Annotated in this window: 51 protein-coding genes and 1 tRNA gene (2 of these 52 cut by a window edge); 31 read left to right on the forward strand and 21 right to left on the reverse strand. The window is 67.6% G+C overall.

The features are described from left to right. Together ACLJPD_RS18340 and ACLJPD_RS18345 are read left to right on the forward strand one after the other, a co-directional pair. Nucleotides 1–636 carry the 3' portion of an NmrA family NAD(P)-binding protein gene (locus ACLJPD_RS18340; protein WP_410873494.1) on the forward strand. It extends 210 nt beyond the left edge of the window, so the window shows 636 of its 846 coding nt (coding positions 211–846); the start codon falls outside the window, past its left edge; it ends in the stop codon at nt 634–636. A 114-nt stretch (nt 637–750) separates the two neighbouring features. Beyond that, the gene (locus ACLJPD_RS18345; protein ID WP_410874480.1) at nt 751–1968 is read left to right on the forward strand and encodes an MFS transporter; all 1218 of its coding nucleotides are present in this window, start codon (nt 751–753) and stop codon (nt 1966–1968) included. Between the two features lie 81 nt (nt 1969–2049). On the opposite strand, the gene ACLJPD_RS18350 is transcribed toward ACLJPD_RS18345, so the two are convergent. Beyond that, nucleotides 2050–3207, reverse strand: a complete 1158-nt coding sequence (locus ACLJPD_RS18350; protein WP_410873496.1) for a DUF5925 domain-containing protein — start codon at nt 3205–3207, stop codon at nt 2050–2052. 97 nt (nt 3208–3304) lie between these two features. On the opposite strand from ACLJPD_RS18350, the gene ACLJPD_RS18355 reads away from it, so the two are divergent. Further along, a complete protein-coding gene (locus ACLJPD_RS18355; RefSeq protein ID WP_410873498.1) occupies nt 3305–4870 on the forward strand; it encodes an MFS transporter in 1566 nt (521 codons plus the stop codon). A 118-nt stretch (nt 4871–4988) separates the two neighbouring features. Here ACLJPD_RS18355 and ACLJPD_RS18360 read toward each other — a convergent pair whose 3' ends face one another. Then, nucleotides 4989–5702 carry a hypothetical protein gene (locus ACLJPD_RS18360; protein WP_410873500.1) on the reverse strand — a complete coding sequence of 238 codons (714 nt, stop codon included), beginning with the start codon at nt 5700–5702 and terminating at the stop codon, nt 4989–4991. Between the two features lie 152 nt (nt 5703–5854). Here ACLJPD_RS18360 and ACLJPD_RS18365 point away from each other — a divergent pair, with 152 nt between their 5' ends. The 8 genes from ACLJPD_RS18365 (at nt 5855) to ACLJPD_RS18400 (ending at nt 19593) form a co-directional block, all read left to right on the forward strand. After that, entirely contained in the window at nt 5855–6853 is a 999-nt protein-coding gene (locus tag ACLJPD_RS18365) for a FecCD family ABC transporter permease (RefSeq protein WP_410873502.1), read from the forward strand. Continuing rightward, the gene (locus ACLJPD_RS18370; protein WP_410873504.1) at nt 6850–7896 is read left to right on the forward strand and encodes a FecCD family ABC transporter permease; all 1047 of its coding nucleotides are present in this window, start codon (nt 6850–6852) and stop codon (nt 7894–7896) included. The genes ACLJPD_RS18365 and ACLJPD_RS18370 overlap by 4 nt, the downstream gene beginning before the upstream one ends. Nucleotides 7897–7908: 12 nt before the next feature. Then, nucleotides 7909–8715, forward strand: coding sequence for an ABC transporter ATP-binding protein (locus ACLJPD_RS18375; RefSeq protein ID WP_410873506.1), 807 nt, complete (start codon nt 7909–7911; stop codon nt 8713–8715). Nucleotides 8716–8811: 96 nt separating this feature from the next. Continuing rightward, entirely contained in the window at nt 8812–16257 is a 7446-nt protein-coding gene (locus tag ACLJPD_RS18380) for an amino acid adenylation domain-containing protein (protein ID WP_410873508.1), read from the forward strand. Nucleotides 16258–16313: 56 nt separating this feature from the next. Beyond that, nucleotides 16314–17312, forward strand: a complete 999-nt coding sequence (locus ACLJPD_RS18385) for an ABC transporter substrate-binding protein (protein WP_410873510.1) — start codon at nt 16314–16316, stop codon at nt 17310–17312. After that, nucleotides 17309–18538, forward strand: coding sequence for an enterobactin transporter EntS (entS, locus tag ACLJPD_RS18390; protein WP_410873512.1), 1230 nt, complete (start codon nt 17309–17311; stop codon nt 18536–18538). The genes ACLJPD_RS18385 and entS overlap by 4 nt, the downstream gene beginning before the upstream one ends. Continuing rightward, nucleotides 18535–19374, forward strand: coding sequence for a siderophore-interacting protein (locus ACLJPD_RS18395; RefSeq protein ID WP_410873514.1), 840 nt, complete (start codon nt 18535–18537; stop codon nt 19372–19374). Before entS ends, ACLJPD_RS18395 begins: the two co-directional genes overlap by 4 nt. 3 nt (nt 19375–19377) lie before the next feature. Beyond that, nucleotides 19378–19593, forward strand: a complete 216-nt coding sequence (locus ACLJPD_RS18400; RefSeq protein ID WP_410873516.1) for a phosphopantetheine-binding protein — start codon at nt 19378–19380, stop codon at nt 19591–19593. Nucleotides 19594–19642: 49 nt separating this feature from the next. Here ACLJPD_RS18400 and ACLJPD_RS18405 read toward each other — a convergent pair whose 3' ends face one another. Next, nucleotides 19643–21292: a (2,3-dihydroxybenzoyl)adenylate synthase gene (locus ACLJPD_RS18405; protein WP_410874482.1), complete on the reverse strand. Its 1650-nt coding sequence runs from the start codon at nt 21290–21292 to the stop codon at nt 19643–19645. Nucleotides 21293–21379: 87 nt separating this feature from the next. Here ACLJPD_RS18405 and ACLJPD_RS18410 point away from each other — a divergent pair, with 87 nt between their 5' ends. From ACLJPD_RS18410 to ACLJPD_RS18420, 3 genes are read left to right on the forward strand one after another with little or no spacing between them, the layout of a single operon-like run. Next, nucleotides 21380–22222: an SDR family oxidoreductase gene (locus tag ACLJPD_RS18410; RefSeq protein ID WP_410873518.1), complete on the forward strand. Its 843-nt coding sequence runs from the start codon at nt 21380–21382 to the stop codon at nt 22220–22222. A gap of 9 nt (nt 22223–22231) precedes the next feature. Next, complete coding sequence (locus ACLJPD_RS18415) at nt 22232–23407, forward strand: isochorismate synthase MenF (RefSeq protein ID WP_410873520.1); 1176 nt, start codon at nt 22232–22234, stop codon at nt 23405–23407. A 35-nt stretch (nt 23408–23442) separates the two neighbouring features. Beyond that, nucleotides 23443–24111, forward strand: a complete 669-nt coding sequence (locus ACLJPD_RS18420; protein WP_410873522.1) for an isochorismatase family protein — start codon at nt 23443–23445, stop codon at nt 24109–24111. 61 nt (nt 24112–24172) lie between these two features. On the opposite strand, the gene ACLJPD_RS18425 is transcribed toward ACLJPD_RS18420, so the two are convergent. The 4 genes from ACLJPD_RS18425 to ACLJPD_RS18440 all read right to left on the reverse strand — a co-directional run bounded on the left by ACLJPD_RS18425 (nt 24173) and on the right by ACLJPD_RS18440 (nt 28001). After that, complete coding sequence (locus tag ACLJPD_RS18425; protein WP_410873524.1) at nt 24173–25003, reverse strand: hypothetical protein; 831 nt, start codon at nt 25001–25003, stop codon at nt 24173–24175. A gap of 117 nt (nt 25004–25120) precedes the next feature. After that, the gene (locus ACLJPD_RS18430; protein WP_410874484.1) at nt 25121–26539 is read right to left on the reverse strand and encodes an NAD(P)(+) transhydrogenase (Re/Si-specific) subunit beta; all 1419 of its coding nucleotides are present in this window, start codon (nt 26537–26539) and stop codon (nt 25121–25123) included. 17 nt (nt 26540–26556) lie between these two features. After that, nucleotides 26557–26859, reverse strand: coding sequence for an NAD(P) transhydrogenase subunit alpha (locus ACLJPD_RS18435; RefSeq protein WP_062984380.1), 303 nt, complete (start codon nt 26857–26859; stop codon nt 26557–26559). Further along, entirely contained in the window at nt 26859–28001 is a 1143-nt protein-coding gene (locus ACLJPD_RS18440) for a Re/Si-specific NAD(P)(+) transhydrogenase subunit alpha (RefSeq protein WP_410873526.1), read from the reverse strand. Before ACLJPD_RS18440 ends, ACLJPD_RS18435 begins: the two co-directional genes overlap by 1 nt. 407 nt (nt 28002–28408) lie before the next feature. Here ACLJPD_RS18440 and ACLJPD_RS18445 point away from each other — a divergent pair, with 407 nt between their 5' ends. Genes ACLJPD_RS18445 through ACLJPD_RS18455 form a run of 3 tightly spaced genes read left to right on the forward strand, consistent with a single transcriptional unit; the run spans nt 28409 to nt 30335 of the window. Continuing rightward, nucleotides 28409–28858 carry an HIT family protein gene (locus ACLJPD_RS18445; RefSeq protein ID WP_410873528.1) on the forward strand — a complete coding sequence of 150 codons (450 nt, stop codon included), beginning with the start codon at nt 28409–28411 and terminating at the stop codon, nt 28856–28858. Then, entirely contained in the window at nt 28855–29694 is an 840-nt protein-coding gene (locus ACLJPD_RS18450; protein WP_410873529.1) for a maleylpyruvate isomerase family mycothiol-dependent enzyme, read from the forward strand. Before ACLJPD_RS18445 ends, ACLJPD_RS18450 begins: the two co-directional genes overlap by 4 nt. Further along, nucleotides 29694–30335, forward strand: a complete 642-nt coding sequence (locus ACLJPD_RS18455) for a Type 1 glutamine amidotransferase-like domain-containing protein (protein ID WP_410873531.1) — start codon at nt 29694–29696, stop codon at nt 30333–30335. The genes ACLJPD_RS18450 and ACLJPD_RS18455 overlap by 1 nt, the downstream gene beginning before the upstream one ends. 15 nt (nt 30336–30350) lie before the next feature. On the opposite strand, the gene ACLJPD_RS18460 is transcribed toward ACLJPD_RS18455, so the two are convergent. Together ACLJPD_RS18460 and ACLJPD_RS18465 are read right to left on the reverse strand one after the other, a co-directional pair. After that, entirely contained in the window at nt 30351–30842 is a 492-nt protein-coding gene (locus tag ACLJPD_RS18460; protein WP_410873532.1) for a GtrA family protein, read from the reverse strand. A gap of 60 nt (nt 30843–30902) precedes the next feature. Continuing rightward, entirely contained in the window at nt 30903–31214 is a 312-nt protein-coding gene (locus tag ACLJPD_RS18465; protein ID WP_410873534.1) for a hypothetical protein, read from the reverse strand. Nucleotides 31215–31565: 351 nt separating this feature from the next. Between ACLJPD_RS18465 and ACLJPD_RS18470 the strand changes: the two genes are divergently transcribed. Both ACLJPD_RS18470 and ACLJPD_RS18475 read left to right on the forward strand, forming a co-directional pair. After that, the gene (locus ACLJPD_RS18470; RefSeq protein WP_410873536.1) at nt 31566–32939 is read left to right on the forward strand and encodes an FAD-binding oxidoreductase; all 1374 of its coding nucleotides are present in this window, start codon (nt 31566–31568) and stop codon (nt 32937–32939) included. 20 nt (nt 32940–32959) lie between these two features. After that, a complete protein-coding gene (locus ACLJPD_RS18475; protein ID WP_410873537.1) occupies nt 32960–33244 on the forward strand; it encodes a GNAT family N-acetyltransferase in 285 nt (94 codons plus the stop codon). 182 nt (nt 33245–33426) lie between these two features. Here ACLJPD_RS18475 and ACLJPD_RS18480 read toward each other — a convergent pair whose 3' ends face one another. The 4 genes from ACLJPD_RS18480 to ACLJPD_RS18495 all read right to left on the reverse strand — a co-directional run bounded on the left by ACLJPD_RS18480 (nt 33427) and on the right by ACLJPD_RS18495 (nt 37349). Continuing rightward, nucleotides 33427–34587, reverse strand: coding sequence for an acyl-CoA dehydrogenase (locus ACLJPD_RS18480; protein ID WP_410873539.1), 1161 nt, complete (start codon nt 34585–34587; stop codon nt 33427–33429). Between the two features lie 170 nt (nt 34588–34757). Further along, entirely contained in the window at nt 34758–35420 is a 663-nt protein-coding gene (locus ACLJPD_RS18485) for a TetR family transcriptional regulator (RefSeq protein WP_410873540.1), read from the reverse strand. An 87-nt stretch (nt 35421–35507) separates the two neighbouring features. After that, nucleotides 35508–36014 carry a 5-(carboxyamino)imidazole ribonucleotide mutase gene (gene purE / locus ACLJPD_RS18490; protein WP_379299939.1) on the reverse strand — a complete coding sequence of 169 codons (507 nt, stop codon included), beginning with the start codon at nt 36012–36014 and terminating at the stop codon, nt 35508–35510. A 111-nt stretch (nt 36015–36125) separates the two neighbouring features. Then, nucleotides 36126–37349, reverse strand: a complete 1224-nt coding sequence (locus tag ACLJPD_RS18495; protein WP_410873542.1) for a 5-(carboxyamino)imidazole ribonucleotide synthase — start codon at nt 37347–37349, stop codon at nt 36126–36128. A gap of 39 nt (nt 37350–37388) precedes the next feature. On the opposite strand from ACLJPD_RS18495, the gene ACLJPD_RS18500 reads away from it, so the two are divergent. After that, the gene (locus ACLJPD_RS18500) at nt 37389–37937 is read left to right on the forward strand and encodes a GtrA family protein (RefSeq protein ID WP_410873544.1); all 549 of its coding nucleotides are present in this window, start codon (nt 37389–37391) and stop codon (nt 37935–37937) included. 20 nt (nt 37938–37957) lie between these two features. On the opposite strand, the gene ACLJPD_RS18505 is transcribed toward ACLJPD_RS18500, so the two are convergent. From ACLJPD_RS18505 to ACLJPD_RS18515, 3 genes are read right to left on the reverse strand one after another with little or no spacing between them, the layout of a single operon-like run. Next, on the reverse strand, nt 37958–39265 hold the full coding sequence (locus ACLJPD_RS18505; protein ID WP_410873546.1) for a sensor histidine kinase: 1308 nt from the start codon (nt 39263–39265) through the stop codon (nt 37958–37960). Between the two features lie 3 nt (nt 39266–39268). After that, a complete protein-coding gene (locus tag ACLJPD_RS18510) occupies nt 39269–39967 on the reverse strand; it encodes a response regulator transcription factor (protein WP_056818039.1) in 699 nt (232 codons plus the stop codon). Nucleotides 39968–40008: 41 nt separating this feature from the next. Next, the gene (locus ACLJPD_RS18515; RefSeq protein ID WP_410873548.1) at nt 40009–40542 is read right to left on the reverse strand and encodes a PH domain-containing protein; all 534 of its coding nucleotides are present in this window, start codon (nt 40540–40542) and stop codon (nt 40009–40011) included. Between the two features lie 127 nt (nt 40543–40669). Between ACLJPD_RS18515 and ACLJPD_RS18520 the strand changes: the two genes are divergently transcribed. Further along, complete coding sequence (locus tag ACLJPD_RS18520) at nt 40670–41638, forward strand: acyl-ACP desaturase (RefSeq protein ID WP_410873550.1); 969 nt, start codon at nt 40670–40672, stop codon at nt 41636–41638. Between the two features lie 36 nt (nt 41639–41674). Here ACLJPD_RS18520 and ACLJPD_RS18525 read toward each other — a convergent pair whose 3' ends face one another. After that, nucleotides 41675–42463 (reverse strand): biotin--[acetyl-CoA-carboxylase] ligase, encoded by a 789-nt coding sequence (locus ACLJPD_RS18525; protein ID WP_410873552.1) that lies wholly within the window; start codon nt 42461–42463, stop codon nt 41675–41677. A gap of 123 nt (nt 42464–42586) precedes the next feature. Here ACLJPD_RS18525 and ACLJPD_RS18530 point away from each other — a divergent pair, with 123 nt between their 5' ends. The 3 genes from ACLJPD_RS18530 to ACLJPD_RS18540 all read left to right on the forward strand — a co-directional run bounded on the left by ACLJPD_RS18530 (nt 42587) and on the right by ACLJPD_RS18540 (nt 45335). Then, entirely contained in the window at nt 42587–44227 is a 1641-nt protein-coding gene (locus ACLJPD_RS18530; protein ID WP_410873554.1) for an acyl-CoA carboxylase subunit beta, read from the forward strand. Between the two features lie 129 nt (nt 44228–44356). Continuing rightward, nucleotides 44357–44686 (forward strand): acyl-CoA carboxylase epsilon subunit, encoded by a 330-nt coding sequence (locus ACLJPD_RS18535; protein ID WP_410873556.1) that lies wholly within the window; start codon nt 44357–44359, stop codon nt 44684–44686. 13 nt (nt 44687–44699) lie between these two features. After that, nucleotides 44700–45335, forward strand: a complete 636-nt coding sequence (locus tag ACLJPD_RS18540) for a Maf family protein (RefSeq protein ID WP_410873558.1) — start codon at nt 44700–44702, stop codon at nt 45333–45335. Here ACLJPD_RS18540 and ACLJPD_RS18545 read toward each other — a convergent pair. Then, nucleotides 45261–46025, reverse strand: coding sequence for a helix-turn-helix transcriptional regulator (locus ACLJPD_RS18545; RefSeq protein WP_410873560.1), 765 nt, complete (start codon nt 46023–46025; stop codon nt 45261–45263). The two genes, ACLJPD_RS18540 and ACLJPD_RS18545, sit on opposite strands and share 75 nt — an antisense overlap. Before the next feature lie 148 nt (nt 46026–46173). Between ACLJPD_RS18545 and ACLJPD_RS18550 the strand changes: the two genes are divergently transcribed. The 4 genes from ACLJPD_RS18550 to ACLJPD_RS18565 all read left to right on the forward strand — a co-directional run bounded on the left by ACLJPD_RS18550 (nt 46174) and on the right by ACLJPD_RS18565 (nt 50526). After that, nucleotides 46174–47064: a sulfurtransferase gene (locus tag ACLJPD_RS18550; protein WP_410873562.1), complete on the forward strand. Its 891-nt coding sequence runs from the start codon at nt 46174–46176 to the stop codon at nt 47062–47064. Nucleotides 47065–47252: 188 nt separating this feature from the next. Continuing rightward, nucleotides 47253–49052, forward strand: a complete 1800-nt coding sequence (locus tag ACLJPD_RS18555; protein WP_410873563.1) for an acetyl/propionyl/methylcrotonyl-CoA carboxylase subunit alpha — start codon at nt 47253–47255, stop codon at nt 49050–49052. 134 nt (nt 49053–49186) lie between these two features. Continuing rightward, nucleotides 49187–50152, forward strand: coding sequence for a patatin family protein (locus tag ACLJPD_RS18560; protein ID WP_410874485.1), 966 nt, complete (start codon nt 49187–49189; stop codon nt 50150–50152). A 29-nt stretch (nt 50153–50181) separates the two neighbouring features. Continuing rightward, on the forward strand, nt 50182–50526 hold the full coding sequence (locus ACLJPD_RS18565) for a hypothetical protein (RefSeq protein ID WP_410873565.1): 345 nt from the start codon (nt 50182–50184) through the stop codon (nt 50524–50526). A 113-nt stretch (nt 50527–50639) separates the two neighbouring features. Here ACLJPD_RS18565 and lat read toward each other — a convergent pair whose 3' ends face one another. Further along, nucleotides 50640–51980: an L-lysine 6-transaminase gene (gene lat / locus ACLJPD_RS18570; protein ID WP_410873567.1), complete on the reverse strand. Its 1341-nt coding sequence runs from the start codon at nt 51978–51980 to the stop codon at nt 50640–50642. A 66-nt stretch (nt 51981–52046) separates the two neighbouring features. Next, entirely contained in the window at nt 52047–52499 is a 453-nt protein-coding gene (locus tag ACLJPD_RS18575) for an Lrp/AsnC family transcriptional regulator (protein ID WP_194826048.1), read from the reverse strand. Nucleotides 52500–52617: 118 nt separating this feature from the next. Here ACLJPD_RS18575 and ACLJPD_RS18580 point away from each other — a divergent pair, with 118 nt between their 5' ends. Together ACLJPD_RS18580 and ACLJPD_RS18585 are read left to right on the forward strand one after the other, a co-directional pair. Continuing rightward, entirely contained in the window at nt 52618–54135 is a 1518-nt protein-coding gene (locus ACLJPD_RS18580; RefSeq protein WP_410873569.1) for an aldehyde dehydrogenase family protein, read from the forward strand. A gap of 53 nt (nt 54136–54188) precedes the next feature. Next, a tRNA-Met gene (locus ACLJPD_RS18585) sits at nt 54189–54262 on the forward strand. A gap of 43 nt (nt 54263–54305) precedes the next feature. On the opposite strand, the gene ACLJPD_RS18590 is transcribed toward ACLJPD_RS18585, so the two are convergent. After that, nucleotides 54306–54854: a histidine phosphatase family protein gene (locus ACLJPD_RS18590; protein WP_410873571.1), complete on the reverse strand. Its 549-nt coding sequence runs from the start codon at nt 54852–54854 to the stop codon at nt 54306–54308. Between the two features lie 136 nt (nt 54855–54990). Here ACLJPD_RS18590 and ACLJPD_RS18595 point away from each other — a divergent pair, with 136 nt between their 5' ends. After that, nucleotides 54991–57671, forward strand: the 5' portion of a protein-coding gene (locus tag ACLJPD_RS18595; protein WP_410873573.1) for a DEAD/DEAH box helicase. 2095 nt of this gene lie beyond the right edge of the window; 2681 of the gene's 4776 nt are visible here — the first part of the coding sequence; the start codon lies at nt 54991–54993; its stop codon lies off the right edge, out of view.

Here is a 57671-nt window from a genome sequence, read left to right on the forward strand (position 1 = left end):
GACCTCGCCGTCCCCGGCGCCCCGGATGTCATCCGCGCGTTCACCGCCGCCGCCCGATCCGCCGGTGTGCGTTCGGTGGTGCTGCTGTCGGGTCGCGGTGAGCCCGAAGCGCTGGAATGTGAAGAGATCGTGCAGAATTCGGGCCTGAGCTGGACCATCGTGCGGTGCTCCTTCTTCGCCCACAACTTCAGCGAAGGCGCCTTCGTCGACGATGTGCTCGCCGGCGCGGTGGCACTGCCCAACGGCGATGTGCCGGAGCCGTTCGTGCACGTCGACGACATCGCCGAGGTGGCGGCGGCCGCGCTCACCGACGCGCGCCACGCCGGTCAGCTCTACGAGCTCACCGGACCGCGCGCCCTGACCTTCGCCGACGCGGTCGGCGAGATCGCCGCGGCGACCGGCCGCGAGATCGCCTTCATCCCCGTGTCCCGGCCGGAATTCGTTGCGGCCCTGAGCGAATACCAGGTCCCCGACGACGTGATCAGCCTGCTCGACTACCTCTTCGGCACCATCCTCGACGGCCGCAACTCCGCGCCCGCCGACGGTGTCCACCGCGCCCTGGGCCGTGAGCCCCGCGATTTCACCGAGTACGCCAAGGAGACCGCCGCCAGCGGAGCCTGGACACCCCAGCAGTAGCAGTTGGACAGTTGATCACCAGGCCATCCGGGAGACATCGCCCGAGAGCGAAAATCCCTGATGGCCTGATGATCTTGAACCACCGGCTGGGCCGTGACGGCGAGTCCTTCGATGATGCCCGGTACCGTCGAAGCGGTGAGTTCAGCGACGATCGACCGCCGTCTTCGGCTGGCCAGAGGGGCGGTGTTCGCGGCTTTCACGCTGAACGGGGTTCTGCTGGCTATGTGGGTAGTCCATATTCCGGCGATCACCGGCCGGACGGGGGTGTCGACGTCGACGCTCAGCCTGCTCGTGTTGCTGATGGCGGGCGCCGCGCTGGTCGGTATGCGGCTCGCGGGGCCCGCCGCCGACCGGTTCGGCAGCCGCACGCTAGTCGCGCTGGCCGCGACCGCCATTTCGGTGACCGTGCTCGGACCGGGACTGGCGACCGACTCGGTCACCTTGGCGATCGCGCTGGCCTGCTTCGGGATCGGCAACGGCGCGCTCGACGTGTCGATGAATGCCCAAGCGGTGCAGGTCGAACGGGCGTATCGCCGACCGATCATGTCCGCGTTCCATGCGATGTTCTCGGCGGGCGGGTTCGTCGGCTCGCTGCTCGGCGCGGCTGCCCAGCACGCAGGGTGGGCGCCGCAACTGACACTGACCTGCGCGTCGATCGGCGGGTTGCTCGTGACCGCGGCACTGGTTCCGCGCCTGGTCGACAACCATCGAACCGAATCACCCTCGTATCCAGAGCATTACGACAAGGCCGACAGCGCCGATGCCGCCGACTCGACTCGCCTCCACACGGAGCGGACCCGAAAAGTGTTCCTGCTCGGCAGTATCGCGTTCGTGCTGCTGCTCGCGGAAGGCGTCGCAGCCGACTGGAGCGCACTGCAGGTTCGCGAACGCCTCGACACCTCCGAGGCCGGTGCCGCCCTCGCTTTCGGCGCCTTCTCCGCCACCATGACCCTCGGCCGATTTCTCGCCGACCGGGTGAGCGGCGCCTTCGGCCCGGTAGCCATCGTCCGCTACGGAAGCCTGCTGGCCGCAGCCGGATTCGCGGTGGTCATCGCATCACCCTGGCTCCCCCTCACCCTCCTCGGCTGGGCGATGTGCGGCCTGGGACTCGCCGGCGGAGTCCCCCAGATCTTCTCCACCGCGGGCAACCTCGGCGGCACCACAGCCGCCACCGACATGTCCCGCGTCTTCACCATCGGCTACCTGGGCCTACTCGCAGGCCCCGCCATGATCGGCTGGCTCACCGCCCTCGTCCCCCTCACCGCGGCGCTGCTCGTTCCCCTCGTACTCACCCTCGCCTGCGCCATCGCCGCACCGGTTGTCCGCCGATGAAATCAGGGCGTATCGACAACTTCGACCGGACGCCTCGCTGGTCGAGGCCAGGGACGTCGTCGAAGCGCGCGGTGCTGATCGCTAGAGGTACATGCCGACATCGGTCGAGTGGTCAATGGTCGACTGAATCTGAATCCCACCGTCGCGATGAGCGACCAACTCGGCGAGGGTCGCGCCGTCAGGAAAGCTCGACGCGGTAAGAACACCGTCTTGGCGGCCGAGCCATTCGTGGGCTTCCGCCGCCGACAATCGCCCCACCTCGAGTTGCGCCAGACACCGACCAGGACGAACGACAGCGGGATGCAGTCGAGAGAGATCCTCATTGGTGGTGATCGCGATCAACACATTGCGCCCCTGACCGAGCATCCCGTCGGTCAGATTGAGCAGCCGTGAGAGCTTCTGCCCCGCAGCTTCTTTCGCCTCACCACGAATGAGCTCGTCACAATCCTCCAACACCAGCAGCCGCCAGCGCCCGTCCTCGTCGTCACCGTCGGCACCCGCCGCGACTTCCATCAGGTACCCCGGATTGCTGAACAGTTCTTCCGGATCGACAACGCAATCGACCTGACACCACGGCGCCCACGACCGCGCCAGCGCACGCAGCGCGGTGGTCTTGCCGGTGCCGGGCTCACCGTGCAGCAGCACCAGCCGCCCCTTGATATCGGCGACACCGAGCCCCATCAACCGCTCCATGCTCGCGGCCACCGAGCCCGTGTAATTCCCTCGGATCTCCGCCCACGTAGGCGCGGCGATCTGACGACGGCGCCGCGCGGGACGCCGTACGTCCATGTGCCAGAAACCCATCTCGACCGTGGCTTCACTGTCACGTGACAGTGCAGCCCCATCGGTTGCCTGTGCCAGCACGTCGACAGCGAGTTCATCACTCACCGCGGTCACTTCGATGGTGGCCGAACCACTGGCCCACCGCACGGCCCGCAACGCCCAGCCGTCACCGGCCGCGAGCAGCGCACTGCTGTCGTCATCGGCGACCGAGCGCACGATCCGCGAGTCGGCAGGGCGCAGCGGCGCGTCGGGACGCGCTCGGTCGAGATGCGCTTGGCGGGCGAAGGGTTGGTCGCCGCGCAGGAACGGGGCCAAGGCCAGCGCATCGATCGCGTCGCGGGTCGAATAGGTGGAGTCGATGGTCGCCGACCACGGGAACGGCTCGCCCTGATCCTGCGGCTGACGCGGCGAATCGACGAGCCTGAGCTGTTCATTACGTGTGGACACCGAGCCCATGATCGTGGTCGCCTGCCCGCGATGTCCAATGACTTACGGTAAGTGCCGCCGGAAAACTCGCTGGCACAGGAGGCGCTCGCGTCGGTACGGTCGTAGTGTGACGTCCACTCAGCAAGACAAGTCCCCGCCGGAATCCACCACGACGGCCGGACTCAAGGAGTGGATCGGGCTGGCTGTCCTCGCCCTGCCCACGCTGCTCATCTCGATGGACATGAGCGTGCTCTACCTGGCGATTCCCAGCATCAGCGAAGCACTCGAACCCAGCAGCTCCCAACTGCTGTGGATCCTCGACATCTACGGCTTCCTCGTCGCCGGCTTCCTCATCACCATGGGCACCCTCGGCGACCGCATCGGCCGCCGCAAACTGCTGATGATCGGCGCCATCGCCTTCGGCATCGCCTCGGTGATCGCCGCGTACTCGACCAGCGCGAACATGCTGATCGGCACCCGCGCGCTGCTCGGCATCGCGGGCGCGACGCTGATGCCGTCCACCCTGGCGCTGATCCGCAACATGTTCCACGACGACCGCCAGCGCACCGCCGCGATCAGCGTGTGGATGACCAGCTTCATGGTCGGCATGGTGATCGGACCGCTGGTCGGTGGCGCGATGCTGGAGAACTTCTGGTGGGGTTCGGTGTTCCTGGTCGCGGTACCCGCGATGGTGCTGCTGCTGGCGACCGGCCCGTTCCTGCTGCCCGAGTACAAGGATCCGAACCCGGGCAAACTCGACATTCTCAGCGCGTTGCTGTCGCTGCTGTCGGTGATGGCCGTCATCTACGGCATCAAGGAGCTGGCCAAGGACGGTTGGTCGATCGAGGCTGTCGGCGTGCTGGTGGCCGGTCTGGCGATGGGCGCGGTGTTCGTCCTGCGTCAGCAGCGCCTGGCCAATCCGCTGATCGACCTGCGCCTGTTCGGCAATGTCCGATTCAGCGGATCGCTGGTCGCGTTGATGGTCGCGATGCTGGCGATGGGCGGGCTGTTCCTGTTGCTCTCGCAGTATCTGCAACTGGTACTCGGCCTCTCGGCGTTCGAGGCCGGGCTGTGGACCGTGCCGCAGGCGCTGGCGATGGTCCTGGCGGCGGGCGTGGTGAGCGCGCTCGCACCCAAGATCCGGCCTGCGTATCTGATGACAGTCGGCCTGGTGATCGCGATGGTCGGGTACGCGATCTTCACCCAGCTCTCGGGCAGCGATGACCTCGCGTTGATCGTCACCGGCATGGTGGTGTTCTCGCTGGGCCTGAGCCCGATGTTCGTGCTCGGCCTCGACCTGATCGTCGGCGCGGTGGACCCGGAACGCGCCGGTGCCGCCTCGGCCATCTCCGAAACGGGTCAGGAACTCTCGGCCGCACTCGGCGTCGCGGTGATCGGCAGCATCGGTACGGCCGTCTACCGCGGGCAGATGACAGAGCAACTGCCCGCCGGACTTCCGCCGGAGATCGCGCACACCGTCGAGGACACCCTCGCGGGCGCACTGTACGTCGCCTCAGCGCTGCCCGAACCCTTCGGCGCCGAGCTGACCACGATCGCCCGCGAGGCCTACACCCATGCGCTGCAGGTGAATTCGGTGGTCGGTATCGGGCTGACCGCCATCGCCGCCGTGCTGGTCATGACCCTGTTGCGCCACATCCCCGCGCCGAACGCGAAGGCAACCGACACCGACTGACCGGTGCGGTACGTACACGACGAATCCCGCCCGGTGCTGATTCCGGGCGGGATTCGATTCTCGCTGAGTTGTCCCCTCCGCGAGGTTCGGTTCGGCCGATTCGGCCGAGGTCTTTCGCCTACTTGGCCGGGGCCGGGTTGTTCGGCATCGGGGAGTTGATCGTGGTGAAGTACTGCACCGCGGCCAGGATCGCGACCGGAGCGGTGACGAAGATCTGGCCCGCGAGGGTGCCGAGCGCGCCGATGGCCATGATGCCGCCGATGCAACCGACCGCCGCGGCCGGGATGAACGGACCGAACATGCCGACGATGGTCGCCGCGGCGACAGTCGCGCCCGCGAGACCGCCGAGCACACAGCCGAGCGCGGCGCCGCCGAGGCCGCCGACCAGGGTGGCGATGCTGGCGCCCAGGGAGATGGTGCCGGTCATGCGGCTCCACGCGGCCTGCTCACGGTCGTACTCACTCTTCCACGGAGCCACGTTCTCGTAAGGCAGCGCGACCGGCTTGTAGGTGGCGTGCGCCAGGTCGAACTGCGGGGTCAGCGTGGCGGTGCGGCCGGAGATGTCGGCGGCGATCGGGAAGACGAATTCATCCACCCGGAAGGACAATTCGGTACCCGCGACGGTGGTGCCGTTGGCCGCCTTGATCTTGAACACGCCGTCCTCGACCACCATCGAGCCCGCGTCCGTACCGATGATCGTCGAGGTCTCGGTGGTCGTGGAGGTGTAGTTGATCGGCTCATCCGCGGCGGGTGCTGCGTGGCTGGTTCCGGCGGCGATGCCGAGGGCAACGCTGACGGTGGACGCCAGCAGAGCGAATTTTGTGATTTTCACGGGGGTGAACCTTTCGTGTTCCTCATCATGATGCGCGGCGCACAAGCTGTGTTCCGAACGAGATGGACCATAGCTAGGTAAGCCTCACCTATCAAGACCTTGCTTAGGCTAACCTCCAAGACGACCCAGTTTCGCCGCGAGAGAGAACCCTGATGAGAAATCCGCGTTGGTGCGGGTGGATTCTTGCCGTATTCGTGCTGGTCGGAGTCTGTGCGCTCAGCCTGCTGGTCGGCACGAAAGCCATTGCGATCGGCGATGTCTGGCAGGCGCTCTTCGGCGTGAGCACGACCCCTGACCACGTGACCATCACCGAATACCGGGTGCCACGGACCCTGATCGGCCTGCTCGTCGGGCTCGCGCTCGGCGTCGCCGGTTGCCTGATGCAGGGCCTGACCCGCAATCCCCTCGCCGATCCCGGGTTGCTCGGCGTCAACGCCGGCGCCGCCTTCGCGATCACCATCGCGGTCGCGATCTTCGGTGTGAGTCAGATCACTTCCTACGTCTGGTTCGGATTTCTCGGTGCCGCCCTGGTGTCGGTGGTCGTCTACCGAGTGGGCACCGCAGGCCGATCCGGCACCGATCCGGTGCGGCTGACGCTGGCCGGCGTCGCCGCCACCGCGGTTCTCGGCGGCCTGACCCGGGGCCTGATCCTGATGCACCCCAAGGCTTTCGACGAGATGCGCCAGTGGGATGCAGGCGGCCTCACCGGGCGCGGGTTCGACATCCTTTTCGGCGCGACCCCGTTCATCGTGGTCGGCCTGATCATCGCGGCGCTGTGCGCGCGCTCGCTCAACGCCGTCGCGCTCGGCGACGATCTCGCGCACTCGCTGGGTGTGCACGTGGGTCGCACCCGCCTGTTCACCGCGCTCGCGGTGGTGCTGCTGTGCGGCACCGCGACCGCCGCGGTGGGCCCGATCGCGTTCGTCGGCCTCGCGGTTCCGCATGTGGCCCGGTGGCTGATCGGGCCCGATCAGCGCTGGATCTTCGCCTACTCGCTGATCCTCGCGCCGATTCTCGTGCTGTCGGCGGACATGGTCGGCCGCCTCGTCATTCGTCCCGATGAAGTACCCGCAGGCCTGGTCACCGCGTTCCTCGGCGCGCCGGTGCTGATCTGGCTGGCCCGTCGCGCGAGAGTAGGTGCCACCGCATGATCGACTTCGGACGCACGATGCTGGTGGTCCGGCCGCCCGGATCACGAATCTCGGCCCGGATCGGTGTGCGCACCCTCGTGGTATGCGCTGTCCTGCTGACGATTTCGCTGGTGACGGCGGTTCTCGCGCTCGGCAGCGGCGACTACCTGATCCCGCCGCTGCGGGTGCTGCGCGCGCTCGTCATCGGCGACGAGCGGTTCGACCGGCTGGTGGTGTGGGACTGGCGGCTGCCGCGCATCCTGCTCGCCCTGATTCTCGGCGCGGCGCTGGGCGTGAGCGGCGCCATCCTGCAGTCGGTGACCAGGAATCCGCTCGGCAGCCCCGACATCGTCGGGTTCAACACCGGCGCCTACACCGGCGCGCTGATCGCCATCCTGACCCTCGGCGGCGGGCACCTGCAGACCGCGACGGGCGCGGTGATCGGCGGGCTCGGCGCCGCACTGGTCATCCACCTACTCGCCTTCCGGCACAACGTGACCGGGTTCCGGCTGATCATCGTCGGCATCGGCGTCAGCTCCATGCTGGTCTCGGTCAACACCTGGCTGATCCTGCGCGCCGACCTGGACGCGGCGATGTCGGCGGCGGCCTGGGGTGCCGGAACACTCAACGGGCTCTCGTGGCCGCAGGTCGGTCCGGCGCTGGTGATCCTCGGCGTGCTGGCGATCACGCTCATCCCGGCTGCCCCTCGATTGCAGATCCTCGAACTCGGCGACGACACCGCCCGCGCGTTCGGGCTCGATGTCAGCCGGGCGACCCTCTGGCTGATCGTGCTCAGCGTCTCGTTCACGGCGGTGGCAACGGCGGTGGCGGGCCCGATCGCGTTCGTCGCGCTCGCCGCACCGCATCTGGCGCGCAGGCTGGCCCGCACACCGTCGATCGCGCTCGCGCCGTCGGCGGCGATGGGGGCGACGCTGATGGTCACCTGCGACTGGATCGCCCAGCGAGCGTTCGCACCCACCACCGTGCCGGTCGGCCTCGTCACCGTCTCGATCGGTGGTCTGTATCTGGCGTACCTGCTGGTCGCCGAGGCGCGACGGAACTAGGAAAGCGAAACGATGAACGACACTTCACGCCTGCGCGCCGACTCGGTCCGCCTCGGTTACAAGGGCAACACGATCAGCGACCAGCTGTCGGTGGACATCCCCGACGGCAAGTTCACGGTGATCATCGGCCCGAACGCATGCGGCAAGTCCACGCTGCTGCGCGCGCTGGCCCGGCTGCTCACGCCCGAGTCGGGCAGTGTGTTGCTCGATGACAAGCCGATCACCTCCTACCCGGCGAAACAGGTGGCCAGGCAGATCGGCCTGTTGCCGCAGACTTCGACCGCGCCGGACGGCATCCGCGTCGCCGATCTCGTTGCGCGCGGCCGCTATCCACATCAGACACTGCTGCGGCAGTGGTCGAAGGCCGACGAGGAGGCCGTCGCGTCGGCGATGGCGGCGACCGGCGTCACCGAGCTGTCGGCGCGCATGGTCGACGAACTGTCGGGTGGTCAGCGCCAGCGGGTGTGGATCGCGATGGTGCTCGCCCAGGACACCCCGCTGATCCTGCTCGACGAGCCGACCACCTACCTCGACATCGCCTATCAGATCCAGCTTCTCGACCTGTGCCGGTCGCTGAACCGGGAGTCGGGGCGGACCGTCGTGGCCGTGCTGCACGATCTCAATCACGCCTTCCGCTACGCCGATCACCTCATCGCCATGCGCGACGGTCGGGTGGTCGCGACAGGTGCGCCCGCCGACATCGTGACCGCAGACCTCGTCGACGAGGTCTTCTCGCTGCGGTGCCGGATCGTCGACGACCCGGAAACCGGTACGCCACTGGTGATTCCGTTGGCCGAGGACGCCGCGAGAGTGCGCTAGACCTGCACCGACGCGGTCGGAAAAGGTAGGTATTCCGCAATTAGTTAAGTTAGGCTAACCTAACTGATTGTGGATGTGATGAGGGAGGGAGTTGCCGTGACCGATGGTCTCGCGTTGCCGCTGACCGGACCGCAGCTCGGCATCTGGAACGCCCAGCGTTTCGATCCCGAGTCCGGGCGCTACCTGGTCGGCGAGGTACTCGAGATCACCGGCGACGCGCCGATCGATGTCGAGCTGCTGAGCGAGGCGATCCGTCGCACCGTCACCGAGGCCGAGAACATGCGGCTGCGTTTCATCGAAACCGCTGACGGGCCAAGGCAATTCGTGAGCGAGTCCGAAGCCGTGTTGCGGCCGACCGTCGATCTGCGTGCGGCGGCGGAGCCGATGGCGCTTGCCTACGAGGCTGTCGCACTCGAGCGCGCGCAGGCCGCGCAGCGGTGTCGTGGCATGGTCGACCGGCAGCTGTACAACTACACGCTGATCCGGATCTCCGACTGCGTTGTCTGGTGCGTGCAGCTCTACCACCACCTCATCGTCGACGGGTACAGCGCGGCGCTGCTCTCGCGCCGGGTCGCCGCCCACTACACGTCCCTCAGGCGCGGAACACCCTCGCCGAAACAAACTTTCGGCACCATCGCCGAACTCGTCGCCGAGGAGCAGGCCTATCGCGCGGGGCCCGAGTTCGAGGCCGACCGCGCCTACTGGCGTGACCAGCTCACCCCGTGGCCCGATCTCGACGGTCGCGGTCGCCACCTGGGTGGCGCGGTCGAGCGGACCATCCGCGCCGAGGCGATTCTCACCGCGGAAATGCTCGCGGCACTGCGGGACAGCGCCGAACGGCACGGCATCACCTGGGCCGACGCGCTCGTCGCCTGCTATGCCGCGTTCCTGCACCGCCTGCTCGGCACCGGCGACGTGGTGGTCTCGATGCTGCTGATGGGCCGCGTCGGCCGCGCCGCCCTGCGCACACCCGCCATGGCGGTGAACGTGCTTCCCCTGCGGGTATCGGTACGCGCGGACGACCGACTCGGCGAGTTGGGCCCGCGCATCGCCGACACCCTGCGCGAGGTTCGCAAACACCAGCGCTACAGCGGCGACGATCTCGCCCGCGACTTCCACGGCCACGGCGCGGGCGAACTCCTGCACGGAATCGGCATCAACCTCAAGGTTTTCGACTTCACCCTCGATTTCGACGGTGCGCGCGGCGTCCTGCGCAATGTGGCGGGCGGGCCCCCCGAGGACCTCGGGCTGACCGCCACCCCACTGCCCGACGGCACGGTTCTGCTCGGATTCGAATCCGACGCGCGAACCAACGACGCCGACACGGTGCACGGGCGGATCGCCGGGTTGGTCCGGGTGATCGAGACATTCACCGGGTCGGACAAGATCGCGGTGGGCGCACTCGAACTGCTCGATCCGGCCGAGCGCCTGCGGCTGCTGGGTCAGCGATCGACTCCGATGCTACTCACAGGGTGTGAGCCTCTTCTGCCACAACCGGATTCGAGCCGGGCCGAGCTGGTGCCTGACATCCTCGAGCAGTTGTTCGCGCGTCGACCCGACGCGGTGGTTCTGAGTTCAGCGCAGGCCGAATACACCGCGGCCGAACTGCGGCTTCGGGTGGACCGGCTCGCGCGATTCCTGCGTGCCGCCGGGGTCGGGCCCGATGCGATCGTCGGCCTCGCGCTGCCCCGTGATGTGGAGTTCGTGGTCGCGTTGCTCGCCGTCTGGCGGGCCGGTGGCGCTTACCTGCCGTTGGATCCGGAACATCCGGTCGCCCGGCTGCGCGCGACGATCGCGGACGCGGCACCCGTTGTGGTGCTCAGCGCGGGCGAGTTGGCGGGTCGGCTCGGTGACGATGCCGTCGCGATCGACGATGCGGAGTTCCGAGCGAGGCTGGACGCGTCCACCGACCGTGGCCTGCGTCGATCCGGCCGTGCACAGGACACCACTGACGACCGGTTCGACACGCTCGACAACGCGGTGCGGCCCGAGCACGCGGCCTACGTCATCTACACCTCCGGATCCACCGGACAACCGAAAGGCGTTGTCGTCCAGCACGGCTCGCTGGCCGCGCTCGTTGACGCCCACCGCCGCGGGATCTATGCCGCCGCCGCGAGGCGGGCAGGCGATCGCCCACTGACCATCGCGCACACCACGTCCTTCGCCTTCGACGCCTCACTGGATCCACTGCTCTGGATGACCGCCGGACATCGCATCCATGTGTACGACAGCGACACCCGGCGTGACCCGGCCGCCCTGGTCGAAGCGTTCGCCCGGGACGGCATCGACGTCGTCGACGGCACCCCGACGTTGCTCGCCGCCCTGCTCGAGCACGGCTTGACCAGCGGCGTCGGCGCGACGCCACTGACGCTGGCGATCGGCGGCGACGCCTGCTCGGCCGAGCTGTGGGGTGCGATCGAGCGCGGGGGGTTCGCCGCGGTGAATCTGTACGGACCGACCGAGGCGACGGTGGACGTGCTCGGTGCACCGATCGACGGGGCTGGTCCGCGAATCGGGCTGCCGTTGGTCGGCTCACGAGTTCACTTGTTGGACAACGGGTTACAGATCGTCGCCGATGGGCAGGTGGGCGAGCTGTATCTTGCCGGTCCGCAGATCGCGCGCGGCTATCTCGGCCGGTTCGCCGCTACCGCGCAGTCTTTCGTCGCCGATCCGTACGGGCCCGCGGGAGCGCGGATGTATCGCACCGGCGACCGGGCGCGCTGGGTTCCCGGACTCGGTTACGAATACCTGGGGCGGGTCGACAACCAGGTGAAGATCCGGGGCCACCGTGTCGAACTCGGCGATGTGGCGGCGGCACTCGAAGGTCTGCCCGAGATCCGTACCGCGGCAGCCGATATCCGTGAGGTCGCCGGGCGCCCCACCCTGATCGGCTACGTCGTCGCGACCGGCGAACTCGATACCTCGGCCGCGCGCACCCGTCTGGCCGACCTCGTGCCCGAGCACATGGTGCCAGCACGGCTCGTCGTCCTCGATACCCTGCCCACCACGGTCAACGGCAAACTCGACCGCGCCGCACTACCGGACCCCTCGACCGACGAGACCGGACGCGCACCAGCTACACCCGCTGAACATGCTGTCCACCAAGCGGTTTCGACCGCCCTGAGCCTCGACACTGTCAGCATCGACGACGACTTCTTCGCCGTAGGCGGCGACAGCATCACCGCCATCACCGTCAGCAGCGCCCTGCGCGCCGAGGGCCTGACCCTGCTCCCCCAGCAACTGCTGACGCGCCGCAGCCTCGCGGTGCTGGCCGCCGACGCAGCCGCCACCCGGACGCAGGCATCGGTCAGCGGTTCCGAGCCCACAAGTCGCGTACCGGCACTCATGTCGGCAGTTCGGGACGACTCACCCCTGCCCCCAGCGCCCGGTCACCGGATCACAGGGCTCTCGCAGACCGACATCGACGCGTTCAGCGCCACCTACGGCCCGGTCGCCGATGTGCTGCCGCTGTCCCCGCTGCAGGAGGGACTGCTGTTCCACGCGCTGCGCGACGGTGCCGACGACGTGTACACGATGACGGCCCGGTTCACCCTCGACGGTGCGGTCGACCCGGAGCGCATGGGTGCGGCGTTCGCGAGCATGCTCCGGCGGCATCCGAACCTCGGCGCCGCCTTCAGTTATGAGCAGTTCGACCAGCCGGTGCAGATCGTCCCGCGGACACCGGGTGTCTCGTGGCAGGTCAAGGATCTGCGAGACAGCACCGATCCCGCAGCCCAAGCGCGACTTTCGGTCCAGCGTGCCGGAGCCGAGCCGTTCGACATCGACCACCCGCCACTGATCCGCGGCGTCCTGATCCGCCTCAGCGACACCTCGCACTGGTTGGTCCTGATCGCCCACCACCTCCTGGCCGACGGCTGGTCGGTGCCGACCATGGTCCGGGAAACCCTCGCCCTCTACACCGGCGAGGCCCTACCCGCCCCCGCCTACTTCGGCGACTACCTGACCTGGCTCGCCGCCCGTGACACCACTGCCACCCTCCGCTGGTGGACCGAGAACCTCACCGGCCTGCGCGCACCGACTCTGCTCGCCACCACCCCTACATCCGCGATCGATTCGGCTGCGCTCGCCCCGATCGGCGCCGAAGCGTCGCCGTCGCGCACCGGTCCGGCCGTACTCGACACCGACTCGACAACGGAGTCGGTTACCGCCGGTGCGCGAACACCGCGCTCGTCCGATTCGACGGCAGTCCAGCGACCGCGTCCCGTTGGACTGCGGGTTCCGCTCGCCGCGGACGTGGCGACGGCTTTGGCCGAGAACGCCAGGCGGCACGGGCTGACCATGAATACGGTGCTGCAGGGCGCGTGGGCCATGGTGCTGGCGGATCACTTCGGGCGGACCGACGTGGTGTTCGGGACCGTGGTTTCCGGGCGGCCCGCCGATCTCGCCGGGGTCGGCGGGATGGTCGGGTTGTTCAGCAATACCGTGCCAGTGCGGGTCTCGCTCGCGGCCGGTCGCGCGGTGGCCGAGCAGTTCGGGCAGTTGCAGCAGACTTCGTTCGAGGGTCAGGCTAGGGGATACCTCGGTCTGGCCACTATTGAGCGGGCGGTGGGGATCGGGCGGTTGTTCGATTCGCTCGTCGTGTTCCAGAACTTCCCGAAAGCCGGTCTGTTGCAGCCGGATCCGGGTGGGGTTCAGGTGGTGGATGTCGATGTTGACGGACTAACCGACTTCCCGGTCACGCTCACCGCACTGCCCGGGGCCGAGTTCGCCCTGATGCTGCACCATGACGCGGTCACGGTGCCCGACCCGGTCGCCACGCGGCTGAGTGATCGCCTCGGAGCCGTATTGTCCACGCTGGCCACCGATCTCGACGGTGGCGTCGGGGAAACCATGGCATCCGCGATGCCGTCGGAAACACACGGCAGCACGCTCGCCGACTGGTCATCAACAGCGACGATCTCCGTCGACGCGCCTGCTGTCAGCGCGAACGGGGTGACGATCTCGTTCGGTGACTTCGACAGCCGGGTCCATCGCCTCGCGCGCTGGCTCATCAACCAGGGCGTTCAACCCGAAACTGTTGTCGCCGTCGCGATGACGCGCGGGATCGACTCGATCGTCGCCGCGCACGCGGTGTGCCGGTCCGGCGGCGTCTACCTCCCGCTGGACCCACACAGCCCCGCGCAACGCGCCGACCGAATCCTCGGAACATCCGCCGCGACAATGGTTCTCACCACTGCGAGCGACGCCTTCACCACCGATCGCGCACTGGTAGCGCAGGTCGACGCACTGGATCTGTCCGGTTTCGCCGACACCGCGGTCACCGACCTCGACCGACTCGCACCACTGCTCCCCCGCAATGCCGCGTACCTGCTGTTCACCTCGGGCTCCACCGGCGAACCCAAGGGCGTGAGTGTCTCGCACGCGGCCATCGTCAACACCTTCGAGTGGATGCAGCGACGGCACCGGTTCGGCGCGGGCGACACCGTCTTGTACCGCACAGCGGCGACTTTCGACGCGTCCCTGCTCGAGCTCTTCCTGCCCCTGCTTGTCGGCGCACGGGTCGTCGCCGCACCGGTCTCGGGACGGCTCGACCGCGACCCGCACTATCTCGCCGAACTGATGGCGAACGAGCGAGTCGGCATGGTCCAGCTGACATCGTCGATGCTCACCGTGCTCGCCGAGGAAGCCGATCTGAGTGGCTGCACCGCCCTGCGCTGCGTGATCACCGGCGGCGAGCCGCTGCCACCACCGACCGCACAGCGGATCAGGACCCTCACCGGCGCGCGCGTGCACAACCTCTACGGGCCCACCGAAGCCGCGGTCTGCATCACCCACCACGAAACCTCCGACGCCGACAGCGGCAATGTCCCGATCGGTCTACCGGCCACTGGTGCCGACGTGCGCGTCCTCGACGCCGAGCTACGCCCGGTTGCGGTCGGCGTGATCGGTGAGTTGTACCTCACCGGAACACAATTGGCGCGCGGATACCTGGCGCGCGCCGCGCGAACCGCGGGTTCGTTCGTCGCGGACCCACTGGGCAACGGCGAACGCATGTACCGCACCGGCGATCTGGTGAGCTGGGGCCCGCACGGCGAACTCGACTACGTGGGCCGCGCCGACAGCCAGGTGAAGCTGCGTGGGCAGCGCATCGAACTCGGTGAGATCGAGGCAGCCCTGCTCGCCTGCCCGGGCGTAGCCCACTCCGCGGTGATCCTGCGCGAGGACACCCCCGGCGATCAGCGCCTCGCCGCCTACCTGGTCGCCAAGGCCGACACAGCCATCGACGTCACCGCAGTCCGTTCCGGCCTGCAAGCACGGGTGCCCGCCTACATGGTCCCGGCCGCGTTCGTCGTCCTCGACCACATCCCCCGCACGACCAGCGAGAAGATCGACCGCAAGGCCCTGCCGGTCCCGACGTACACCATGAGTGCCGCCGAAATGCCCGCGCCGAGTACCGCTGGCTACCCGAAATCGGCCGACGCCGCACCCGGAACCACCGTCGGCACGGGTATCGACCACACCGCCATTTCGAACACCACCGGCAACATCGGCGCGGCTGGATTCCCGACCGCGAGCGGCACCGACAACACCCCTCACCGGCAAACTGACCTCGTCAGCGCCATCCGTACGGCGATGTCTGCCGTCCTGTCCGTCACCGACATCGGCCCGGACGACGACTTCTTCGAGGCGGGCGGCCACTCCCTCACCGCGGTCCGGGTGATGGGCAGGCTCCGGCGAGCCGGCCTGGCCGTCGTGCTCGACGACGTCTTCGAGGCTCCGACACCACGCGCGTTAGCGGCACGAATCACGCAGGTGGACAACGGGTCTCGTGGCCTACAAGCCCATGCTCCGAGTGCCTGGGGTTCCCGCCTCGACCATGTCCTCGAACTGCGTACCACCGGATCGCGCGAGCCACTGTTCTGCATCCACCCGGTGGGCGGTACCGCCTGGCAGTTCGGCCCGCTCGCGAAACTCCTGCGCGCCGACCGCCCGATCGTCGGATTGCAGCTACCGACCTTGAGCGACAACACCTTCCGCGCCGAGACCATCGACGACCTGGCCGCGCACTACGTATCGACCATCCGCCGATTCCAACCGCACGGCCCCTACCACCTGCTCGGCTACTCGCTCGGCGGCACCATCGCCCACGCCATGGCGGCCGCGCTGACCGCGGCGGGCGAGCAGGTCGCCTTCACCGGGTTGGTCGACGCGTTCGCCCTGTCCGATCTCACCGAACAGGCGACCCGCGCACTCACCGACCCCACCGACCTGGACCGGCTGCTCCCCGAAATCCCGGACGACGCACCAGAACTGGCGACGAAGCTGCGCGCAGCCGCGACCACCCTGCTCGGCCTGGTCACCGCGTCCGAAGCGGCCGCCTACGACGGCCCGATGGCGCTCTACGCCGCCGACACCGCGACCACACCCGGCCGCACCGAGACCCAACTGGCGGGCTGGCAGGCCGCGCAGGCCCGGCTCGTCGTGCGCCGACTGCCCTACTCCCACTTCGAGATCGTGTCGCCCACCGGCTGGGCCGAGGTCGCGGCACTACTCGACACAGACCCGGTGATCAGCGGATGAGCATGCAGCACAACGCTTGTCACCGTTCTAGAAGAAAGATGAGGACAACCCCTTCCATGTTCACCACACGATCTTCGGGCAGGCTCCGCGCCACCCTCGCCCTGCTGGTTCTCGCGCTCATCGCGGCGCTCACCGGTTGCAGCAGCTCCTCGGGCGACACCGCCGCGCCCACCGGACCCCGCGAGGTCCAGACTCCGAAGGGCACCGTCTCCGTGCCCGCCGATCCGCAGCGGATCGTCGTGCTCAACGGCACCCTGGCCGGCTACCTCTATGACCTCGAGGCACCGGTCGCCGCCGCGGATCCGCGTCTGCTCGGGGCTACGACCCTGCCCGGCGAATTCCCCGCGGCATGGGCCGAGGATGCCAAGAAGCAGGGCACGAAGGTGCTGCCGACCGGGGAGAACATCAACCTCGAGTTCATCGCCTCGCAGCGCCCCGACCTGATCATCGGCGGAGGCCAGGGATATCCGGGTCAGCAGTCGCTCAATGCCTACGACCAGCTCAGCGCGATCGCCCCGACTGTCCTCGTGCCGACGACCATGGTCAAGTGGGAAGAGCAGTTGCGATTCATCGCCGACGTCGTCGGCAAGTCCGGCAAGGTCGATAACCTGGTCGCCGCATACCAGACCAAGCTGACCGCGGCCAAGAACTCGATCAAGGCCCCCAAGGGCGCGACGACCGCCATTCAGTCGACCAAGAGCCAGACGCCGACGATCTTCATGTCCACCGCGGCCCTGCCGACCCTGCTCGCCGAGCTGGGATTCACCATCGATACCCAGATCGAAGCCAAAGCAGGCAACCCGAAAACACCGGAGAGTGCGGACTATTTCACCATCAGCCCTGAGCTGTTGAACACCGTGATCGACGCGCCCGTGTTGTTCGTGCTCCCGCTCGCCGGCGCGCGCACCCTCGACCAGCTGCGGACCGACCCGATGTACGCGTCGCTGCCCTCGTTCAAGGCGAACACCGTCTTCGAGCTGCCCGCGACCAGCTCGCGTCCCGATTACCGCACGGTCATGACCACGCTCGATCTGCTCGTGGAACGCTTCAAGTGACAGCGGTCGGCGGCCTGCTCATCGACATCAGCCCGCTACGGACCTCGCGTCCGTTCCGGTGCGCGTTCGCGGCGCGGCTGGTGTCGGTGCTGGGGCTCGGGCTGCTCATGGTGGCCCTGCCGTTGCAGGTCTATCAACTGACCGGCTCGACCCTGCAGGTCGCCGGCATCGCGACAACCACCGCCGCCGCCCTGTTCGTCGGCAGCCTCGCGGGCGGCGTGATCGCCGACCGCTACGACCGGCGCAACGTGATCCAATGGTCGCGTAGCGCAGCGGGTTTGGGTTTCCTGATCCTAGGCATCAACGCGGTGCTGCCGGATCCGATGCTGTCGGTGATCTACCTGGCCGCCGTCATCGACGGACTCGCGGGCGGCGTCAGTGGCTCCGCCTTGATGGCACTGGTCCCGATGCTGGTCGGACGCGACAAAATCGCGGCGGCGGGCGCTTTGACCGCACTCACCACCGACCTGGGCACCATGATCACGCCCGCGATCGCCGGCGTGCTGGTCGCGCAGACGGGGGTGTCGGTCGCGTTCTTCCTGTGCGCCGCCGCCACCGTCGCCACGGTCGGGCTGATCACCGCGATCGGCCCCGCCCCACCACCGGCCCGCGATCTGCAGAACCCCCTACGCGAATTGGCAATCGGCATTCGATTCGCTGTGCAGCACAAGACCATTCGCATCATCCTGCTGACCGGCTTGATCGCCATGCTGGTCAGCGGACCCCTGGTGCTGCTGCCCGCCTACGCCGACGTCGAACTCGGCGCGGGCCCCGGCACACTCGGCCTGCTGTACGCCGCGCCCGGCGCCGGTGCGGTCATCGGCTCGCTCACCAGCGGCTGGATGAGCCGCACCCGCTACAACGGGCTCGCCCTGCTGATCTCGCTTGCCCTCATGCCGCTGGGTGTGATCGCCGCCGGACTGTGGTCGCACACGGCACTGGTCTTCCTCGGGTTGGCCGGATTCGGCCTGGCCAGAGCGGTGAACATCGTGCTGCGCTACACCCTGCTGCAGCAGCAGGCGCCCGAAGAACTCCGCGGCCGGATGGCCGGACTGCTCATGGTGCAGGCGGTGACCGGCACCGCGATCGGCTCGATGGTCGCCGGTTTCGTCGGCGAATTGTTCGCACCGGGCTCCGCGCTCGTGATCTACGGCGTCGCGGTCCTGGTACTCACCGGCGTGGTGGCGCTCGCCGCCAGGCCGCTGCACGGAAAGGAACAGCAGTGACAGATCGCAGTGGCTATGCCGCGCGCATCGCCGAAGTACTCGCCAGTGAGCACGGTGCCAAGGTCCCGTATCCGATCGGCCTGCAGGAAGTGGAGGTGATCCGCACGGTCGCCGTCGGGGCCGGGCTGCTCCGGATCACCTTCGGCGGGCCCGATATCGCGGGCTTCCACAGCTATGTGCCGGATGAGCATGTGCGACTGGTCTTTCCGTGCGAGGACGGAGTGTTGCGGCTGCCCGAGCGCGACGGTCAGTCACTCGAGTGGGGCAACCCGCGCCCGGTGTCGCGCGAGTACACGGTGCGCCGCCACAGCATCGCCGACAACGAACTCGACATCGATTTCGCGATCCACCCCGGCGGGCTGGCCTCGGAGTGGGCGAGGGCGGCGACCCCGGGCACCAAGATCCACATCGCGGGCCCTCCCGGCGGCGTCGTCGTCCCCGAGTCCTACGACCGGTTCCTGTTCGTCGGCGACATCACCGCACTGCCCGCCATCGCACGCTGGCTGGAACGGCTGACACGGACCGCGCGGGGCTGGGCGTTCATCGAGGTGACCGGTCCCGAGGAAGAGATCGAGATCGACGCGCCCGAGGGCATCGAGGTCCGCTGGTTGCACCGGGGCGACCTCGAGCCCGGTACCGGTGACGCACTGGAGAAGGCAGTACGCGGCATCGAAGTGCTTGCCGGACAGCGCGTTTACGCCTGGGTGGCCGGCGAGGCGGGATGCCTGCGCGGAATCCGCAAGGTGGTGCGCGGCGAACTCGGCATCGGCCCCAAGGACTCACTGATCGCCGGCTATTGGAAGCGCGGCGTCGCCGACTTCGATCGAGAGGAATGAACGATGACCGACGAACAAGTCATCACCGACGTGGCCACCGCGCTCGGCGTCGACCGAGCCGAACTGGCCACCGATACCGACCTGCTCGACGCGGGGCTCGACTCCGTTCGCATCATGTCGCTCGTGGAGAAATGGCGGTCGGCCGGACATGCAGATATCGACTTCCCCACGCTCGCCGGTGATCCCGTGCTCGGGTCCTGGATCGAACTGCTGGCCTGAGCACCGCGGCTGGGGCGCCACGCGACCTGCGTGTCGCCCCAGCTGGGGGTCAGTTGCCGTGCGCACCGTCGGCAAGGGCCTGGCGCAAGTCCTTGCGGCTGGTCTTGCCGACGCCGGTTTCCGGGAATTCGTCGACGACCACGACCGTGTCGGGCATCTTCCACGCCGCCACTCCGCGCGAGCGGACGAACGAGCGCACGGAGATCAGCGTCGGGCGCTGTGCCGGGTCGATCGGCTGGACGAAGGCGCAGATACGTTGACCGAGAACAGGATCCGGCGTTCCGACGATCACGGCGTCGCGGACCGCGGGATGTTCGAGCAGGTGCGCCTCGAGCTCTTCGGCCGAGACCTTCTCCCCGCCGCGGTTCACCCAGTCGCCCGCGCGGCCCGCGACCACGAGGTTGCCGTCGGGACGCACGGACACGATGTCGCCGGTGCGGTACCAGCCGTCGGCGGTGAAGCTGCGGGCATCCGCGTCGGGGTTGTTGTAGTAGCCGCGAATTGTGTACGGGCCCTGCGTGATCAGGTTTCCGGTCGCACCCGGTGCGACCTCGACGCCGTTGTCGTCGACGACAGCGAGCTGGTCGTACTCCGACATCGGGCGACCCTGGGTGCTGACCACCACGTCGATCGGGTCGTCGAGCCGTGTGTAGCAGACCAGGCCCTCGGCCATGCCGAACACCTGTTGCAAGGTCACACCGAGCGCGGGCCCGATCCGGCGGGCGAGCTCGTCCTGGCATCGCGCCCCGCCGACCTGGAGTACTCGCAGGCTGGACAGATCGGGGGTCGCGCCCGCCTCGGCGCGCTCGGTCCACAGCCGCGCCAGCGGGGGCACCAGACCCGTGATGGTGACACCAAACCGCTCGATCAGCGGAAAGGCCGTCGCCGGAGTGGGATCCGGTGTCATCGCGACCGTTCCACCCGCCCACAGCGCGCCCAGGATGCCGGGCGAACTCATCGGGAAGTTGTGCGCGACCGGCAGTGTCGCGAGATACACCGTGGTGTGGTCGAGTTCGCAGATCTCGGCGCTGCGGCGCACGCTGTAGAGGTAGTCGTCGTGGGTGCGGGCGATGAGCTTCGGGATGCCGGTGCTGCCGCCCGACAGTTGCAGGAACGCCACATCGCTCGCCGACGGGCCGACCAATTCGCTTGGGGTGTCGCGGTATTCGTCGATGTCGTGCGCGTTGTCGGGCAGCGGGTCACTGTCGACCAGCACCAGGTGGCGCAGACTCTCGACCTCGTCGCGTACCTGCGCGGCCAGCGCCGCGTAGTCGAAACGCTGGTGTGTGCCGCAGGTGATCATGGCCGTCGCCGCGGCGGCCATGGCGATCGGCACCAACTCGGCCTTGCGATGGGCAGGCAGACAGAACACCGGCAGCGCGCCGAGCTTGAACAGCGCGAAGATCACCTCGACGAATTCGGCGCGGTTGGGCAGCTGCACCAGCACGCGGTCGCCGGGCGTGATGCCGAGGCGGGCCAAACCGGTGGCGAGCGAGCTGGAGCGGTGGTCGAGTTCGGCGTAGGTCCAGCTGTTCGCGTTGTCGAGAACCGCGATCCGGTCCGGCGTCGCGACGGCGCGCGCGGTGAGCACATCGCCGAATGTCTCACCGCTCCAACAGTTCTGCTCTCGATATCCTCGCGCCAGGTCAGCGGGCCACGGCGTGAAGCCGGGGAGCACGGGATCGGTCAAGTCGAGCACCTCTTTCCAGCGGGACTTCGGAATTTTTCGCCGGAAGCTGTGAGGGAAGCTAACCATCCGACGATGAAATCAGGTTAGGCTAACCTCATGCATAATGGTGAGCCCAGAGGGCGGATCGTTGTCGTCACCGGCGCTGCCGGGGGAATCGGCGCCGCGATCGCCGCCCGTTTCGCCGGTGAAGCCCGAGTGCTCTCCCTGTGGGATCGCGACCCTTCCGTGCACAAGGTCGCCGCAGCCACCACACCCGGGGCGCGTTCACAGGTTCCGCTGCCGTCGAACGGAATCGAGGATGCGCCGACGCCGTTCGTTCATGGCGTCGAGGTCGATGTCAGCGACGACGATTCCGTGCGTGCGGCCTTCGAACGTCTCATCACGGAATACGGAACACCCGATGTCGTCGTGCACGCGGCAGGGCTCATGGTCGGCGGCTCCGCACTCGAGCTCGATCCTCAGGACTGGGCCCGCTGCCTGACCGTCAATGCCACCGGCACGATGCTGGTCACCCAGCGCGCGGCCGCCGAGATGGTCTCCGTCGGCCGCGGCGCGATCGTGGTCGTCTCCTCGAACGCCGCCGCCACGCCACGCGTCGGGATGGCCGCCTACGGCGCCGCCAAGGCCGCTGCCACCTCGTTCACCCGTTCACTGGCTCTCCAGGTCGCGCCGCTTGGCGTGCGCGTCAACCTGGTCTCGCCGGGTTCCACCGACACCCCGATGCTGCGCGACATGTTCGGCGGCAGCCCCCTCGACGACGCAGCCGAGAACGCCCTGCTCGACGGCGATCCGAGTGCCTACCGCCTCGGAATCCCGTTGCGGCGCATCGCCACTCCCGCCGATGTCGCGGGCGCAGTCCACTTCCTGGCGTCCGAGGACGCCCGCCACATCACCATGCACGACCTGCGGGTCGACGGTGGCGCAACGCTCGACATGTGACCGAGAGGAATGATCACCATCAGTACCGACAGTTCAGACCCCGCCTTCCTGCTGTCCCGTCCGCAGCGGACCGTGTCCGCCACCGCGGGCGGGGCGGTCTTCCGCTCGGCACACGACGCGATCACCGCGCTGCGTAGTGGCCGGATCAGCCACATCGTCGGGGCGCTACCCTTCACCCCCGGTGCCCCGACCGCGCTGTGGGCACCGGACTCGGTGACGATCACCGAGGCACCGCACCAACCCGGTGCCCGGGTGCTCGATCCGCGGGCCGCCGCACACCTGCCCAGCTCGCGAGCGCTCCCGCGCTTCGGATTCGACGCGGCGCTGCCCGCGGCGGAGCAGCACCGGCAGCGCGTCGCCACGGCTGTCGAACTTCTCGCCGACCCGGCGCATCCGTTACGGAAGGTAGTGCTGGCCCGCGCGATTCGTGCACGGTCCGCGAATCCGGTTCGGGCGCTGGACATTCTCGACATGATGGTCGCCTCGGACCCGATGTCGAACGGCTTCCTGGTCGACCTGTCCGCGGCGGGTGGTCGGTATCCCGGTCGCCACCTCGTCGGCTCCAGCCCGGAGATCCTGGTGCACCGCAACGGAAATCGGGTCCTCAGCCATCCGCTGGCGGGTTCGGCCCGCCGCGTGCTCGACGACAACGGCGCCGACCAGAGCGCGGCCGACACCCTGCTCGCCTCGACGAAAGACCTGGCCGAACACCGCTTCGTCACCGATCAGGTTTCCGCCGTGCTCCGTGACCGGTGCGCCGAAGTCCACACTCCCGCACCGGAACTCATGTCCACCCCGGCGATGTGGCACATCGGCACCCCGATCACCGCCACCGTCCCGCTCGCCGGACCATCGGCGCTCGAGCTGGCCGTGGCCCTGCACCCCACCCCCGCGATCTGCGGCACACCCACCGCCGCGGCGGCCCGTCTGATCGCCGAACTCGAAGGCGAACGCGGCTTCTACGCGGGCGCAGTCGGCTGGTGCGATGCCGACGGCAACGGCGAATGGATGGTGAGCATCCGCTGCGCCGAACTGTCCGCCGACGGCACCACCCTGCTCGCCCACGCGGGCGGCGGGATCGTCGCCGCCTCCGACCCCGCCGCCGAATTGGCCGAGACCACCGGCAAATTCCAGCGCATCCTCGGGCCGCTCGGAATCGCCGACCTGCCTGTCTCCGTCGGCTGACCCCGCCGACCCAACGATCGACGAAAGACTCCCCCATGCCCATTCCCCCGATCGCGCCCTATCCCATGCCGACCGCGGACGAGTTCACCGCCGACCAGGTCGACTGGACCGCCGAGCCCACCCGCAGCGCCCTGCTGATCCACGACATGCAGCAGTACTTCCTCGACGCCTACGACCTCTACCGCGACCCCGCCCGCACTCTCATCGCCAATATCGCCAAGCTGCGCGACCATTGCCATCAGCTCGACATCCCGGTCATCTACACGATGCAACCCGGCGACCAGCACCCGTCCCGGCGCGGCATCCTCGCGGACTTCTGGGGAACCGGCATGGCCGAGGGCGCCGACACCGAGGTGATCAACGCCATCGCACCCGACCCACAGGACATCCAGGTCACCAAATGGCGCTATTCCGCCTTCCAACGCACCGACCTGCGTGAACTACTCGGCTACTACGGCCGCGACCAACTCATCATCACCGGCGTCTACACCCACATGGGCTGCATGCTCAGTGCCGCGGAGGCTTTCATGGGCGACGTGCGCCCCTTCCTCGTCCACGACGCCACCGCCGACTTCACCCGCGACGACCACATCATGGCCCTGAACTACGTCGCCCGCCGCTGCGGTGCCGTCAACAGCACCGACGATCTGATCGGTCAGCTCGGCAGCACGAAGGTGAAATCCACCGAGCGCCGATCCGCCTGATCTAAGGCGACCGACATCGTCGCACTTACGACGATGTCGGTCGGCGTGCGCGCCCTGGCGATCAGCGGCCGATCGGGCTCGTCAACGCGGCGACCAAGCGAACGGTCATCGGGATTCGGACCGCGGCCAAGTCCTGACGCAGATCCGCGTAGCAGGGCATGCCATCGCGGACGAGTGCCCGCAGCCTCGGTTCGCCGAGCAGCTGTGCCGAAGCGTGATACAGCACAGGCAGTTTCGGCAGAATCAACCCGTAGTCGAGGAGTCTGGCCATCCGCCCCTCCCCCGCGACCACCGTCGCGATGGAAACCCCCACCAGTGGGTAGCGCCGCGGAAACACATTGTGGAGGTCGAGAAAGTACGCGACCGAGCTGCCACGGGGATCGGCTGCGTGGCGCAGCGCGGGACCCCACACACCGGCCGCCAACATCGGCCGCTGGACCAGCAGGTGAGCGAAGAGCACGCGAGCCAACGTCACGTTCATCATCAGCCGCTCGGCCGCCGATTCCGCGCGCGCCAGCTGCTCGTGCTCGAGATAGCCGGCGACGACGCTGTGATTGTGGGCCAGATACCAGCTCGACCCGGACGGCTCGGCCAGGAACCGCTGCCACAGCCGGGCCGACGGTGACAGCGACATCGACGCACTCGCGCCGAGGCTCGCCTCCATCTTGTCGGTGAGCAGCCGATCGTTGATCGCGCGCCACCAGGGGCTTCCGGTTCGCGGATGCAGGACACCACGATCGATTTCCCAGCCGAGAAAAGTGAGTTCGGCGCGAGCGTACCGCGCCAGATTCGCCGGATAGAACTCCGCGGCGACCGCCAGTCGAGCGCGTTCCTCCCCGTCGGCCGCGGCCAGCCGACGGCCGACCGCTACGTGTGCCTCGGCCCGGATCATCGGGTGCAACCTACACCCGATGCCACCCGGTCGCCCACACGCCGGTCGGTCGGCGAAACGACAAGAGACCCCACTGTTCTCCGAGAACAGTGGGGCCTCTTGCCGAAGTAGCGTGTCTTACAGCGCTTTCAGTTCCTCGGTGACCGCACCGACGGACTTCTTCGCATCACCGAACAGCATCGAGGTGTGATCGGCGTAGAACAGCGGGTTGTCGATGCCCGCGAAGCCGGAGTTCATCGAACGCTTGAGGACGATGACGCTCTTGGCCTGGTCGACGTTGAGCACCGGCATGCCGTAGATCGGGCTGGACTTGTCGTCGCGGGCCGCCGGGTTGGTGACGTCGTTGGCGCCGATGACCAGGACCACATCGGTGCGGTTGAATTCACCGTTGATGTCGTCCATTTCCTTCATCGCGTCGTAGGACACCTCGGCCTCGGCCAGCAGCACGTTCATGTGACCGGGCATGCGACCGGCGACCGGGTGGATCGCGTACTTGACCTCGACGCCCTTGCCCTCGAGCAGCAGCGCCATCTCCTTGACCGCGTGCTGGGCCTGCGCCACGGCCATGCCGTAGCCGGGAACCACGATCACCTGGTTGGCGTAGGCCATCTGGATCGCGGCATCGGCGGCCGAGGTCGCCTTCGCGGTCTTGGCCTCACCGTCACCCGCACCCGCGACAGCGCCGCCACCGCCGAAGCCACCGGCCACGATCGCGGGGATGGAACGGTTCATGGCCTTGGCCATCAGGTTGGTGAGGATGGTGCCCGAGGCGCCGACGATCATGCCCGCGACGATCATCGCGGTGTTGTTCAGCGCCAGACCGGCGGCCGCGGCCGACAGACCGGTGAGAGCGTTGAGCAGCGAGATGACGACCGGCATGTCCGCGCCACCGATGGGCAGCACGACCATCAGGCCGAGCACACCGGCGAACAGGAGCAGGCCGATCATCCACAGCTGCGAGACGCCACCGTTGTCGGCACCGAGGCCGATCACCACGGCGCAGGCGATGGCACCGACGAGCAGGATCAGGTTCAGCGGCTGCTGCAGTCTGCCGACGCTGATCGGCTTGCCGGACAGGATCTCCTGCAGCTTGGCGAAGGCGATGATCGAGCCCCAGAAGGAGATCGAGCCGATCACCGCGGCGAACAGCGAACCGATGATGATGTGGATGGTCGGTTCTTCGTGCAGCTCGGAAAAGCCCGCGCTGTCGACGAATTCGGCCCACGCGATCAACGCGACGGTGCCACCACCGACACCGTTGAACGCCGCGACCAGCTGCGGCATCTCGGTCATCTTGGTGCGGATGGCGGGCGGAACACCCAGCGCCACACCGACGATCAGACCGCCCGCGATGAGAATCCAGTTGAGCAGCGCCGCGTCGCGCACCGAGATCAGGGTGGCGACAACGGCCAGACCCATACCGACAGCGGCGATCTGGTTGCCGCGCACGGCCGTCTTCGGGCCGGTCAGGCCCATCAGGCCGTAGATGAACATGGAGAAGGCCACGATGTAGAGGCCGTTGACCAGGTAGGTCATATTGTCGACTGCGTGCATCACTCGGCCGCCTTCTTCTTACCCTTGAACATGCCGAGCATGCGGTCGGTGACGACGAAACCACCGATGACGTTCAATGTTCCGAACACCACCGCGACGAACAGGATCACCTGCACCAGCAGCGAGGGGTCCTGCACATTGCCCAGCGTGACCAGCGCACCCAGCACGACGATGCCGTGAATGGCGTTGGTGCCCGACATGAGCGGGGTGTGCAGGGTGTTGGGGACCTTGGAGATCACCGCGAAGCCGACGAAGCCGGACAGCACGAGAATCGCTATATTGGCGAGAAGTTCGGTGTACATCAGGCTTTCACGCTCGATTCGATCTTGTCGCTACGCTCACGGGTGACGCAGGAATCCGCCAAGACCTGATCTTCGAAGTCGGGCGCGAGCTTGCCGTCGACCAGCATCAGTTCCAGCAGCGCCGAGATGTTCTTCGAGTACAGCTCGGAGGCGTGCTCGGGCATCGTGGCGGGCAGGTTCAGCGGCGAGGCGATGGTCACCTCGTGCTTGACAACGGTCTCGCCGGGCTCGGTGAGCTCACAGTTGCCGCCGGTCTCACCGGCCAGGTCGACGATCACGCTGCCGGGCTTCATGCCCTCGACAGCGGCGGCGGTGACCAGGCGTGGCGCGGGGCGACCCGGCACCAGCGCGGTGGTGATCACGACGTCGAAACCCTTGATGGCGTCTTCGAGCGCCTTCTGCTGCTGGGCCTTCTCCTCGTCGGTGAGTTCGCGGGCGTACCCGCCTTCACCGGCGGCGTCGATGCCCAGATCCAGCCACTGCGCACCGACCGAGCGCACCTGATCGGCGACCTCGGGACGCACGTCGTAACCGGTGGTCCGCCCGCCGAGACGCTTGGCCGTGGCCAGCGCCTGCAGACCGGCGACACCGACACCGAGCACCAGCACGGTGGCCGGCTTCACGGTGCCCGCGGCGGTGGTGAGCATCGGGAAAAAGCGGGTCGACTCCGACGCGGCGAGCAGCACGGCCTTGTAGCCGGCCACGTTCGCCTGCGAGGACAGGGCGTCCATCACCTGGGCGCGCGAGATTCGCGGAATCGCCTCGACGGCAAAGGCCTGCACACCGGCAGACTTCAGCGCACCGATCTGATTCTCGGCATTGCGCGGCGCCAGGAAACCGATCATGGTCTGCCCGGAGGACAGCTTGGCCACCTCGGCGTCGCTGGGCGGGGCGACCTTGACGACGACCTCGGCCGACCACGGGTCACCGATGGTCGCGCCTGCCGCTACATAGGCAGCGTCGGGAATGAGAGCGCCGAGGCCGGCACCGGCTTCCACGATCACCTCGACACCCTGCTTGGACAGGGCGGGGATGATCTTGGGCACCAAGGCGACCCGCCGCTCACCCGGGCCGGACTCGCGAACGACTCCGACACGCGCTCCGCGCGGCGAACCCTCGCCCACGTTTTGCGTTGTCTCCACTAGTCAGACTTCCTTTTCGTGCTGGCTTCGAGCCTGGGAACAACGGGGCAGCCGAAGTTACCTGTGAGTAAGTTCGACTGAAATCCTGGCAACTGTACTCGGCTCGCGGTGAGCCTAGCGGAGATGTCCGTCACAACGGAGAACTGGACTGACGACCACAAATCGGACACCGCAACCCTGATCGGCCGTGACAACGACCGCTCGGGCCGCCGGGAACCGGCAGGTGCCCGCACCCAGATTCGTCGCCGCAGGTGGGGGCACGCAAGTCCGCACGTTCAGGTGGGTTACTTACCCCGACGTCCGACTCCTGGCCGGATACCGCCACCATAGGGCAGACGTGACGCGCATCATGCCCGCGCCCGGTTCGGGCTGTTGCGCGACCCAGGTCACACCGTAGGGTCGAGGCCGTGAACGACTGCGCCTTCTGTCTGATCGTGGCGGGTGCCGCACCGGCGACCATGGTCTACTCCGACGACGCGGTGTGCGCGTTCCTCGACATCCGTCCCATCACCCGCGGCCACACCCTGATCGTTCCCAAGGTCCACGCGACCGAACTCGACGATCTCGATCCCGAACTCGGGGCCCGGATCTTCCGTACCGGCCACCGTCTCGCCCGCGCGCTGCGGGTGAGCGGGCTCGCCAGTGACGGAGCCAACCTCGTTCTCAACGACGGCACCGCTGCCTTTCAGACCGTGGGCCATGTCCATCTGCACGTGGTCCCGCGCAAACACGGCGACAAACTCGCCTTCGCCAAGGGCTTTCTCCTGCGTCGTCCGCACGAACCGAATTCGACCGCGGCGGCGATCCGCGCGGGCCTCACCGCGCTCGACCAGAGCGAAGAAGGAGCACAGGGATGATCGAGACGCCCGGGCGCGAGCAACTCACCGATCTACTCGCCGAGCAGTGGGAAGCCATCGCGCTCCTGGTCACCGACCTGGATGAGAAGGCTTGGCGCCGACCGTCTCCGCTGCCCGGCTGGACCCTGTTCGACGTGGTCGCGCATGTGATCGGCACCGAATCGTGGTTGCTCGGCGAGAAACCACCGCCGCATGATCAGTTGCGCCCCAAGACCGATGCGCGCACGCAGCCGCACGTGCGCAACGAAGTGGCTGTGCTCAACGAGATCTGGGTCGACCGGTTGCGCCCGCTCTCCGGCAAACGCCTGCTCGCGCTGTTCGACGAGACCACCGAGCGTCGCCGGGCCGCACTGGCTGCCATGGACGACGACGCCTGGCAGGCGCCGACCGTCTCGCCGGTCGGGCAGGTGCCCTACGGGCGGTTCATGCGGGTGCGCCTGTTCGACTGCTGGATGCACGAACTCGACCTCGCCGATGGGATCGGACGCAGCGTGCCCGAGGGTGGCGCGCGGGCGGAGGCGGCGTTCACGGAACTGACCCTCGGCCTCGGCCGCGCGGTGGTGAAAGGCGCCAAGGCGCCGGACGGTTCGCTGATCACTCTCGATCTGACCGGGCCGGTGACCAGGCAGGTGCATCTGTCGGTGGCCGGTGGGCGCGGGTCGGTGCTCGATGAAGCTTCGAGTGAGCCGACTACCGTGATCCGTTTGGAATCAGGGCTTTTCGCGCGGCTGCGCGGTGGGCGCACCACGATCGACCGGCACCCCGGCGAGATCACTGTCGAGGGTGACACGGCGCTTGGTGAGCGGCTCGTACAGAACATGGCGTTCACCATCTGATGCGACTGTTCCTGGCGTCGTACAGGTTCGGCGGTTTCGCCGATCGGCTCGTCGGGCTCGTCGGAGCGCCGGGGCGGGTCGCGGTGATTCCGAACGCGTGTGACGCGTGGCCGGATGCTTGGTCGTCGGCGGTGATCAGTGATGTGAAACCGCTGGAGCAGCAAGGTTATTCGCCGGAAGTTCTCGATCTGCGCGAGTACGTCGGGCAACCGGAGCGACTGGAACGGCATCTGCGCGAATTCCCGATGGTCTGGGTGCGCGGCGGCAACACTTTCGTCCTGCGTGCCCAGTTCGCCCGCAGCGGCGCCGATGTCGTGCTTCCCGCACTGTTACGCGAGGATGCGCTCGTGTACGCGGGTTACAGCGCGGGCGCGTGTCTGCTCGGTCCCGACCTGCACGGGCTGGAAACCATGGACGACCCCGCCGAGGTGCTACCGACCACCGGCATCGAACCGCAGTGGGACGGGCTGGGCTCGGTCGATCGTCGCCTGGTGGTTCACCTGGACTCGCCCACCGACCCGGACGGTGATTCCGCCGCGATGCTGGCCCGCTGTGTGGCCGAGGACATCCCGCACTGGGCACTCACCGATAACGATGTAGTCCTGGTCGATGGCGATCGCACCGAGGTGCTCCGGGGCTGACCCCTCCTGGCACGATCAGGCAGCGGTCAACGCGGGTTTGCGGCGGAACACGACCCAGCGCATCGCGCTGTACATGTACACGGCCTCACACGCGCCCGCGAGCAGCCTGGCCACGTGATATTGCACGCCGAGCGCGGCGAGACCGGAGCCGACGCAGAGGATGAACGCCAGATAGTTCACCAGCACCACGACCACGTACACCGCGGCCTGCTTGCCCATCGGGGCGTGCGAGTGGAAGTTGAAGGTGCGGTTGAGCACGAAGGCGAGCCCGAACGCGACGATGTAGGCGAGGGTGATCGACAACCAGACCGCCAGGCCGAGGCCGCTGCGCAGGAGCGTGAGCAACAACAGGTCGACACCGAAGGTGAAGCTGTTGATCAGCGCGAAGCCGAGGAACGTGGCGGGCACATACCGGTCCAGCCCCCATGGCAGCCGCGCGACGACCACCTCGCACCAACGGGTGAATCGGTCGGCCACCGACTCGGTGACACTCGCCTGATGCTCCACGCCGCCAGCCTGCCAGCGGCAGATGAAGCCAGGGTGAGCAACCGGCAAACGGGCGCAGTGCTAGCGACCGACAGCCGCGATCGGACGGGTGTCGAACGAGGCCCACACCGCGAGGCAGCGGCGGCGGGTGAGCTCGTCGGACTCGGCGAGGAGAGCGTCGCGCAGCAGACAGGGATCCGCGGCCCAGTGTGCGGCGATCTCGGCCAGCGCGCGGACACCGAACATGCCGGTCGCTTCCAGCGCTTGCAACCACTGGGCGTGCGCGCCGGTGTAGACAAGGTGCATCACGTCGGGGTCGATGCCCACGTCGGCGAACTCGGCGGCCAGCAGTGCACCGACCATCTCAGCGCGGTTGTGCGGTTCCTGCATCATCGCCAGTCCTCCCTGCGAAAAGCGGTGCGGCGCAACAGCGTCGCGTGACCGATGCGCCTGTGGCGCACCGTGGAGCAGAACTCGAAACACGCTGGGCGGTGGAGCAATTCACCGTCGAACACACCCGGTACGGGCCATTGTGACGGATTGGACGCCGTATACACCAACGGGGCGCGCCAGATCACAGTCATGCGGAAACTCGCTTGTTCGGCAACACATCGCATCTGGTCACATGATCACTAGGCCGTAGTGGATCTTTCTACTCGGGCGATGACTACCAGAAGGCCTGATGATCGACTGACCAGGACCAACTACCCGCGGGAGACAGGGCGCGCGGGTTAGCGTGGGCGGGTGGACGAGCGCAGCGGTGACCTCGATTCGTTGATTTCGGTGTTGTCGGACGGGGCGGTCGTCATCGACCCCGATCTGCTGGCGGGGTATCGCCAGGATTGGGCGCGCGATCCCGATGCGGGGACGCCGCTGGCGGTGGTGCGGGCGCGCGGGACCGCCGATGTGGCCGCCACGCTGCGGTGGGCGCACGCGAACAAGGTGCCGGTGGTGCCGCGTGGTGCCGGGACGGGGCTGTCGGGTGGGGCGACCGCGGTGGACGGCGGGATCGTGCTCAGCACCGAGTTGATGCGGGAGATCAGCGTCGACGCGGTCACCCGGATCGCGGTGGTCCAGCCCGGACTGCTCAATGCCGAGGTGAAGCGGGCCGTCGCCGCCGAGGGGCTCTGGTATCCGCCCGATCCCTCCTCGTTCGAGATCTGCTCGATCGGTGGCAACGCGGCGACCAACGCGGGCGGTCTGTGCTGCGTGAAGTACGGCGTGACCACCGACTACGTGCTCGGCATGGAAGTGGTGCTGGCCGACGGGACCGTAGTGCGGCTCGGTGGGCCGCGGCTCAAGGACTCGGCCGGATTGTCGCTGACCAAACTGTTCGTCGGGAGTGAGGGCACGCTCGGGGTGATCACCGAACTCACCCTGCGACTGCTGCCCGCGCAGCCACCGCAGTCGACCGTCGTCGCGAGTTTCGGCTCGCTCACCGCGGCGACCGACGCGATTCTGGCCATCACCTCGGCCCTGCGCCCCGCCATGCTCGAATTCATGGACACCGTCGCGATCAACGCGGTGGAGGACGAGATGCGGATGGGGCTGGACCGCACCGCCGCCGCGCTGCTCGTCGCCCGCTCCGACGCACCGGGCGAATTCGCCGGGCACGAAGCGCAAGTGATGGTCGGACTGTGTGAGAAGGCCGGGGCGACAGAGGTTTTCCACACCGCCGATGCCACCGAAGGTGAAGCCTTCACCGCCGCACGACGATTCGCGATCCCCGCGGTGGAGAAGATCGGACCGCTGCTGCTCGAAGACGTCGGCGTGCCGCTCCCCCGCCTCGGCGACCTGATCGCCGGCGTCACCGCGATCGGCGAACGCAACGATGTGCTGGTGTCGGTGATCGCGCACGCGGGCGACGGCAACACCCACCCGCTGATCGTGCACGATCCCACCGACCCCGACAACACCGCCCGCGCGCACCGCGCCTTCGGCGAGATCATGGACCTGGCGATCACTCTCGGCGGCACCATCACCGGCGAACACGGCGTCGGCCGCCTGAAGAAAGCCTGGCTCCCCGACCAGGTCGGCCCCGAGGTCATGGCGCTGACCCGCCGCATCAAAGATGCACTCGACCCCGACGGCATCCTCAACCCCGGCGCCGTGCTGTAGCCCGACTAGCATCGGTGGATATGACCACCAGGCTCGAGCACAACGTCGACGACACCCGTTACGAGATCTACCACGACGACGTCCTCGCGGGCTACGCCGACTACGCCGAACGCGAAGATTCCAAGGTCCGCGACTTCCACCACACCATGACGTTCCCGGAGTTCCGCGGCCGTGGGGTGGCGGCCGAAGTCGTGAAATACGGCCTCGACGACTCCCGCGACAGCGGCTACCAGATCATCCCCACCTGCTGGTACGTCGAAAAGTACATCGCCGAACACCCCGAATACGCCGAACTCGTCCCGTAATTCGGCGCCTTCATCAGGTTCCCGAATATCGACGTCAGCGGTCCAGCCGTCACCGTGTCTGCTGCCGACACGAATCCGCTGGTCTCCGCCCGTGGCCCGCACAGCAATCGACCGGGTGCCCGGCCTATGCCACCCCGGACGAGGTGGCGTAGGCGAAGTGGAACACCCGGTCGGTGCGGGAATCAGCCCTTGAGCAGGTTGCGAGCCATCACCAGGCGCTGGATCTGGTTGGTGCCCTCGTAGATCTGGGTGATCTTCGCGTCGCGCATCATGCGCTCGACCGGGAAATCGGTGGTGTAGCCGGCGCCGCCGAAGAGCTGGACGGCGTTGGTGGTGACCTCCATGGCCACGTCCGAGGCGAAGCACTTGGCGGCCGCGGAGATGAAGCCGAGGTTCTTCTCGCCGCGCTCGGCGCGGGCGGCCGAGGTGTAGACCATCAGGCGGGCGGCCTCGATCTTCATGGCCATGTCGGCCAGCATGAACTCGGTGTTCTGGAAGCTGGCGATGGTCTTGCCGAACTGCTTGCGATCCTTGGTGTAGGCGATCGCGGCGTCCAGTGCGCCCTGGGCCAGGCCGACGGCCTGCGCGCCGATGGTCGGGCGGGTGTGGTCGAGGGTCTGCAGCGCGGTCTTGAAACCGGTGCCGGGCTCGCCGACGATGCGGTCGCCGGGGATGCGGCAGTTCTCGAAGTAGAGCTCGGCGGTGGGCGAACCCTTGATGCCCAGCTTGTGCTCGAGCGGGCCGACCACAAAGCCCTCGTCGTCCTTGTGGACCAGGAACGAGGAGATGCCGTTGGCGCCCTTGTCGGCGTCGGTCACGGCCATCACGGTGTACCAGGAAGACTTGCCGCCGTTGGTGATCCAGCACTTGGAACCGTTGAGGACCCAGTCGTCGCCGTCGGCCTTGGCGCGGGTGCGCATGGCGGCGGCGTCGGAGCCGGCCTCACGCTCGGACAGCGCGTAGGAGGCCATCTCGCCGTTGACGATGTCGGCCAGGACCTTGGTCTTGAGCTCTTCGGAGCCGTTGAGGATCAGGCCCATGGTGCCGAGCTTGTTCACAGCGGGGATCAGCGAGGAGGAGCCACAGACGCGGGCGACTTCCTCGATCACGATACAAGTGGCGACCGAATCGGCACCCTGGCCGCCGTAGGCCTCCGGCACGTGCACGGCGTTGAAGCCCGCGGCGTTCAGCGCGGTGAGCGCCTCCTCCGGAAAGCGGGCGTTGCCGTCGACGTCCTTGGCGTAGGGAGCGATTTCCTTCTCCGCGAGGCCGCGGATGGCGCCGCGCAGCTCGTCGTGGAAGTCCTCGAGCTTGAACAGGTCGAAATCGGGGTTACCAGCCATCGGGGGCACACTCCTGGTCGTGGTCGTGATCGCTGCGATGCTCACAGCGCGTGGTGCGTCGGCACGCAGTGCCAACCTACCGCGGATTATACGCGCGGCACTCTATCGCTACATGCGGATATATGGGTGGCACTCAGTGTCACCGTCTCACGTAACGGTGTGCGTGGCGCTCACAGGCTACCGAGGCGGGCCGTCAGTAGATCGGCTACCTTGCGTGGCGGCATGTCGCGGGGGAACACGGCGAGCACCAGTTCTTCGGGCTCGGCCTCGGCGCGTCGGCCACGCGGGATCATCGCCAGTTCGGTGCGCAGATCGCTCACCGCGGCCCCCGATTCGCCGCGCACCATCCGGCGCAGCAGGTAGTTGTGGGTGGCGGTCACAGCGGCCGTGTACTGGACCCGGGCCAGGTCGGGTACCTCCGGCACTCGGCCGCGCAGGAACTCGGTGAACAGCCGCTCGTACCGGAACACCGTGACGATCTCGCGCTCACGCAACGCGGGCACCCGCCGCACCACCTGATACCGCCGCGCCGCGATGTCACGCCACTGCGTGAACCGCTCGAACACCCCGATCACGGCCTCGCACACCGCATCCCACGGATCCCCACCGTCCACCCCCGCGAGAAATTCCTCCGCCGAGGCCAACTGGAACTCGTGATCAGCGAAGATCACATCCTCTTTCGACCGGAACTGCCGAAAAAAGGTCCGCCGCGAAATCCCTGCCGCCACCGCGATCTCATCCACCGTCGTCGCCTCGTACCCCCGCTCGGCGAACAACCGCAACGCCTGATCAACCACCGTAAGCCGAAACTGCGCCGCATCGTCGTGTGCCACGGGGGTCAACCGTAGTGACCTCCGTGTGCGCGTCTCATCCGACCTCGCCTGACACCGCCGCCGCCGAGGGAACCGTCACTCACCCAGCTAGCCCAGGAGTTTGTTGCGCAGCGCCTCGTCTTTGTCCAGGACCATCTTTTCGAGGCCGGCCTGGAACTGTTCCATGCGGGTGCGTAGGGACTCGTCGGAGGTGGCGAGGATGCGGGTGGCGAGTAGGCCTGCGTTGCGGGCGCCGCCGATCGAGACGGTGGCGACGGGGACGCCTGCCGGCATTTGGACGATCGAGAGGAGTGAGTCCATGCCGTCGAGATATTTCAGGGGGACCGGGACGCCGATGACCGGGAGGGGGGTGGCCGAGGCGACCATGCCGGGGAGGTGGGCGGCGCCGCCGGCGCCGGCGATGATCACCTTCAGGCCGCGACCGGCGGCTTCGCGGGCGTAGTCGAGCATGCGCTGGGGGGTGCGGTGGGCGGAGACGACGCCCACTTCGAAGCGGATGCCGAATTCGGCGAGAGCTTCGGCGGCGGCTTCCATGGTGGGCCAGTCGGAGTCGCTGCCCATGATCAGGCCGACCTGGGGGCCATTGGTGCTCACGTGGGTTCCTTAGGGTTGTCGGCTGAAGCCGCGGGCTTCAGCGGGAGTACCGCGTCGCGCCTCGCGGGCCCGGGATGGGCGAAAGTCGTTGGTGTTTCGGCTGATTCGATCTCACGCGCCGTGCGGGTCCCAGCCGTCGGTCCAGACGGCGTGCGACATCCAGTGCGCTGCCCGCTCGGCCTTTTCGCGGACCTCGGTGGCGTCGTCACCGAGAATGTTGATGTGGCCGATCTTGCGGTCGGGGCGCTCGCCCTTGCCGTAGAGGTGCACCTTGGCCTCGGGCAGGCGGGCGAACAGGTGGTGCAGGCGTTCGTCCATCGACATCTCGGGAGTCTGCGCGGCACCGAGGATGTTCGACATCACCGTCACCGCCGCGAGGGGGCTGGTGTCGCCGAGCGGATAGTCCAGGACCGCGCGCAGGTGCTGCTCGAACTGGCCGGTGCGGGCACCGTCCATGCCCCAGTGGCCGGAATTGTGCGGGCGCATCGCGAGCTCGTTCACCAGCAGTTCGCCGTCGTGGGTCTCGAACAGCTCGACGGCCATGACTCCCACCACACCGAGTCCCGCGGCGAGCTCCAGCGCCATGGTCTCGGCGCGCGCGGCCAGGTCCTCGTCCAGGTCCTGGGCCGGGGCGATCACCACGGCGCACTGACCGTTGCGCTGCACGGTCTCCACGACCGGCCAGGTCGCGGCCTGCCCGAACGGGGACCGCGCGACCATCGCCGACAGCTCACGCTTCAACGCGACCTTCGACTCCGCCAGCAACTGCACGCCGTGCGCGAGCTGGTCGGTGACCAATTGCGTGGCCTCGGCCGCATCGGTGGGCATCCACACCCCGCGACCGTCGTAACCGCCGCGCACCGCCTTCAACACGAAGGGCCAGCCGTGCTCGTCACCGAAGGCGACAGCGTCGGCGGGCGCGGTGACCTCGACGAACGCGGGCACCGGCAGACCCAGCGCGGACAGCTTGTTGCGCATCGCCAGCTTGTCCTGGGCGAAGATCAACGCCTGCGGCGGCGGGGAAACGTTCACGCCCTCGGCGACCAGCACGTCGAGGTGCTCGGTCGGCACGTGCTCGTGGTCGAAGGTCAGCGCGTGCGAGCCCTTGGCGGCTCTGCGCAGCGCGGACAGGTCGTCGTGGCTGCCGAACACGACGTCGGGACTGACCTGGGCGGCCGGGTCGTCGGGCCGCTCGGCGAGCACCCGTAGACGCTGTCCCAGGGCAATCGCAGCCTGGTGCGTCATGCGCGCGAGTTGGCCCCCACCGACCATCGTGACGGTGGGCATGGCTGACGGATCGAATGAACGTGCACTCACGTCGTGCAATGTTGTCATGTCGAATGCGAATGTTCGCGACCGGTACACTCAGAACTCGTGTCAATCGTCGACGACGTGGTCAACGTCCTACCCCCGCGCATGCGTGCGACTGCGATCAAGCATAAAGAGCTGATCAAGTTCGCCATCGTCGGAGCGACGACGTTCGTGATCGACAGCGGCCTGTTCTACCTCCTGAAATGGACGGTTCTCGCGGAGAAGCCGATTACCGCCAAGATCATCTCGGGCGTGGTGGCGGTGATCGCGTCCTACGTCCTCAACCGGGAATGGTCGTTCAAGAACAGGGGCGGCCGGGATAAACATCACGAGGCGATGCTGTTCTTCGGGGTGAGCGGGATCGGGGTGGTCCTGGCCAATATCCCGCTGTGGATCTCGATCTATGTGCTCGATCTGCGCGAACCCCATGTGAGCTTCCTGGTCGAGAACCTGGCCGACTTCTTCAGCGCGTTCATCATCGGCAACCTCTTGCAGATGGCGTTCCGGTTCTGGGCGATGCGGCGCTGGGTGTTCCCCGACGAGATGGACGAGATCGTCGCCGAGCTCGAGGACCTGATCGAAGAGGAACAAGAGCACCTCGGCCACAGCTGACCGAACGGCCGCAGCTGAGGTCAGCGCGGCTCGGTCAGCGTCGCGTTCTGCGGTCGGTTGAGCTTGGAGCCGAGGAACACCGCGAACAGGGCAGGCCGCCGCCGCTGCAGCTCGAGCCTGCCACCGTCGGCCTCGACCAGCGCGCGGGCCAGCGCGAGACCGACACCGGTCGACCCACCCGCGGAGAAACCACGATCGAAGATGTGCGGTGCGAGTTCATCGCGCACGCCCTCGCCCTCGTCGGACACCTCCACACAGATCAGCGGATCGCGCGAACTCATCGTCGGGACGGTGCGGACCGAGACCGTGCAAGCGCCGCCGCCGTGCATCAGGGCATTGTCGACCAGCACCGCGACGGCCTCACGCAGCCGCGAACCGCTGATCGGGGCCTGCAGGGATTCGTCGCCGAGTAGGAGCAGTTCACGCCCGGCCTCGTGGAACGGGTGGGTCCACTCGGTGACGACGCCGCGCAGTTCCGCCATCACCGGGACCGGATCGCGGTCGGTGGCGTCTTCGTCGCGGGAGGCGCGAACCAGGTCGTCGATGGCGTCGGTGAGCCGGTCGACCTGCGCCATCGCCTCCTCGGCCTCGTGTACCACCTCGGGGTCGGCGTGGGTGGACAACTCGTCAAGGCGCAAGCGAACGGCGGTCAGGCGGCTGCGTAGCTGGTGGGAAACGTCGGCGACCAGCGCGTGCTCGCGTTGCAGGCGGCCCGCGATCTCGACGGTCGCCGAATCGAGCACGTCGGAGACCCGGTCCAGTTCGGCGATGCCGTGGCGGCGGGGATCGGGTCGGAAGTCGCCCATCGCCAACCGGGCCGCTCGCGCTGCCACATCGCGCAGCGGGTCGGCCACCCGGCGCGCGGTCACCACGGCGACCGAGAACGCCGCACCGAGCGAGGCGAGCACGGCCAACGCCACCGCGGCCACCGCTTGCTCCTGCCGCGAATGCATCGGCCCGGCGGGCACCTCGAGCCGCAGCGAACCGGACGTGCCCATCGACAGCGATTCGACCAGCGGATCCGCCACCTCGCCGACGCCGATATCGGTACGCGCGGCATTGTCGTGCGGGGCCGGATAGACGATCGTGAGCTTGCCGCCCTCGGGGACCAGCGCGCTCATGGCGCGCACGTCGAGGCCGTCATGGACGGTCCCGTCGCCGCCTTCCTGGGCGATCACCTCGGTCGAGATCCGTTCGAGGCGACTCTGCAGGTCGTTGCGGGTGATGTCCTCGACCCACAGCCAGGCGGTGTAGATCAGGGGCACGCCGAGCACCACCGTGGTGATGGTCAGCACGGTCAGGATCGAACGCAGGATGCGGCGGCGCACCCGTCAGCCTCGGTGTGAGGTGGGACCGTCGGTGTTGAGCCGGAATCCGACACCGCGCACGGTGACAATCCGGCGCTCGGCCATCGGGCCCTCGTCACCGATCTTGCGGCGCAACCAGGACATGTGCATGTCGAGGGTCTTGGAACCGCGCAGGTCGGCGTCGCCCCAGACCTCGCGCAGGATGGTCTCGCGCGCCACCACCTGACCGGCGCGGTCGATGAGGACCTTGAGCAGCTCGTATTCCTTGTTGGCCAGGTTCACCTCGGCCCCGTTGACCAGGACGCGCCGCGCCGCCGGTTCGAGGCGGATCGCGCCGACCTCCACCGCGTCGTCACCGATTCCGCTGCGTCGCAACAGAGCTCGCACGCGAGCGAGAAGTTCGGCCAGCCGGAACGGTTTGCCGACATAGTCGTCGGCGCCCGCGTCGAGGCCGACGACGAAGTCGACCTCGTCGGTGCGGGCGGTGAGCATCAGCACCGCCAGATCGGCGCCGCTGGCCCGCACCTGCCGACACACCTCTAGCCCGTCCATACCGGGCAGCCCGAGGTCGAGGATCAGCAGGTCGTGATTGCCCTCGAGGGCACGGCGCAACACGGCGGGGCCGAAGCGTTCGACGGTGACGGTGTAGCCCTCACGCCCCAGTGCGCGCGACAGGGGTGCGGCGATCGCCTCGTCGTCTTCGGCCAGCAGTACTGCGGTCATGTGCACAGGTTAAATGTTTCCGATCAGCAGGGACGGGCAGCTCACCGGTAGCCGCCACCCCAGTGTTGCTCGTTGGCGGAGCGACCCGCCTCGAACACCTGGTGGTAGAGCAGCGAGTGGACCTGCTGCACCTGGGGCACGTCGTCGTATTCGAGCGGCTCCTCCGAGGAGGAACCGATGATCAATGTGCCGGTGCCCAGTACCCGGTCCCAGAGACCGTGGCGGAACTGGACACTGGATATGCGGCTGAGCGGGATATCGATGCCGGTGTGGGTGAGCACGCCCTGGCGCACCAGCACCCGTCGCCCGGTGACGATGAAATGCGTGGACTTCCAGGCGATCACGCGGGCGACCACCCGCCAGGCGACCAGCCCGAGCCAGATCAGACCGATCAGCAGCAGCAGCACCGTGCGCACGTGGCCGGTGGCGTTGCGGTAGGCCAGCCCGCCGAGGAAACCGGCGAGCGCGGTCACGGCGATGAGAAAGACGATGGGCCAGACCAGCATTTTCCAATGTGGGTGGCGGTGCAGGATCAGCTGCTCGTCGGGCGCGAGGACATCCTCCGGGTAACCCATGCTCGAACAGTACCGCGACGGCACACCGCATTTCTCGATGCCACGACTGAGGCGATACTGTGGATTACACGCTAGATGCCAGGTTTTGTCCTTATCTGCTTGCTCGACACCGACAGTGGAGGCACGCGTGACCGAAGATCTGACTCAGCTCGAAATCCTCACGGCCCTCGAACCAGTGGCCGAACAGAACCTCAACCGGCACCTTTCCATCGCCAAGGACTGGAATCCGCACGATTACGTGCCGTGGGACGAAGGCCGCAATTTCGCCGCGATGGGCGGAACCGATTGGGAACCTTCGCAATCCAAGCTCACCGATGTCGCCAAGGCGGCGATGATCACCAATCTGCTCACCGAGGACAATCTGCCGTCCTATCACCGGGAGATCGCAGAGAATTTCTCTCTCGACGGCGCGTGGGGCACCTGGGTGGGCCGCTGGACCGCCGAGGAGAACCGCCACGGCATCGTGATCCGCGATTACCTCGTCGTCACCCGTGGCGTCGACCCGGTGGCGCTGGAAGAAGCGCGGATGATCCACATGACCCAGGGTGCGCACGCGCCGGCGAACTGGGGTGGCTTCCTGGTCAACGTCGCGTATGTGACATTCCAGGAGCTGGCCACCCGGGTGAGCCACCGCAACACCGGTCGCGTCTGCGACGACCCGATCGCCGACAAGATGCTGGCCCGCGTCGCCACCGACGAGAACCTGCACATGATCTTCTACCGCAACCTGTGCGCGGCGGCGCTCGACCTCGCGCCCAACCAGGCGATGCCCGCGATCACCAAGGTGCTCACCAACTTCCAGATGCCGGGCGCGGGCATGCCCAACTGGCGGCGCAACGGCGTGCTGATGGCCAAGCACGGCATCTACGACCTGCGCCAGCACCTCGACGAGGTGGTGCGGCCGGTGCTCAAGCAGTGGAACATCTTCGAGCGCAACGACTTCGGTGCGCGGGGCGAGGCAGCGCGCGATGAACTCGCGCTGTTCATCGACACGCTGGAGAAGGACGTGCTGCGCTTCGAGGAGCAGCGCGACCGGCTGCTGGCGCGCGAGCGCGTGGTGGCCGAGCGTGCGACCACCGGTGTGGCCGCACTGTGATCTCTGAGGACGGGCCCGGCGTGCGCGGGCCCGTCCTCAGTACTGTCCGCGCAGGTGGGAGACGTCGCCCGCGGATACCGCTTCGCCGCCGATGAGCAGTCGGCCGGTGTCGTCGATACCGGTCGCGACGCCGGTGATGACCTTTCCGCCGGGGAGTTCGGCGCGCACGTCGATGCCGATGGTGGCGCAGCGTTCGCGATAGGCGGCCGCGAGTTCGATGCTGTCCCAGCCCGACCGCTCCCACGCGGTGAAGCGGCGCGCGAACTCGGCCAGGATCGCGGCGACCAAGGCGGTGCGGTCGATGTCGCGCGCACCGGCCAAGGACAGCGAAGTCGCATGGGCGACAGGCAGTTCCGACTCGTCGAGGTCGACATTCATGCCGATGCCGACCACCACCGCGGGCGAGCTCCCGGTCGCGGCGACCTCGGCCAGGATGCCCGCGAGCTTGCGGCCGTCGAGCAGCACATCGTTGGGCCACTTCAAGGCCGGCGCGACCCCGGCCGCGCCACGCAGCGCGTCGACCACCGAGATGCCGGTGAGCAACGGCAACCAGCCGAGCGCGGCGGGGTCGATGCCGGGCAGGCGCACCAGGATCGACAGCGAGATCTGCGCACGCGGCGGACTCACCCAGGCGCGGGCGTGCCTGCCGCGACCGCTCACCTGTTCCTCGGCGAGCAGAGCCTGGCGGTCGACGGACGGGTCGGCGGCGCGGGCGACCAGATCGGCGTTGGTCGATCCGGTCGACTCGACCACATCGATCCGGTCGAAGAACAACACTCCCGGCGAGCTGCGCAGACGCTGTACATCCAAGGGTGCCCGGTTCATTCTCGGCACGTTACTGGAGTCTTCTGTTAATGGTCACGACCATACCTAGCTGGGGTTTCTCTACTGACCGGTAAGCGAGACTGCCGTAGTGCGTGACGGTGTCACTCGTTACACTCGCAACCCATGACGAGTGTCCAGCAGCAGCCCGCATCGGAATCGGCGGGCACCCCCGATATCCACACCACCGCCGGGAAGCTGGCTGATCTGCGGAATCGGCTGGAAGAAGCGCAACACCCGATGGGTGAGACCGCGATCGACAAGGTGCACGCCAAGGGCAAGATGACCGCGCGTGAGCGCATCCTGGCTCTGGTCGACGAGGGCTCCTTCGTAGAGCTCGACGCCCTCGCCAAGCACCGCAGTGTGAATTTCGGTCTGGAGCACAACCGCCCGCTCGGCGACGGCGTCGTCACCGGTTACGGCACCATCGACGGTCGCGACGTGTGCATCTTCTCCCAGGACGTCACCGTGTTCGGTGGTTCCCTCGGCGAGGTCTACGGCGAGAAGATCGTCAAGGTGATGGACCTGGCGATCAAGACCGGCCGTCCGCTGGTCGGCATCAACGAAGGCGCGGGCGCGCGGATCCAGGAGGGCGTCGTCTCCCTCGGGCTCTACGGCGAGATCTTCCACCGCAATGTGCAGGCCTCCGGCGTGATCCCGCAGATCTCGCTGATCATGGGCGCAGCCGCGGGTGGTCACGTGTACTCCCCCGCCCTCACCGACTTCGTGGTGATGGTCGATCAGACCTCGCAGATGTTCGTCACCGGACCCGACGTGATCAAGACCGTCACCGGTGAAGAGGTCTCCATGGAGGACCTGGGTGGCGCGCACACCCACATGGTGAAGTCCGGTGTCGCCCACTACGTCGCCTCCGGCGAGCAGGACGCCCTCGACTACGTCAAGGACCTGCTGAGCTACCTGCCGAGCAACAACCGCGCCGAGGCCCCGCGCCACGCGCCCACCGACCCGATCAACGGCGCGATCGAAGAGTCGCTCACCGATGAGGATATCGAGCTCGACACGATCATCCCCGACTCGCCGAACCAGCCCTACGACATGCACGAGGTCATCCGCCGTCTGCTCGACGACGACGAATTCCTCGAGGTCCAGGCCGAGCGCGCGATGAACATCATCTGCTGCTTCGGTCGCGTGGACGGCCGCAGCGTCGGCATCGTCGCCAACCAGCCGACCCAGTTCGCCGGTTGCCTCGACATCGACGCCTCGGAGAAGGCCGCGCGCTTCGTGCGCACCTGCGACGCCTTCAACATCCCGATCATCACCCTGGTGGATGTGCCCGGCTTCCTGCCCGGCACCGGCCAGGAATACAACGGCATCATCCGCCGTGGCGCGAAGCTGCTCTACGCCTACGGTGAGGCCACTGTGGGAAAGATCACGATCATCACTCGCAAGGCTTACGGCGGCGCCTACGACGTCATGGGTTCCAAGCACATGGGCGCCGATGTGAACCTGGCGTGGCCCACCGCCCAGATCGCCGTGATGGGTGCCTCGGGCGCCGTCGGGTTCGTCTACCGCAAGCAGCTGGCCGACGCCGCCAAGAACGGCGACGATGTCGACGCACTGCGCCTCGAGCTGCAGAACGAGTACGAGGACACTCTGGTGAACCCGTACGTCGCCGCCGAGCGTGGCTACGTCGACGCGGTCATCCCGCCCTCGCACACCCGTGGCCAAATCGTGTCGGCGCTGCGGCTGCTCGAGCGCAAAATGGTGACCATGCCGCCGAAGAAACACGGCAACATTCCGCTCTGAAAACGCGATATCCCGGATAGGCCGCGCACACTTGTTGTGGAAAACAACTATTGATCGGCGCGGCTACACCGGGAATGATCGCGTCAACCGCGCTGTGAAGCGAAGTAAGTGCAGGAAGGATCTGGCACTGTGACAACTGTGGCAGAAGAAGACGTGCTGACAGTCGCCGAGCTCGAGCTCGTCGTCGAACCACTCGTCGAAGAGGCCGAACTTTCAGTGGACACGGTGGCGCAGGCCCCCGTCGACGCCGCGGGCGAGCCGCTGTTCCGCGTTATCAAGGGTTCGCCCACCGATCAGGACATCGCGGCTCTGGTCGCCGTCCTGAGCGCGGCGGCCGCCAACGCGCCCACCGGTGGGTCGAACGGACCGGCCGACGCGTGGGGCGCATCGACGATGATGCATCGGGGCGTCAACCCGTTCTCGCCGTACGTGTACCCGATGCTGTCGCATCTGCGCTGAGGTGCCGGAGCGGGTGACAAAGCTGATCTTGGCGTCCGCTTCGCCTGCCCGGCTCGGGATCCTGCGCACCGCGGGCATCGACCCCGTGGTGCGGGTCTCGGGCGTGGACGAGGACGCGGTGTCGGCGGCACTGCCCGCCGGTACCTCCGCACACGATGTCGTCGTCGCCTTGGCCCGTGCCAAGGCGGCCGACGTCGCCGCGTCGATTCCCGAGCTCAGCGCCGACTGTGTCGTCGTCGGCTGTGATTCGATGCTGCTCGTCGACGGGCAGCTGCAGGGCAAACCGCACACCCCCGAGGTGGCGCGCGAGCGCTGGGCCACGATGGCGGGCCGCAGCGCGGACCTGATCACCGGGCACTGCGTGCTGCGGTTACGCGACGGCGAGATCGTCGCCGAGTCGGCCGAATGCAGCAGTACCACAGTGCATTTCGCGAAGCCGACGCCGGACGAGCTCGATACCTACATCGCGTCCGGTGAACCGCTGAAGGTCGCGGGCGCGTTCACGTTGGACGGGCTGGGCGGCTGGTTCGTCGACCGGATCGAAGGCGACCCGTCCAGCGTCATCGGGATCGGCTTACCGCTGTTGCGCAGGCTGCTCGAAGACGTCGGCGTCGGTGTCACGCAGCTGTGGCGGGATCCGCGGGGCTGACGGCGCGATCACGTGCTGATCGCCCGGCTCCTTGGCCGGGGTGCGATCGGTCGCGCTCATCGTCAGGTCGAGCCTGGCCGTGCACAGTTCGGGCTCGATGAACGGATGCAGCTGCACGTCCACCCGGCCACGGGCGCCGTTGCGTTCGAGCACCTCCCGCATGAGGCCCATGTGCACCCCGCACACCACCTCGGCGTGTGAGCGGGCGAGTTCTCGCAGCGGGCAGGCGGTGAGGTTGATCTGGACGTGCTCCGGTGTCTCGCCTGCCGGCTCCTTCTCGGGCGCGAACCCGAGTTCCGACATCAGCGACATGGTGATGTCCCTGGCATCGGCGAGGGTTTCCACCGGCTGTGTGCCGATGTCCATCCGCGCGCCCCACGCGCGGCCCGCGGCCACGGCGGCGGCGGATCGGGCGACCGGATCGGGACCGAGGTGGTCGGCGAGTACCTGGGCGAGCTCCTGGTATCCCACCGAGCGCTGCACCGCGCGATAGCCGATGCGCGGGCGACCGCGGCCGCGTGGGGGCTGCTGGAACTGGCGAACCAGCGATTCGCGGGTGAGGACGTCGAGGTGGAATCGAACGGTGGTGACGTGCTGTCCGGTGATGCGGGCCAGTTCCTGGGCATCGAGGGGCTCGGTGGCGCCACGTAGGATCGCGAGCAGTCGCCGTCGCGGCCAAGAATCGGACATAGCTCACCCCTCCTCTCCAGAGACTTTATCGGACATCCGTGCGCTTTATTCGCCCATTGTGTCGATTCGTGATGTGCCACCACACACTTACCATCGGCTGCGACCACACCGTGCTCGCACCCGCCCAACTCGCGTGAAGGACCACACCGTGCCCGTCGCCCCGGATCCGCACCCCGCCTTCGGTTCCTACGCAGTCCCGCATCGATTGGTAACCACAGAATGGCTGTCCGCAAACATCGGTGTGGGTGGTTTACGAATCATCGAGTCCAACGATGACATCCTGCTCTACGACATCGGCCATGTCCCGGGCGCGGTCAAGATCGACTGGCGCGGCGACCTGAGCGACCCGGTGACCCGCGATTACATCGACGGCAAGCGCTTCACCGAGCTGATGCGAGCCAAGGGCATCGAGCGCGACGACACCGTCGTGATCTACGGCGATCGCGGCAATGCCCAGGCCGCGCACACCGCCTGGATCTTCACGCTCTTCGGCCACGAGGACGTGCGCCTGCTCGACGGCGGCCGCGACGCCTGGATCTCCGAGGAACGCGACACCACGTTCGACCAGCCCTACCCCACACCCAGCGACTACCCCGAGGTCGTGCGCGACGACTCGGCCGCGCGCGCGTTCCGCGAGGAGGTGCTCGGCAGGCTCGGCAAACCGCTGGTCGACGTGCGCTCGACGCAGGAGTACTCCGGCGAGCTCGAGGACAAGCCACTGAACCAGGAGTACGCCGCTCTCCGTGGCGGACACGTGCCGACCGCGGTGAACATCCCGTGGACCGAGGCCGCCACGATCGACGGCCGCTTCCGCTCGCGCGCCGAACTCGACGAGGTCTACGGCGCACTTCCCGCCGACGACCTGGTCGTGTACAGCCGGGTAGGCGAGCGATCCAGCCACACCTGGTTCGTCCTGACATTCCTGCTCGGTCGCAGGTCGGTGCGTAATTACGACGGTTCGTGGATCGAATGGGGCAACTCGGTGCGGGTGCCGATCGCCACGGGCCCCGAACCCGGTGTCGCGAATCAGATCATTTGAAACATGTTCACATCATCGGACGCCGCGTAGTGTGACCTGCGACCTACTGGGCAGTAGGGCTAGCCGAGTTCGAGCGGGGTTGGCACACTGCCTAGACTCGCCCGAGACGAAAGTTGTCGATACCGGGCACGGGGCCTAACCGGCGACCCGTTCCCCGACGCGACCAAAGATTGCACACAGGAGGCTCAGTGCCCAGCCATGCCAGCGCACGGATCACAAAGGTACTCGTAGCTAACCGCGGCGAGATCGCGGTTCGCGTGATCCGGGCTGCCAAGGACGCGGGAATCACCAGCGTCGCGGTGTACGCCGAGCCCGATGCCGACGCTCCCTTCGTGAAGCTCGCCGACGAGGCGTTCGCCCTCGGCGGTCAGACCTCCGCCGAGTCGTACCTCGTGTTCGACAAGATCCTCGACGCCGCGGCCAAGTCCGGCGCCGACGCGATCCACCCCGGCTACGGTTTCCTCTCCGAGAACGCCGACTTCGCCCAGGCCGTCATCGACGCCGGGCTGATCTGGATCGGCCCGTCGCCGCAGTCCATCCGCGACCTGGGTGACAAGGTCACCGCGCGCCACATCGCCGAGAAGGCGAAGGCGCCGATGGCCGCGGGCACCAAGGACCCGGTCAAGAACGCCGACGAGGTCGTCGCGTTCGCCAAGGAATACGGCGTCCCGGTGGCCATCAAGGCCGCCTTCGGTGGCGGTGGCCGCGGCATGAAGGTCGCCCACACCATCGAAGAGATCCCCGAGCTGTTCGAGTCGGCCACCCGTGAGGCCATCGCCGCCTTCGGTCGCGGCGAGTGCTTCGTCGAGCAGTACCTCGACAAGGCCCGCCACGTCGAAGCCCAGGTCATCGCCGACCAGCACGGCAACGTGGTCGTCGCAGGTACCCGCGACTGCTCGCTGCAGCGCCGGTTCCAGAAGCTCGTCGAGGAGGCGCCGGCGCCGTTCCTGTCCGACGAGGTCCGCGCCGCCATCCACGAATCGGCCAAAGCGATCTGCCGCGAGGCGGGCTACTACGGTGCGGGCACCGTGGAGTACCTGGTGCAGGGCGAGACCGTGTCGTTCCTCGAGGTGAACACCCGCCTGCAGGTGGAGCACCCGGTCACCGAGGAGACCGCGGGCATCGACCTGGTGCGTCAGCAGTTCCGCATCGCCAACGGCGAGGAACTGTCGATCACCGAGGACCCCACTCCGCGTGGGCACTCGTTCGAGTTCCGGATCAACGGTGAGGACGCCGGTCGCGGCTTCCTGCCCGCCCCCGGCCCGGTGACCGTCTACCGCGAGCCCTCGGGCCCCGGTGTGCGCGTCGACTCCGGTGTGGTCCAGGGCAGCGTCATCGGCGGTCAGTTCGACTCGATGCTTGCCAAGCTGATCGTCACCGGCGAGAACCGCGAGCAGGCGCTGCAGCGGGCCCGCCGCGCGCTGGCCGAGTTCGAGGTCGATGGCCTGGCGACGGTGATCCCGTTCCACCGCGCGGTGATCGAGGATCCGGCCTTCATCGGCGACGGCCAGAAGTTCGACATCTACACCAAGTGGATCGAGAACGAGTGGAAGAACACCGTCGAGCCGTACACCGCCGAGGGTGCTTCCGACGATGACGACGACGATCTGCCCCGGCAGAAGGTTGTCGTCGAGGTCGGTGGGCGTCGCGTCGAGGTGTCGCTGCCCGGTCAGTTCACCCTCGGTGGCGGTGCTGCCGGTTCGGCGGGCAACGGTGTGGTCCGCAAGAAGCCGAAGGCGCGCAAGCGTGGTGGCGCCGGTGCCGGTGCCGCGTCGGGTGACGCGGTGACCGCGCCGATGCAGGGCACCGTCGTGAAGGTCGCGGTCGAAGAGGGCCAGACCGTCGAGGTCGGCGACCTGATCGTGGTGCTAGAGGCCATGAAGATGGAGAACCCGGTCAACGCGCACAAGGCCGGTGTCGTCACCGGTCTGGCCGTCGCGGCGGGTGCGGCGATCACCCAGGGCACGGTCCTGGCGGAGATCAAGTAGTAAAAGCTCACCAACGGGCGCCGGGTCTTCATGACCGGCGCCCGTTGTCGTTCGCCGGGGTGAACGCAGGACGAAAATCACCTGTCTCCGCAGGATGAGTGCCCATGTTCTGTCGTATCGTGGTTCGGGTGACCATTACTCCGCACACCGATCTGGACCCGCTCTCGACGCCGGGTTCGGCAACGGTGGCCGAGGTCATCGAGGCTCGCCGGGCATCCGGGCATCGCGGCGACGGTAATCGGCTCGCGCTCGTCATCGAGGGCGGTGGCAGTCGCGGGGTGTACTCCAGCGGCATGGTGCAGGCGCTCGAGGAATTGGGCCTGGCGAAGGTGTTCGACACCGTCTACGGCACGTCGGCCGGCGCGATCAATGGCGCGTGGTTGCTGTGTGGGCGTGCGGCGACGGGGATGCGATCGTGGACCGATCCGGCGATCATGCGCCGCGTGGTCGATCCGGTGCGCATCTTCCGCGGTCGCCCCGTCTTCGATCTGCACTATCTCGTGCATCGCGTGTACGACGGCATCGAGCCGATGGACTTCCCCGCGATTCTGGCCAACCCCACCACCTTCCACCCGATCGCGACCGATATCCGCACCGGGCAGTCGGTGGACCTCGGGCCCTACATCACCGACAAACAGACCCTCATGACCGCGCTGCGGGCCTCCGCGGGCCTGCCGCTGCTGGCAGGGCCACCGGTCGCCCTCGCGGGTGGCAGCTACTTCGACGGCGGGCTCACCGAGACCGTCCCGATCCGCACCGCCGTGGCCGCGGGCACCACCCACGCCCTGGTTCTGCGGACCCGCCGCACCGATGAACTCCGCCCGCCCGCTCCCCTGCTGCACCGGGTGGTCGGCGGCGGCTACATGCGGGCCATCGCGCCCGGTGCGTTCCGGGCGTGGAACAAGCGGCCCGGTCAGCAGGCGATGGAGGACACCTACCTCGACGGCCTCGGCGATCAGGTCCTCCAGGTCCACCCCCCGGCCGGTTCGCCCGCCATCGACAGCGCGGCCCGCGATACCGACCTGCTCACCCGCGCCCTCGACATCGGCCGCACGGCGGTGCACTCGATCCTCGGCGGCGGCGTACTCCGCACGGCCTGACACACCGACCGGGCCACTAGGCTGCGCACGTGGAACCGATCGAGATCAACGCAGGGTCCTGGTATCTGCGCGCGCTGCGCGCCGACGAGCGCATCGACGATCGCCCCGCGCTGGCCGATGGCGGCATCACCGATCCCGAGTACGTGGCCACCCGATCGGCGCAGTGGGCCGATGAGTCGCACTTCTCCTGGGCGGTCTGTGTTCCGACGACGGCTGAGATGGTCGCCGAGATCGGCGTGACGCCGGGTCCCGACGACACCGCGACCGTCACCGGGTGGGCTCGGCCCGGTGAGGACGAGGCGCTGGCCGCCGGTCTGGCCTCGGTCCACCGATTCGTTGCAGGCGCACTCGGATTGATTACCGTGTCGGCCTGATCACCTGTCGCCTGCACCGAGCAACCTGCGGAGAGTGCGATCGCGGGCGTTCGACCGAGAAGGAAGTGGGCCGACGGCAATCGTGCCGTCGGCCCAGTCCGGGATCCGGTGAGTTACCGGCGTTCTCGTGCGAGCACCGCGTCGAGTGCATTGACGGCCTGACTCAGTTCCGCCTCGGTAACCGTCAGCGGCGGACGGAACCGGATGCCGCGTTCTCCCGTGCCGAGCAGCAGCACATGCTCGCGTTCGCGCAGTTCCGTCACCAACCGATCGCGCAGCTCCGGTGTCGCCAGGGTGATCGCGCACATCAGCCCACGTCCACGCGCCTCGCTCACCGTGTCCGGGTGCGCGGCGGCGAGCTCGCCGAGCCGGTCGAGCAGGAACGCGCCGAGCGGCAACGCGCCGTCGATCAGCCGATCCTGTTCCAGCACTTCGAGAATGCGGCGGCTTCTGACCATGTCGGTGAGGTTGCCGCCCCAGGTGGAGTTGAGCCGTGAGCTCACATGGAAGACATTGTCGGCCACCTCGTCGACCCGCCCACCTGCCATGATCCCGCAGACCTGAGTCTTCTTACCGAAGGCCACCACATCGGGCCGCAGGCCCAATTGCTGGAAGGCCCAGGTGGTTCCGGTCAGACCGACGCCGGTTTGGACCTCGTCGAGGACGAACAGCGCGTCGTTGGCGTGGCAGAGCCGCTGCACGGCCGCGAGGAATTGCGGGCGCAGGTGCCGGTCACCGCCCTCGCCCTGGATCGGCTCGGCGATGAAGCAGGCGATGTCGTGCGGGTTGTCGGCGAAGGCCTGTTCGGCCTGGGCCAGCGCATGGGCTTCGAGTGGCTCGATATCGGGCCCGGCGAAGGTGTGCGGGGTGTCGATGCGCGGCCAATCGAATTTCGGGAATCGCGCGGTCTTGACCGGATCGGTATTGGTGAGCGACATCGTATAGCCGCTGCGCCCGTGGAAGGCACCGGTCAGGTGCAGCACCTTGGTGCCGAGTTCGGATGCGCGGCCGTGCAATTCGTTGTGCCGACTCTTCCAGTCGAAAGCGACTTTCAGCGCGTTCTCCACCGCGAGCGCACCACCGTCGACGAAGAACAGATGCGGCAAGTGGGGATCACCGAGAACACGGGCGAAAGTGTCGACGAAGCGGGCCATCTCGACGGTGTAGATGTCGGAGTTGCTCGGCTTGTTCAGCGCGGCGGTGCGCAGTTCGGCGAGAAATTGTTCGTCGCCTGCCAGCGCGGGATGGTTCATCCCGAGCGCATTGGAGGCGAAGAAGCCGAACATGTCGAGATAGCTGGTGCCGTCACGTTCGTCGACGAGCATGCGGCCGTGCGACTGGTGGAGGTCGAGCACGAGCTCGAAGCCGTCCGCGAGGATGTGCGATGACAGGATTTCGTTGACCCGGTTGGCGGGGATGACCGCCGCGCCGGGGCGCTCCAGTTCGATGGTCACAAAACCGACGATACGCAAATATTTACGGAAATTCCACGGTATGACGAATCAAATTACGAAGGATCGCTACCTGTCATAGAATGTCTGCAGGATGATCGTGCTGCGGGTGTGCACGTTGGCCGTGGCTCTGATCTCCTGCAGCAGATGTTCCAGATGCCGAGGCGAGGCCACCCGCACGAGCAGCACGTAGCTCTCCTCGCCCGCCACCGAGTGGCACCCCTCGATGCCGGGGATGTGCTGCAACAAGGCGGGTGCGTCATCGGGCTGGGACGGATCGAGAGGAGTGATCGCGACGAACGCCGACAACAAGTGCCCGAGCGCTTCGGGGTCGACCTGCGCCGCGTATCCGCGGATCACGCCGCGCGCTTCGAGTCTGCGCACCCGCGATTGCACCGCGGAGACCGAGAGGCTGGCCTTCTCCGCCAGATTCGACAATGTGGCGCGCCCGTCGGCCATCAGTTCTTTGATCAGTAGTCGATCGATGTCGTCGAGCTGGGGTCGAGCCGGTGTTTCCGCCATCAGCGAAGGCTAACTCAGCGCGGGGCTCGCGCGGGGAAAACTTCTTTCCGTTCCCCACCGAATTCTCCCGAACTTTTCCGTGAGTCGTACCAATCAGCAGAAGGTGAGCAGACTACCGATGACCCAGACCGTGAACTTCTCCGAGCAGCTGTCGCTCCGAGCCAGGGCGCTGCTGCACACCCTCGACGCCGCGGTGCCAGAACCCGGCCCGCTGCTCGCTCGGACACCGATCTCCGGCGGCGTCCTGTTGCCGCTGACCACCGACACTCCCGCCGACGTCGACGCCGCGATCGGCCGCGCCGCGACCGCCTTCGAGGCGTGGCGCACGGTCCCGGCCCCCGTGCGAGCGGCGTTGGTGCGCAGGCTGGCCCAATTGCTGGTGGCCCATCAGGACGAGCTGGCCGAACTGGTGACGCTGGAGGCGGGCAAGATCGGCCCGGAGGCACTGGGCGAAGTGCAGGAGATGATCGACGTCTGCGAGTTCGCGATCGGGCTGTCGCGCCAACTGTACGGCGCCACCATGCCTTCCGAGCGCCCCGGCCATCGGCTCATGGAGACGTGGCATCCGCTCGGTGTGGTCGGGGTGATCTCGGCGTTCAATTTCCCTGTCGCGGTGTGGGCTTGGAACACGGCGATCGCACTGGTGTGCGGGGACACGGTGGTGTGGAAGCCGTCGGAGACCACGCCGTTGACGGCATTGGCCTGTCACACGCTGCTGCGGCGTGCCGCGGTCGATGTGGGGGCGGATCCCGAAGTGCACCAACTGATTCAAGGCGATTCGGCCGTCGGCTCGGCGTTGGTCGACGATGCCCGGGTCGCGCTGGTGAGTGCGACCGGTTCGGTGCGGATGGGCGCCGTCGTCGCCCCGCGGGTGGCCGGGAGGTTCGGCCGGTGCCTGCTCGAGCTGGGTGGCAACAATGCCGCGATCGTGGCGTCGAGTGCGGATCTGGAGCTGGCGGTGCGTGGCATCGTCTTCTCCGCGGCGGGGACGGCGGGGCAGCGGTGTACGAGTCTGCGGCGGTTGATCGCGCATCGCTCGATCGCCGATCAGCTGGTCGAACGGCTCGCCGCGGCGTATCGCCAACTACCCGTTGGCAATCCACTCGATGACGGGGTGCTGGTCGGGCCACTGATCAACGAGCACGCCTTCGCGGCGATGCAGAAGGCGCTGGTCGGTGCGGTGTCCGACGGCGGCGAGATCATCTGTGGCGGTGAGCGAGTCGAGCTGCTCGGACCCGACGCCTACTACGTGCGGCCAGCGCTGGTCCGCATGCCCGCGCAGACCGAACTGGTGCGCGAGGAGACCTTCGCGCCGATTCTGTACGTGCTGACCTACGACGACCTCGACGAGGCCATCGCACTGAACAACGGTGTGACCCAGGGCCTTTCCTCGTCGATCTTCACCCTCGACCAGCGCGAGGCCGAACAGTTCCTCGCCGGATCCGACTGCGGTATCGCCAATGTCAATATCGGGACATCGGGCGCGGAGATCGGCGGCGCGTTCGGTGGGGAGAAGAACACCGGCGGCGGTCGCGAGTCGGGCTCGGATTCGTGGAAGGCCTACATGCGCCGGGCGACCAATACGGTCAACTACTCCACCGAACTCCCACTGGCGCAGGGCATCCATTTCGGCTGATCAGGGCAGCGATTTCGCCTTCTGACCCACCCCGTGTAAAGTGGTATTTGCAACGCGGGATGGAGCAGCTCGGTAGCTCGCTGGGCTCATAACCCAGAGGTCGCAGGTTCAAATCCTGTTCCCGCTACTACAAAGAAGACCCCGGAACCTTGGTTCCGGGGTCTTCTTTGCTATCCGTTGCCGAGCCGCAGCGTCCAGTTCCCCCGGTAGTGCAGTCGAGTGACACTCGCGGGCGGAACATCCATGCGCCAGAACGACTTCGTCGGTGCGTCGAGCACCACGAGCAGCGCCGCCCGCACCACGGCCGGATGCGTCACGGCCACGGTGTCGCGCCGCGACGACGCGATCTCGGCCAACCAGAAGCGCACCCGATCGACGAGATCACTGATGGATTCCCCACCGTGCCCACGGAATTCGGGATCGGTCAGCCAGGCGAACAACTGATCCTGCGCGAGTTTACCCATCTCGCTGCCCCGCCACGACCCGGCGTCGAGATCTCGTAGTCGGACGTCCTGTTCACCGACCAGGCCCAATTCCTCCGCCGTCTCCCGAGCCCGCCGCTCCGGCCCCGTGCGCACCAGCGCTTCACCGAGCGGCACACAGGCCCGCACCGCGGCCCGCCCCGACTCGTCGAGGGGTTCATCGACAGGAAAACGCGCCTTACGTACCGCCTCGGTAAGGCCATGGCCGACAAGGTCGACTCTCAGCACCGTTTGCACGAGAGTCGAGGGTAGCCACGAGTGCGACCCACGCCACACTCCGGGCTGCGCGCGCCCCGGTCATCGCCCACGTCGGCGCAGGTCGGGGTGCGCGCTGTCGGCGAAGTTGTCAGTGGGTCGGTGCACACTTGGTGCTATGGATCGGTTCTCCCCCGCGACTGCCCAGTGGTTCGACGGCGCCTTCCCCGGCGCGACGTCGGCCCAGCTCGGCGCGTGGGACGCGATCGCCGCCGGCGAGAACACGCTGGTGATCGCGCCGACGGGTTCGGGCAAGACCTTGTCGGCGTTCTTGTGGGCCATCGATCAGCTGGCCCAGCGGGAGCCACCCGAGAAGGGGGCGACTCGGGGCACGTCCGTGCTCTATGTGTCGCCGTTGAAGGCGCTGGCCGTGGACGTGGAGCGCAATCTGCGAGCGCCGCTGGTGGGAGTGACGCAGACGGCGAAACGATTGGGGCTCGACCCGCCGGATATCTCGGTAGGGGTGCGCTCCGGCGACACTCCGCCCGCAGCGCGACGGGCGATGTTGCGCACGCCGCCGGACATTCTCATCACCACGCCCGAGTCACTGTTCTTGCTATTGACTTCGGCGGCTCGCGCGACGCTCGCCCAGGTCAACACGGTGATCGTCGACGAAGTTCACGCCATCGCCGGGTCAAAGCGTGGTGCGCATCTGGCGTTGTCACTGGCGCGGCTGGATCAGCTCACCGACAAGCCCGCGCAGCGGATCGGGTTGTCGGCGACGGTGCGCCCACCCGAGGCGGTGGGGCGGTTCCTGGTCGGGAACGCGCCGATCACCATTGTGCGACCGCCCGCGCCGAAGACCTTCGACCTGTCGGTGCGGGTGCCGGTGGCCGATATGACCGATCCCGGGAGCGATTCCGATCAACCGGGGTCGATCTGGCCGCATGTCGACGAGGCCATCGTCGACCTGGTGCTCGAGCATCGGTCCTCGATCGTGTTCGCCAATTCGCGGCGGCTCTCCGAGCGGCTGACAGCGCGCCTCAACGAGACCTACTCCGCTCGGCTGGGCGAGCCGGTGGCGACCGAGCACAAGCCGCCCGCCCAGCTCGGCCCGTCCACCGAGGTGATCCACGGGGCCGATCACCTATTGGCGCGCGCCCATCACGGGTCGGTCAGCAAGGAACAGCGGGCGATCATCGAAGACGATCTCAAGACCGGTCGCCTGCGCTGTGTGGTGGCCACCAGCAGTCTCGAACTCGGCATCGATATGGGCGCGGTGGATCTGGTGGTGCAGGTGGAGGCGCCGCCTTCGGTGGCCAGTGGGCTGCAACGGGTCGGACGCGCCGGGCACCAGGTCGGCGAGATCTCGCGGGGCGTGCTGTTCCCCAAACACCGCACCGACGTGATCCACTGCACCGTCGCCGCCCAGCGCATGCTCGCGGGTGAGATCGAGCAACTCCAGATCCCCGCGCACCCGCTCGACATCCTCGCTCAGCAGACGGTGGCGGCCTGCGCGCTCGAATCCATCGACGTGGACGTCTGGTTCGATATCGTCCGCTCCACCGGCAGCTACGCGAACCTGCCCCGTTCGGCCTACGAATCGGTGCTCGACCTGCTGGCCGGGCGCTACCCGTCCGACGAGTTCGCCGAACTGCGTCCGCGCTTGGTGTGGGACCGCGACGCGGGCACCATCACCGGCCGCCCCGGCGCACAGCGACTGGCGGTCACCTCGGGCGGCGCCATTCCCGACCGTGGGATGTTCGCGGTGTTCATGGTGGGCGAAAAGGCTTCTCGGGTGGGCGAACTCGATGAGGAGATGGTCTACGAATCCCGCGTCGGTGATGTGTTCGCGCTCGGTGCGACGAGTTGGCGGATCGAGGAGATCACCTTCGATCGGGTGCTGGTCTCACCGGCGTTCGGGCTGCCGGGCAGGTTGCCGTTCTGGCACGGTGACGGATTGGGGCGCCCGGCCGAGTTGGGTGCTGCGCTGGGCGAATTCGTGCGTACGGCGGGCCAGGTACCTGCCGATGAGCTGAGCCGGATCGTGGCGAACATGGGCGCCGAGGCGGGTGAAGTCGTCGCGCCATCGCCGGCCGCGCAGGGCAGGTCCGCGGCACGGCTCGAACAGTTGATGCGCACAGCTGGGCTCGATCAGAACGCGGCAGCGAATCTCGTCAGCCTGGTCGAGGAACAGCGCAGCGCCACCGGTCAATTGCCGACCGACCGCACGCTGATCGTGGAGCGGTTCCGCGACGAACTCGGCGATTGGCGGCTGGTGCTGCACTCCCCCTACGGCACCCCGGTGCACGCACCGTGGGCGCTGGCGGTGGGCGCGCGCCTGCAGGAACAGTTCGGCATCGACGCCGCCCCGACCGCCTCCGACGACGGCATCGTGGTGCGCCTGCCCGACACCACCGACCAGCCGCCCGGCGCGGAACTGTTCGCCTTCGAGCCCGACGAGATCGACGACATCGTCACCGAACAGGTCGGTGGCTCAGCGCTGTTCGCGTCCCGCTTCCGCGAATGCGCCGCCAGGGCGCTGCTGCTCCCCCGCCGCGACCCCGGCAAGCGCGCACCGCTGTGGCAGCAACGGCAGCGCTCGGCCCAATTGCTGGACGTGGCACGCAAATTCCCGCAGTTCCCGATCCTGCTGGAAACCGTGCGTGAATGCCTGCGCGACGTCTACGACCTGCCCGCCCTGCGCGACCTGCTCACCAAGGTCGCCCGCCGCGAAATCCGCCTGATCGAAGTCGAAACCGCGAGCCCGTCACCCTTCGCGGGCGCTCTGCTGTTCTCCTACATCGGCCAATTCCTCTACGACGGCGACAACCCACTGGCCGAACGCCGGGCCGCCGC

It is taken from the genome of Nocardia sp. A7 (genome assembly GCF_046549215.1).
GTDB lineage: Bacteria > Actinomycetota > Actinomycetes > Mycobacteriales > Mycobacteriaceae > Nocardia.

What these genes read in the sequence shown, in the direction of transcription:
- ACLJPD_RS18410 (WP_410873518.1), top strand. Translation starts at nt 21,380, where the DNA reads ATGCATAATGGTGAGCCCAGAGGGCGGATCGTTGTCGTCACCGGCGCT.
- ACLJPD_RS18525 (WP_410873552.1), bottom strand. Translation starts at nt 42,463, where the DNA reads ATGAACCGGGCACCCTTGGATGTACAGCGTCTGCGCAGCTCGCCGGGA.
- ACLJPD_RS18435 (WP_062984380.1), bottom strand. Translation starts at nt 26,859, where the DNA reads ATGTACACCGAACTTCTCGCCAATATAGCGATTCTCGTGCTGTCCGGC.
- ACLJPD_RS18515 (WP_410873548.1), bottom strand. Translation starts at nt 40,542, where the DNA reads ATGGGTTACCCGGAGGATGTCCTCGCGCCCGACGAGCAGCTGATCCTG.
- ACLJPD_RS18365 (WP_410873502.1), top strand. Translation starts at nt 5,855, where the DNA reads ATGAGAAATCCGCGTTGGTGCGGGTGGATTCTTGCCGTATTCGTGCTG.
- ACLJPD_RS18425 (WP_410873524.1), bottom strand. Translation starts at nt 25,003, where the DNA reads ATGATCCGGGCCGAGGCACACGTAGCGGTCGGCCGTCGGCTGGCCGCG.
- ACLJPD_RS18450 (WP_410873529.1), top strand. Translation starts at nt 28,855, where the DNA reads ATGATCGAGACGCCCGGGCGCGAGCAACTCACCGATCTACTCGCCGAG.
- ACLJPD_RS18475 (WP_410873537.1), top strand. Translation starts at nt 32,960, where the DNA reads ATGACCACCAGGCTCGAGCACAACGTCGACGACACCCGTTACGAGATC.
- ACLJPD_RS18400 (WP_410873516.1), top strand. Translation starts at nt 19,378, where the DNA reads ATGACCGACGAACAAGTCATCACCGACGTGGCCACCGCGCTCGGCGTC.
- ACLJPD_RS18510 (WP_056818039.1), bottom strand. Translation starts at nt 39,967, where the DNA reads ATGACCGCAGTACTGCTGGCCGAAGACGACGAGGCGATCGCCGCACCC.
- ACLJPD_RS18530 (WP_410873554.1), top strand. Translation starts at nt 42,587, where the DNA reads ATGACGAGTGTCCAGCAGCAGCCCGCATCGGAATCGGCGGGCACCCCC.
- ACLJPD_RS18370 (WP_410873504.1), top strand. Translation starts at nt 6,850, where the DNA reads ATGATCGACTTCGGACGCACGATGCTGGTGGTCCGGCCGCCCGGATCA.
- ACLJPD_RS18350 (WP_410873496.1), bottom strand. Translation starts at nt 3,207, where the DNA reads ATGGGCTCGGTGTCCACACGTAATGAACAGCTCAGGCTCGTCGATTCG.
- ACLJPD_RS18375 (WP_410873506.1), top strand. Translation starts at nt 7,909, where the DNA reads ATGAACGACACTTCACGCCTGCGCGCCGACTCGGTCCGCCTCGGTTAC.
- ACLJPD_RS18495 (WP_410873542.1), bottom strand. Translation starts at nt 37,349, where the DNA reads ATGACAACATTGCACGACGTGAGTGCACGTTCATTCGATCCGTCAGCC.
- ACLJPD_RS18420 (WP_410873522.1), top strand. Translation starts at nt 23,443, where the DNA reads ATGCCCATTCCCCCGATCGCGCCCTATCCCATGCCGACCGCGGACGAG.
- ACLJPD_RS18480 (WP_410873539.1), bottom strand. Translation starts at nt 34,587, where the DNA reads ATGGCTGGTAACCCCGATTTCGACCTGTTCAAGCTCGAGGACTTCCAC.
- ACLJPD_RS18545 (WP_410873560.1), bottom strand. Translation starts at nt 46,025, where the DNA reads ATGTCCGATTCTTGGCCGCGACGGCGACTGCTCGCGATCCTACGTGGC.
- ACLJPD_RS18465 (WP_410873534.1), bottom strand. Translation starts at nt 31,214, where the DNA reads ATGATGCAGGAACCGCACAACCGCGCTGAGATGGTCGGTGCACTGCTG.
- ACLJPD_RS18575 (WP_194826048.1), bottom strand. Translation starts at nt 52,499, where the DNA reads ATGGCGGAAACACCGGCTCGACCCCAGCTCGACGACATCGATCGACTA.
- ACLJPD_RS18430 (WP_410874484.1), bottom strand. Translation starts at nt 26,539, where the DNA reads ATGACCTACCTGGTCAACGGCCTCTACATCGTGGCCTTCTCCATGTTC.
- ACLJPD_RS18385 (WP_410873510.1), top strand. Translation starts at nt 16,314, where the DNA reads ATGTTCACCACACGATCTTCGGGCAGGCTCCGCGCCACCCTCGCCCTG.
- ACLJPD_RS18345 (WP_410874480.1), top strand. Translation starts at nt 751, where the DNA reads ATGCCCGGTACCGTCGAAGCGGTGAGTTCAGCGACGATCGACCGCCGT.
- ACLJPD_RS18415 (WP_410873520.1), top strand. Translation starts at nt 22,232, where the DNA reads ATGATCACCATCAGTACCGACAGTTCAGACCCCGCCTTCCTGCTGTCC.
- ACLJPD_RS18455 (WP_410873531.1), top strand. Translation starts at nt 29,694, where the DNA reads ATGCGACTGTTCCTGGCGTCGTACAGGTTCGGCGGTTTCGCCGATCGG.
- ACLJPD_RS18580 (WP_410873569.1), top strand. Translation starts at nt 52,618, where the DNA reads ATGACCCAGACCGTGAACTTCTCCGAGCAGCTGTCGCTCCGAGCCAGG.